Source organism: Burkholderia sp. MSMB1072, assembly GCF_001524725.1.
In the GTDB taxonomy this organism is placed as follows: Bacteria; Pseudomonadota; Gammaproteobacteria; order Burkholderiales; family Burkholderiaceae; genus Burkholderia.
In genome coordinates, this window is record NZ_LOYC01000044.1 from 57,672 (window position 1) to 99,758 (window position 42,087).

Annotated in this window: 36 protein-coding genes and 2 pseudogenes (2 of these 38 running past the window's edge); 25 read left to right on the top strand and 13 right to left on the bottom strand. The window is 63.8% G+C overall.

Translation table 11 applies throughout. The features are described from left to right. Positions 1-43, bottom strand: the beginning of a protein-coding gene (locus WS89_RS34705; protein WP_257128208.1) for a hypothetical protein. Its footprint begins 482 nt before the window's first position; only the first 43 of its 525 coding nucleotides appear in the window; the start codon lies at positions 41-43; the stop codon falls past the left edge of the window. Next, positions 1-854, bottom strand: the 5' portion of a protein-coding gene (locus tag WS89_RS33005) for a helix-turn-helix transcriptional regulator (RefSeq protein ID WP_082741945.1). The gene continues 25 nt to the left of window position 1, outside the view; the window shows 854 of its 879 coding nt (coding positions 1-854); the start codon lies at positions 852-854; its stop codon lies beyond the left edge, outside the window. The genes WS89_RS34705 and WS89_RS33005 overlap by 68 nt, the downstream gene beginning before the upstream one ends. 98 nt (positions 855-952) lie before the next feature. On the opposite strand from WS89_RS33005, the gene WS89_RS22820 reads away from it, so the two are divergent. From WS89_RS22820 to WS89_RS33955, 8 genes and pseudogenes are all read left to right on the top strand, one after another. Beyond that, positions 953-1,843, top strand: a complete 891-nt coding sequence (locus tag WS89_RS22820; protein WP_059793675.1) for an SDR family oxidoreductase — start codon at positions 953-955, stop codon at positions 1,841-1,843. Positions 1,844-2,238: 395 nt separating this feature from the next. Further along, positions 2,239-4,389, top strand: coding sequence for a type VI secretion system Vgr family protein (locus WS89_RS22825; protein ID WP_059793678.1), 2,151 nt, complete (start codon positions 2,239-2,241; stop codon positions 4,387-4,389). 27 nt (positions 4,390-4,416) lie between these two features. Continuing rightward, positions 4,417-4,890 (top strand): DcrB-related protein, encoded by a 474-nt coding sequence (locus tag WS89_RS22830; protein ID WP_059793680.1) that lies wholly within the window; start codon positions 4,417-4,419, stop codon positions 4,888-4,890. Continuing rightward, a complete protein-coding gene (locus WS89_RS22835; protein WP_257128205.1) occupies positions 4,887-9,179 on the top strand; it encodes an RHS repeat-associated core domain-containing protein in 4,293 nt (1,430 codons plus the stop codon). Before WS89_RS22830 ends, WS89_RS22835 begins: the two co-directional genes overlap by 4 nt. Next, positions 9,173-9,715, top strand: coding sequence for an SMI1/KNR4 family protein (locus WS89_RS22840; protein WP_082741946.1), 543 nt, complete (start codon positions 9,173-9,175; stop codon positions 9,713-9,715). Before WS89_RS22835 ends, WS89_RS22840 begins: the two co-directional genes overlap by 7 nt. 70 nt (positions 9,716-9,785) lie before the next feature. Beyond that, on the top strand, positions 9,786-10,838 hold the full coding sequence (locus tag WS89_RS22845; RefSeq protein WP_179949880.1) for a hypothetical protein: 1,053 nt from the start codon (positions 9,786-9,788) through the stop codon (positions 10,836-10,838). Between the two features lie 6 nt (positions 10,839-10,844). Further along, positions 10,845-11,159, top strand: a pseudogene (locus WS89_RS22850) (ATP-binding protein); the annotation flags it as partial. Between the two features lie 292 nt (positions 11,160-11,451). Beyond that, positions 11,452-11,907 (top strand): hypothetical protein, encoded by a 456-nt coding sequence (locus WS89_RS33955; RefSeq protein WP_156440599.1) that lies wholly within the window; start codon positions 11,452-11,454, stop codon positions 11,905-11,907. A 757-nt stretch (positions 11,908-12,664) separates the two neighbouring features. Here WS89_RS33955 and WS89_RS22855 read toward each other — a convergent pair. Beyond that, entirely contained in the window at positions 12,665-13,786 is a 1,122-nt protein-coding gene (locus WS89_RS22855; RefSeq protein ID WP_059793686.1) for a sensor histidine kinase, read from the bottom strand. Positions 13,787-14,207: 421 nt separating this feature from the next. Between WS89_RS22855 and WS89_RS22860 the strand changes: the two genes are divergently transcribed. Further along, on the top strand, positions 14,208-15,323 hold the full coding sequence (locus WS89_RS22860) for an extracellular catalytic domain type 1 short-chain-length polyhydroxyalkanoate depolymerase (protein WP_059793699.1): 1,116 nt from the start codon (positions 14,208-14,210) through the stop codon (positions 15,321-15,323). A gap of 42 nt (positions 15,324-15,365) precedes the next feature. Here WS89_RS22860 and WS89_RS22865 read toward each other — a convergent pair whose 3' ends face one another. From WS89_RS22865 to WS89_RS22890, 6 genes are all read right to left on the bottom strand, one after another. Beyond that, positions 15,366-17,135 carry a histidine kinase gene (locus WS89_RS22865; protein ID WP_059793701.1) on the bottom strand — a complete coding sequence of 590 codons (1,770 nt, stop codon included), beginning with the start codon at positions 17,133-17,135 and terminating at the stop codon, positions 15,366-15,368. An 84-nt stretch (positions 17,136-17,219) separates the two neighbouring features. Further along, the gene (locus WS89_RS22870) at positions 17,220-18,632 is read right to left on the bottom strand and encodes an HD domain-containing phosphohydrolase (RefSeq protein ID WP_059793688.1); all 1,413 of its coding nucleotides are present in this window, start codon (positions 18,630-18,632) and stop codon (positions 17,220-17,222) included. Positions 18,633-18,753: 121 nt separating this feature from the next. Then, positions 18,754-19,203, bottom strand: a complete 450-nt coding sequence (locus tag WS89_RS22875; protein ID WP_059793703.1) for a GNAT family N-acetyltransferase — start codon at positions 19,201-19,203, stop codon at positions 18,754-18,756. A 396-nt stretch (positions 19,204-19,599) separates the two neighbouring features. Further along, positions 19,600-20,004 carry a hypothetical protein gene (locus tag WS89_RS22880; RefSeq protein ID WP_059500061.1) on the bottom strand — a complete coding sequence of 135 codons (405 nt, stop codon included), beginning with the start codon at positions 20,002-20,004 and terminating at the stop codon, positions 19,600-19,602. A gap of 169 nt (positions 20,005-20,173) precedes the next feature. Then, positions 20,174-21,412: a dicarboxylate/amino acid:cation symporter gene (locus WS89_RS22885; RefSeq protein WP_082741947.1), complete on the bottom strand. Its 1,239-nt coding sequence runs from the start codon at positions 21,410-21,412 to the stop codon at positions 20,174-20,176. After that, entirely contained in the window at positions 21,396-22,058 is a 663-nt protein-coding gene (locus tag WS89_RS22890; RefSeq protein ID WP_059500063.1) for a GntR family transcriptional regulator, read from the bottom strand. Before WS89_RS22890 ends, WS89_RS22885 begins: the two co-directional genes overlap by 17 nt. Before the next feature lie 147 nt (positions 22,059-22,205). Between WS89_RS22890 and WS89_RS22895 the strand changes: the two genes are divergently transcribed. From WS89_RS22895 to WS89_RS22900, 3 genes are all read left to right on the top strand, one after another. Next, positions 22,206-22,670 carry a GNAT family N-acetyltransferase gene (locus WS89_RS22895; protein ID WP_059793690.1) on the top strand — a complete coding sequence of 155 codons (465 nt, stop codon included), beginning with the start codon at positions 22,206-22,208 and terminating at the stop codon, positions 22,668-22,670. A 620-nt stretch (positions 22,671-23,290) separates the two neighbouring features. Then, positions 23,291-23,581, top strand: coding sequence for a hypothetical protein (locus WS89_RS33960; protein ID WP_156440600.1), 291 nt, complete (start codon positions 23,291-23,293; stop codon positions 23,579-23,581). Between the two features lie 94 nt (positions 23,582-23,675). Beyond that, positions 23,676-24,842, top strand: coding sequence for a porin (locus WS89_RS22900; protein WP_059500077.1), 1,167 nt, complete (start codon positions 23,676-23,678; stop codon positions 24,840-24,842). A gap of 140 nt (positions 24,843-24,982) precedes the next feature. Here the strand turns inward: WS89_RS22900 and gcvA are convergent, their stop codons facing one another. Then, positions 24,983-25,939 carry a transcriptional regulator GcvA gene (gcvA, locus tag WS89_RS22905; protein WP_059793691.1) on the bottom strand — a complete coding sequence of 319 codons (957 nt, stop codon included), beginning with the start codon at positions 25,937-25,939 and terminating at the stop codon, positions 24,983-24,985. 139 nt (positions 25,940-26,078) lie between these two features. On the opposite strand from gcvA, the gene WS89_RS22910 reads away from it, so the two are divergent. Then, the gene (locus WS89_RS22910; protein ID WP_059793707.1) at positions 26,079-27,290 is read left to right on the top strand and encodes an MFS transporter; all 1,212 of its coding nucleotides are present in this window, start codon (positions 26,079-26,081) and stop codon (positions 27,288-27,290) included. 5 nt (positions 27,291-27,295) lie between these two features. Beyond that, positions 27,296-28,192, top strand: a complete 897-nt coding sequence (locus WS89_RS22915; protein WP_059793705.1) for an oxidoreductase — start codon at positions 27,296-27,298, stop codon at positions 28,190-28,192. Between the two features lie 40 nt (positions 28,193-28,232). Here WS89_RS22915 and WS89_RS33010 read toward each other — a convergent pair. The 3 genes and pseudogenes from WS89_RS33010 to WS89_RS22925 form a co-directional block, all read right to left on the bottom strand. After that, positions 28,233-28,307: pseudogene (locus WS89_RS33010) on the bottom strand (chromate resistance protein ChrB domain-containing protein); the annotation flags it as partial. Between the two features lie 14 nt (positions 28,308-28,321). After that, positions 28,322-29,494, bottom strand: coding sequence for a chromate transporter (locus WS89_RS22920; RefSeq protein WP_059500080.1), 1,173 nt, complete (start codon positions 29,492-29,494; stop codon positions 28,322-28,324). Between the two features lie 20 nt (positions 29,495-29,514). Further along, on the bottom strand, positions 29,515-30,477 hold the full coding sequence (locus WS89_RS22925; RefSeq protein WP_059793709.1) for a chromate resistance protein ChrB domain-containing protein: 963 nt from the start codon (positions 30,475-30,477) through the stop codon (positions 29,515-29,517). A gap of 466 nt (positions 30,478-30,943) precedes the next feature. Here WS89_RS22925 and WS89_RS22930 point away from each other — a divergent pair, with 466 nt between their 5' ends. From WS89_RS22930 to WS89_RS33965, 11 genes are all read left to right on the top strand, one after another. After that, positions 30,944-31,228 (top strand): hypothetical protein, encoded by a 285-nt coding sequence (locus WS89_RS22930; RefSeq protein WP_059500065.1) that lies wholly within the window; start codon positions 30,944-30,946, stop codon positions 31,226-31,228. Positions 31,229-31,503: 275 nt separating this feature from the next. Beyond that, the gene (locus tag WS89_RS22935; protein ID WP_027786486.1) at positions 31,504-31,707 is read left to right on the top strand and encodes a cold-shock protein; all 204 of its coding nucleotides are present in this window, start codon (positions 31,504-31,506) and stop codon (positions 31,705-31,707) included. Positions 31,708-31,924: 217 nt separating this feature from the next. Next, on the top strand, positions 31,925-32,080 hold the full coding sequence (locus tag WS89_RS34290) for a hypothetical protein (RefSeq protein ID WP_179949881.1): 156 nt from the start codon (positions 31,925-31,927) through the stop codon (positions 32,078-32,080). A 399-nt stretch (positions 32,081-32,479) separates the two neighbouring features. Then, positions 32,480-32,764 (top strand): hypothetical protein, encoded by a 285-nt coding sequence (locus WS89_RS22940; protein ID WP_059500082.1) that lies wholly within the window; start codon positions 32,480-32,482, stop codon positions 32,762-32,764. 47 nt (positions 32,765-32,811) lie between these two features. After that, positions 32,812-33,021 (top strand): hypothetical protein, encoded by a 210-nt coding sequence (locus tag WS89_RS22945; RefSeq protein WP_059500066.1) that lies wholly within the window; start codon positions 32,812-32,814, stop codon positions 33,019-33,021. Positions 33,022-33,054: 33 nt separating this feature from the next. After that, entirely contained in the window at positions 33,055-33,267 is a 213-nt protein-coding gene (gene rpsU, locus WS89_RS22950) for a 30S ribosomal protein S21 (RefSeq protein WP_059500067.1), read from the top strand. 11 nt (positions 33,268-33,278) lie between these two features. After that, positions 33,279-33,485 (top strand): hypothetical protein, encoded by a 207-nt coding sequence (locus WS89_RS22955; protein WP_059500068.1) that lies wholly within the window; start codon positions 33,279-33,281, stop codon positions 33,483-33,485. A gap of 364 nt (positions 33,486-33,849) precedes the next feature. Beyond that, entirely contained in the window at positions 33,850-34,584 is a 735-nt protein-coding gene (locus tag WS89_RS22960) for an ABC transporter substrate-binding protein (protein WP_059793692.1), read from the top strand. A gap of 896 nt (positions 34,585-35,480) precedes the next feature. Then, positions 35,481-36,263: a response regulator transcription factor gene (locus tag WS89_RS22965; protein WP_059793693.1), complete on the top strand. Its 783-nt coding sequence runs from the start codon at positions 35,481-35,483 to the stop codon at positions 36,261-36,263. Between the two features lie 41 nt (positions 36,264-36,304). Further along, complete coding sequence (locus WS89_RS22970; RefSeq protein WP_156440603.1) at positions 36,305-38,665, top strand: CHASE2 domain-containing protein; 2,361 nt, start codon at positions 36,305-36,307, stop codon at positions 38,663-38,665. Positions 38,666-39,238: 573 nt separating this feature from the next. Further along, the coding region (locus WS89_RS33965) for an ESPR-type extended signal peptide-containing protein (protein ID WP_156440601.1) at positions 39,239-42,087 on the top strand (2,849 nt) is incomplete at its 3' end.

The following is a 42,087-nucleotide window of genomic DNA, read 5'->3' on the forward strand; positions in this document are numbered from 1 at the left end:
GACGCATCTTCGGCCACAGCGTCGCGCTGATGTCGTGCGGCAAGCGTCCTGATTCGTTCGGCGACTTCACTGTCGAGCGGCGTATAGACGATCAAGCCCAGGTCTGGCCGACCGTCAACGGAAAGCGCCGAGTACTCCAGCTCGACCCGACCCAGCGTGGGATGATGAAGTCGCTTGACGTTGTCTCCTGCGCTCGGGTCGAGTACCTCGTTGTCCCGCCACAGCGCGTCAAACTCCGCGCTACGATCGCGCAATTCGGCAACCAGCTCGCCGACCTCGGACGCGAGACCCGCGCGAGCCACATCTGCTCTGAACGCGCCTACCACGACACGGGCGACGCTTTCCCAATCGTGCTGCTTCTCACGGACGGCGGGAGTGCGGAACAGGAATCGGAGAATATTGCGCTGATCGGGCGGTAAGGTCCCGTAATCAGTCAGCACCACCGCGGCCGCAGGGTTCCAGGCAACGACGTCCCAGGTAGCGGTCTTGATGATCGCCGGGCTAGCGTCCAACGAATCGAGCAGCCGCTGCAACCGAGGATTGACAGTATTGATAGGGTTATAGCGGACCTCGGGCGGCCGCCCAAGCCCGAGCATGAAAAGATGCTCGCGCTCGGCAGGCGTCAGCATCAGGGCACTGGAGATCCGGTCCAGCACCTCCGCAGAAGGCGCACCGCCACGCCCCTGTTCAAGCCATGTGTACCACGTCGGGCTGATATTAGCGCGCTGGGCAACCTCTTCACGGCGTAGTCCAGGCGTTCGCCTGCGCCCGGTAAATCCAAAGCTCGCGGGATCAAGGCGCGTCCGCCGGCTTCTCAGAAAATCTCCAAGCGACCTGGGCGTATTGACTGACATAGTGAACCTGTTAGTCACTTTACTATGATGAGGTCACTACTTTAACGGGATAACAAATGATCGGATAGTGGACACCTGACGACCAAGGAGGCTTCACCATGCGTATTTTCCTGACAGGTGCGACTGGCTTTATCGGTTCGGCGCTCGTCCCCGAACTCATTCAGGCCGGTCATCAGGTGATTGGTTTGACGCGCTCGGACGCGGGAGCGCGAGCACTCATCGACGCGGGCGCCGAGCCGCATCGCGGCACGCTCGATGAGCCGGAAAGCTTGCGCAACGGCGCGGCAAAGGCAGACGGTGTTATTCACCTGGCGTTCGACCACGATTTCACCCGGTTCGCCGAGAATTGCGAAAAGGACAGGCGCGCGATTACCGCACTCGGCGCCGCACTCGCGGGTTCCGATCGACCGCTGATTATCACGTCGGGGACCGGAATGGGCGGCGGCCAGCACGGCGAACCCGCGACCGAAGACGTCTTCAATGCCAGTCATCCCAATCCGCGCATTGTCTCCGAACTGACGGGGCAGACTCTGCTACAACAGGGCATCAACGTGTCAGTGGTACGACTGCCGCAAGTTCACAATCCGTTTAAGCAGGGCCTCATTGGGCCGCTTATCGACGTGGCTCGTGAAAAAGGTGTAGTTGCCTATGTCGGTGACGGAAGCAATCGCTGGGCGGCCGGCCACCTATCCGACGTCGCGCGTCTCTACCGGCTCGCACTGGAAGCGCGCGAACGGGGCGCGCGTTATCACGCTGTCGGCGAGGAGGGCATCAGCAGTCGCGAAATTGCCGAGGCGCTGGGTCGAGGCCTTGAATTGCCAGTTATTTCGATCGCCCCGGCGGAAGCCGCAGCGCATTTCGGATGGATGGGGATGTTCGTCGGACTGGATATGCCCGCCTCGAGCGCGTGGACACAGGCGCGGTTGGATTGGCATCCGACAGGACCAACACTGATCGAGGATCTCGACGAAGCGCGGTACAGGACATAAGCGTCGTTTTTGAGTTGCACTGCACGACGTTTTCCAACTCCAATTTCGTGCCATGAGCGGGGTGAATGCCTTGCTCAGGTCGAGTCCGACCATTTCATGCACTCGGACCGCTCCCGCGTGCACCGAACGACGAGGCGGCCCAAGCCATCTGGTCGCGCCGTGCCTTCGCTTCCACCCGTTTGCGCGGCAGATTCCCCTGCCCCTGTCCCCCTCGGACCGCTCCCACCGACCGAAGCCGAATCACATCCGGCACCGATTCTGAGCCATCTGACGCCAAATCGTCAGAATCCGTAAAACGTTTGCGCGAGACTTCCGTAACCTCTCGTTTTCCCCTAAATTAGCGATGCCTTTGGCCGTCCGGCCTGGCCGGCAGAACCTGAGACGAAGGAAGAACAATGAGTTTCGCTCCGAATGGCGGTCTTCCGACCGGCCTCGGCGGCAGCCCAATGGGGGCTTTGACGCCGATCAGCAGCGCCCTGGGCGGCCTCGGCGGCTCGCTCGCCTCCGGCGTCGGCGGCCAACTGGGCCCGCTGGCGGGCTTGGCCGGGCACGTCGACACCCTTCAGCGCGCGACGCAGCTCGCGCAGACCGGCTTTTCGCTGATGGAAAAAACGCCGGGCGCGATCGCTGAGGCACTGAACAACGCGACCGGCACCGCGCGCCTGACACAACTGAATCGCTACGCGACGATCGATACGCCGCTCGGCCCCGACGTGCTGCTGCTCAGCGCCGCGATCATCGACGAACACGTCAATCGCCTGCCGGAAATTCACGTCGACCTGCTGTCGCACCAGCACGATCTCACGCCGGATCAACTGATCGGCCAGCCGGTCAAGCTCAAGCTCGACCACAACGCGCGACAGTCCACGCTCGAGCGCATTGTCGCGGCCGGCGCGACCGACAACGATCGCTATTTCGACGGCTACGTGTCCGCGTTCGACCGTGTCAGCCACCCCGGCCGCGTGACCCAGTACCAGATGACGGTGGTGCCGTGGTTCTGGTTCCTGACGCGCTCGACCGACTGCCGGATCTTCCAGCACAAGACTGCGCAGGACATTCTGAACGAGATCTACCTGGAACACGGCTTTTCCGACTTCGTGTTCGACATTCGCACCGAGCAAAAGCCGCTCGAGTATGTCGTGATGTACCAGGAGTCCTATTTCAATTTCTGCACGCGCTTGATGGAGCAGGAAGGCTTGATCTGGACGCACCGCTACGAGAAGGACAAGCACTTCCTGGTCATCGGTGACACGAACCTGCTGTTTCGGCCGATCGACGGGCTCGCGACCGTACCGTATGCCGCCAGCCAATCAAGTGAGTTCAACGGCATTGACCAGTTGTACGAGGGCCGTCGCTTCGGGGTCGGCAAGGTCACATACCAGGACTTCAATCACCAGAATCCGTCGTCGCCGCTGATGCGAGTCGAAGCCGGCCCGGAGAACCTGAAGCACGCGCGGCTCGACTCGACTGAGCGGTTCGAGCATCAGTCGCTGTACGACCACGGCGACGACGGCAACCGATATGCTCGACTGGCCATGCAAGCCGAGGAAGCGCAGGCGCACCGCTACGCGGGCGGTGGCTATGCGTGGCGGATGACAACCGCCGGGTGCGTGACGGTCACCGACCACCCGGTGCCGGCGAACAACCAGGAATACGTGATCCTGCACGTGCGCCACGAAGTCGTGAACGACTATACGCAGCACGACACGAAACTGCCCTATCGCAACAGCTTCGCGCTGCTGCCGAAGAAGATTTCGTACCGGGCGCCGCGTATCACGCCCAAGCCGGTGATCCACGGCACGCATTCGGCCAAGGTGGTTGGCCCGAAAGGCGAGGAGATTCACACCAACGGCAGCTGCGTGAAGCTGCACTTCCCCTGGGATCGGCGCGGCAAACAGGACGGCTCGGACTCGATGTGGGTGCGTGTGTCTCAACCATGGGCGGGCGACGGCTGGGGCGCGGCAGCGATTCCGCGGATTCACCAGGAAGTGTTGGTCGCCTTCAATCAGGGGGACCCGGATAATCCGGTAGTCGTGGGCCGCGTATACAACGGCGAGCAAGGCAATCCGTACCACGGCGCCGGCGGTCAAACGATGGGGATCAAGAGTCAGACGCACAAGGGCGCGGGCTCGAACGAGTTGCGTTTCTCCGACGTGAACGGCCAGCAGGAGTTCTTCATGCACGCGCAGAGGGACATGAATACCGTGGTTGAGAACAGCGAGACGCACAAGGTGCTCGGGCCGCTGCGCACCGTCCTGGTCGCAACCGGCAGCGAAGAAAAGCAGATTCCGCAGGGCAACCTGACCGAGACGATCGCCGAGAAGCGCAGCACCACAGCCACTACCGTCGAGGTGACGACGCCGGCGAAGGACGGTGGCGGCGGCACGCAGGTCTACATGGCCGAGCGCGGCATCTTGCTGCAGGTCCAGGACAGCTCGATCTCCCTTGCACCGGAAGGCATCCGCCTCGAGCACAAGGGCTCCGTGATCCTGATGACCGACGACGGCGTGATGGTCAACGGCAAGCGCATCGACCTCAACAAGTAACGCGAACACTCACCACTACGGCCTGCCATGCACTACGCTATCCACGAAGGCACCTTCGAATTGCCGGACGCGGCGCTCGACCGCACCGTCAACATGCTTATTCTTCCGATCGGGACGGGTGGCTTGAGCCTGGTCGTGTCGCGCGGCCGACTGCGCGACGCGGAGTCAATCGACGCCTTCGTCGACCGGGAGTGGGAACTGGCGTCGCGCACCGCCAAGGACCTCACTCTGCAGACTCGACGGTCGGTGACGGTAGGACGGCCGGAATGCCCGGGCGTCCAGACTGAATCCACGCACGAACAGGACGGCCGCTCGTTTCATCAACACCAGACCGCGTTTCAGCTCGACGCAGGCGGCCAGGTGATCGTCATGACGCTGACCAGCGCGGCGCCGCTGACCGACGAGCAGCGTGCGCTCGCGAACCGGATGCTCGAGAGTTTCGAGCCGCGCCCTCACGGTCCCGCGGCGCCCTCGCTCGTTTCCGGTAGCCACCGCCCATGAGTCAGCCCGCCGCGCGTAAGGACGATCCGTTCACCCACACTACCCTGATGGGTGACCTGATCGGCATGGGGGGCTCGCTGCTGGGCGGCATGGGCATCGGCTGGCTGCTGACCGAGGGCGCCCTGCTTGCTGCGGCCGCCGTGCTGGAAGTCGGCACGGCCGGCCTGGCTACGCCACTGGTGCTCGCGATTGGCGTGGGCGTTGCCGCCACCATGCAGGCCTCGGGGCTGAACGACAAGATCGACGAGGCCGCGAAGGGGCTCGGCAATGCGATTTCACCGCCGCAAGAAAAAGGCCACATCAAGAGCGGCTCCCCGGACGTGTTCATCAACGGCGAACACGCTGCGCGTGCGGCGGACGGCGCCGACATGGATACCGTCGAATGTCAGGACCATCCTGGCCCGCAAATGATCGCGCAGGGTTCGGAGAGCGTCTACATCAACGATTTACCCGCGGCACGCGTCGACGACAAGACCACCTGCGACGGCACGATCTCCAAAGGATCTCCCAACGTGTTCGTGGGTGGCGGCACGAAAACGGTACGCGATATCAGCGCGGCGCGGCCGTGGGTTGCCTGGCTCGGTATGGCGATCGGCATTGCGCTCGCGCTGTGCGGGCGCGGCAATATGAAGTGGAGCAACCTGAAGGGCAAACTGCCGTGCCTCGGGATGGGCCTATTGGCCGGTCTTGGCGGCACCCTCCTCGGCAGTCTGATGAGAGGCCACCCGGTCAACGTCATCACCGGCGGCAAGATCCTGGACGGCGCTGACGACACGGACTTCGAACTGCCGGGCCCGCTGCCGATCGTCTGGCGGCGCTTCTACAGCAGTCACGACGATCGTGCGGACAGCCTGTTCGGACCCGGCTGGAGCGTGCCGATCAGCGTCGAGCTGCAGCTTGTGCGCGACCGCGGCGAGGTCGTGTCGATCACCTACTGGGACGAACAAGGCCGCGACATCGTGTGCCCGGCCGTGTCGCCCGGTGAAAGCCACTACAGCGTGCCGGAGGGCATGTATCTGATCTGCACCGCCGGCGGCCACTACGTGGTCGAAACCGTCGACGGCCTCTATCGCGACTTCGGGCGTGCGCGGGCCATTGCGGACACCGAGACGCTGAAGCTGCGGCGCCTCGAGGATCGCAACGGCAACTGGATCGAAGTGACGCAAGAAACGGCCGGTGACGTCATCCGACCGGCCCGGTTGCACGACAGTGCTGGGCGCGTGTTGACGCTAGCCTACGACGATGCCCACCCGCAGCGGATCGCCGCGGTCGAGCTGACGCTCGGCGTCGACGGCGAACAATCTGAGACGCTGGTGCAATACGCGTACACCGACGCCGGCGAGTTGGCCGCTGTAACAGACCGCAGCGGGCATACCGGCCGGAAGTTCGCGTACGAGCACGGCCTGATGGTCCAGCATACGCTGCGCGGCGGCTTGCAGTGCTTCTATGCCTGGCAGGGTACAGGCCGCGACGCCCGCGTCGTGCGTCACTGGACCGACGACGGCGAAGCCTACACGTTCGATGCGGATCTCACTCAGCGCGAAGTGACGATCACTGACCAACTCGGCCGCATCACGCGCTGGGCGTGGAACGAGGATCGGCAACCGACTCATCACGTGGATGCGGAAGGCCACGTGTGGCTGCTCGAGTGGAACGCGATGCGCCAATTGATCAGCGCGACCGATCCAGCCGGCCATGTGACGCGCTTCGAATACGACGAACGTGGCCGTCAGACCGCTCGCATCGACGCGCTCGGCCAGACTGCGCGTACCGAGTGGAACGGTTTTTATGACCTGCCGGTCGCGGAAATCGACCCGACCAATGCACGCTGGATCTACCGTTACGACACGCGCGGCAACCTGACGATGACGCGCGATCCAGCGGGCTTCGCCACTGAATATCACCGCGACGAGCGCGGCCTCGTGCACACGATTCGCGACGCACGCGGCGGCTACAAGTTCCTCGCATGGAATGCGCGCGCGCAGCTGACCTCCTATACTGACTGTTCGGGCAAGGCCACTCGTTTCGAGTACGACACGCGCGGTGCACTCGCGCGCGTGACCGATGCAGCCGGCCATGCCACCGTGTACGAAGCCGATGCGATGGGCCGCGTGACGGCAATTGCGACCGCCGACGGCGCACGCCAGACGTTTCATTACGACGACGCCGGCAGGCTCGTCGAAGTCGTCGATCCGAACCAGCGTCGTACACGCTACGAACTGAATCCGCGCGGCCTGCTGTTGTCGCGCATTGATGCGGCCGATCGTGTCGTGCGCTTCGGCTACGACAGTGCGTTCCGGCTCGCGAGCCTGACCAACGAGAACCGAGAAACATATCGCTTCCGCTACGATCGCCGCGACCTACTGATCGAGGAAGTCGGGCTCGACGGCAACGCGCGCACGTACGAATACGATATGCGCGGGCTGGGCATCGCGCTGCGCGAGGGAAAGCTCCAGACCATATTTGAACGAGATGCGATCGGGCAGCTCGTCGCCAAGCAAGCCACACGCGAGCGCTGTGAATACCGTTACGACAAGGCGGGTCGGGTCGCAGCGGGCGAACTGTACGCGCTCACGGGTCGCAAACCGTCGCTGAAGAATCGCGTTACGCTGAAATACGGCGCGCGCGGCGAGGTGCTCGAGGAGTACACGCCGACAGGATGGCTGGCGCACACTTACGACGAGCTCGGCAATCGCATCAGCACCACTGTCTCGGGCGAACAGACGATCGATTGGTTGCATTACGGCTCTGGCCACGTGCACCAGATCCGCGTCGACGGCGCCGCGATCGCCGATATCGAGCGCGACGATCTGCATCGCGAGGTGCTGCGCACGCAGGGGAAACTGACCAGCCAGTTCGGCTACGACGCCGTTGGTCGCCGTGCGCGAGCGGCGGCGCAGCGCGGTGCATCGGCGGACGTATTGCTCGCCAAGCAGTGGCAATATGACGCGGCGGGCGACGTCGTCCAGAAGCGTGATCAGCGCTACGGTACGACGAGCTACAGGTACGACCCGACCGGCCGCATTGAGCAGGCGACCGGGCCAGGCCTGCCGTCCGAGGTGTTCCGCTGGGATGCCGCCGCAAACCTGGTATCGAGTGACCACCCGGGCGGATACGTCGAACACAACCGGCTCAGAATGTTCGAGGACAAGCGCTTCGAGTATGACGCGTACGGGCGGCTCGTGCGCAAGCTGAGCGGCCACGGCCCCGCCAGAGAACAGACGCTCGAATACGACGACTGGAATCAACTGAAGACCGTCGTGACGAAGGACCGGCTCGGCGTGTCGACCACGCACTTCGAATACGACGCGTTCGGCCGTCGTATCCGCAAGCTCAACGGCAGCTATACGAGCACGGATTTCCTGTGGGACGGCATGCGGCTCGTGCAGGAGACGTATCACGACCGGCGCGGCGAAGAGGCATTGACGTATCTCTACGAAGCGAATAGCTACGCGCCGCTCGCACGGATCGATCACGCGGCGCCGGCGGCCAACGATGCGGAGGCTCGGGATGCGGTCTATTATTTCCACAACGACGTGTCAGGACTGCCGGAGGAGCTGACCGACGCCGACGGAGAACTGGTCTGGCAGGCCCGCTACAAGGTGTGGGGCAACGCCGTTCGCGAGGAGTGGATCGCCCGTGCGCCGCAGCGACCTGCGGCTGCATGGGGCGAAGTGCAAGCGGCGGGGACACCGGGCCATGTGCCGCGGCCGCAGAACCTCCGATTCCAAGGCCAGTATCTAGACCGCGAGACCGGGCTGCACTACAACACGTTCCGGTTCTACGATCCGGATATCGGTCGCTTCATCAACCCCGACCCGATCGGGGTGCTGGGCGGGATAAACTTGTACCAGTACGCGTCGAACCCGTTCCTCTGGATTGACCCGTGGGGCTGGGCTGCCGATAGATTGCCGCGCTCCAACGGTCGTTGGGATGGAGAGCCGGGGAATAGCAACTGGTATTCCGACAACGCAAAGGTAAATGCGGTTACAGGTGGTGACCCAATTCCGTTCCAAGGCGGCCGCCCCGATTTCTCCGCGTGGTCAAAGGGCAAGCTAACCTTCGAGGAAGGGGTGCTTAACGGAACGAGAGGAGACTTCCCGGCGGTCTACGCAGAGCTTGGCCGCATCAAAGGCATTAGTGCCAACGCTGCCAAGAACCTCTTGAAGGAGAAAGGGCTTACCCCACATCATTTGAGTACCACCGAGATTCAGTTTATTCCATCCGATCTCCACGGGAATGTTCCGCACACGGGATCGGCAGCGGATATGAGGAAGGCGCGATGCTAGACAAACTTTCGCAACTTGGTGCCACACCGATTGACGCGCCGGAAAACAGGAAGGCGCAACTTCTGGCGACCGTTGAATCCGAGGTTGGCCCACTTCCGGATGATTACCGAAAGATGTTGCTGTATTTCGGAGGCGATATCGAGTTTAAATCGTTCATCAAGTTTCGCTCTGACGAGCCGTCTCCGTGGGCTGCAAAAGACGGCACGGATTCCGTGGAGATGCTCTACGGGCTTTCGAGCAAATACGGATCGTCGATACTCGAAATGTTCGACACCTACAAGGGACGTATTCCCGCCGATTGGATCCCGATAGGAGAAGCGCCGGGGGGGAACCAAGTGTGCTTGAAGGTCCGTCCGTCGGGCGGCGATCAATCCATTGGATTTTGGGACCACGAAAGTGAGGTAGGCCCTGGCTTACCACCAAGCAGTGATGGCCTCACAATAATCACGAATTCCTTGCAGGATTTTATCAACCGTCTCACTCCGGAAGATCCGCCCGATGCGCCACGTGCTGTAAAGGTCGATCTCCAGTTCTGATGTTCATAAGAAGGACAATCTCTTCGATTCATCGTAGCGACTGGCCCCCCGTAACATGAGGAGTCGACCGTTGAGTCCTGATGCAGCCGAATCGGATGCCAACACTCGCTTTCGATTGGCTGATGCATTGAGTAAGAGCGCGCTCGCTGACGATGCACGTTATGAGCGCTTGCCTGCTTTCGTCCGCTTCCGCGCGACAGGCGCGGCCAAAGCGTGGGAAGCGTGGCACCGGGTCGTCGAACAAGGGCCGAACAACGTATCGGAGATGCTGCGCACGCGCTCGATCGTCGCACTGGTCAACCAGTTTGACGAACTTGCAAAACGGCTGCTTCCATACGGTACCCCCGAAATGATGCCGGACGAGGCGGGAACAGTTGCCGCGCATAGTGCGATCTGGCAGGCGTTCGAACTGCGGAACGGGGTGATTTTCGAACCCACTCCGCCCCTGCATCGCCTGCTCGACGACGCCTACATTTCTGACGATGTGCCGATCGGTGTCGTCGAGTTTCCCGCCGACACACTGTGCATCATTCCGGAGCCCTCGTCGTGGGGCAAAGGCGAGCGTAGTGACGCCACAATCTTTTTCAGGAACGGGCAGACCTTGGGCTGTGCCACTTGGATCATGCGCCTTCACGACGGCCAGCGAGGCGCGACGATTGACGTTGTCGAACTTCCGCTGGACAAGCCGGATCGGACCATCGGCGCGTTGCTCGACGAGGTCTGCGGATCGTCGGAAACCTATCAAACGCTCCGCGCGTATCTGCGTGAATCGATCGACTACGCGGTCAAGATGCTCCTGTATCTCAAAACCCGCGACGCATACGTGGTCCACGAGCGCCCCTACTCGGATGCATCGCGATCGTTCCCTGGACTGGGTCAGCGAAAGCGGAACGAGCGCCTGGCCGAAATCGACATGCTCTACGATCGCCACCTTATCGGGCCCGCGATTCTTGATGTCGAGTCGGCAGGCAGTGTGCCGACGGAAGGTTCGGTCCACGAGGTTCGCGGTCACTGGCGCCGCCCGCATTTCCGAATGCAGCCGCACGGTCCGCAGGCATCGCTGCGCAAGCTGGTCTTCATTGGGCCGACGATCGTGCGGCCCGACCGCCTCGGTCTGTTGTGATGGCGACTGTACGTTGACGCCGTGATCCTCGACGAGCTCGGCTATCTGCCCTTCACGCAAACCGGTGGGGCCTTGCTCTTCCATCTGTTCTCGAAGCTTTACGAGAGGACGAGCATCATCGTGACGACGAATCTGAGCTTTACCGAGTGGTCGAACGTCTTTGGCGATGCGAAGATGACGACGGCCCTACTCGACCGCCTAACGCACCACTGCCACATAGTCGAAACGGGGAATGATTCGTGGCGCTTCAAGAACAGCACGGCGAAGCCGGTGATCGTGATCGCAACGCCGGCGGACTTCGCGGCCGTCGCGGACGCGTGACGACTCGAACGGCGGTTTCACGTCGTCACCTGAAATGGATATGACGGACGACCTGACTACGAATCGGCGCAGAACACATTTCCGCAAAGGATGAGAAAGGCGAGTTTTGTCGCCAATGCCGCACGATTTAGCGCTGGACGAATGCGCGGACTTTCTCAGACAATGCATATCGTCTGATCAAATTCAGGGATTGCGGTTTCGCAGCCCGAATTGTCAGATATCGGTAAGGTGATGCGCAGTTTCCGGCCACCCATGGGCCGGTGCCAGAATCGACTTTTATAAGCGAGCCATCATGTTTACTTTGCAAGCCAGAGAAAACCAAACCTTCTTTGCGCGCGTCCATCCGGACGGGAGCGTGTGTGTCGACGTCATGACTCAGGATCAGGCTAACGCAGATCCTAACTGCCACTTCAACTGGGAAGGCGCAACACCGTTTGCTGTGAAGACGGGCGATGGGCGAATCGTAGGGTACGGTGGCCCCCCGGGCAGTGGCATCGGCGGCTTTCTAGAACACCCTGGAATTTATGCCTATAGTGACGACCCCAACAACCGCTTAGGTAGCGCCGAGTCCAACACCCGCTTCGGTATTACCGAGTTCGACCACTGCGATGCGTGGCTGGAGCTAAGTTTCACATTCGAGTCTGCCAAGCTGGCTTTTCCGGTTGAAGGGGGGCAACCGCTCTATCTACGTGCAAACAGCGATGGTGACGATGACACCGTTTTTTACGCGAACTTTGTGCCATCGTGATCCGTTAGTACGCCCCCGGCTACGCGATTCAATCGCTGGAGGCAAAAAGCCCGCATGTGCGGGCTTTTCTATTCACCCCCACATTGAACCAGTTATTGATTCCCACCTCGAATCTGTCAGCCTTGTGAGCCCGACTGCCGTTCAACGCCCGGTCGCGCCAGGCGCTTGCACATCGAGAATTAAAAGGCCCTTTCCTGAGGGGGAACCGACGCTTGAGTGTCTCCGCGACGGTGCACATGAACGGCTCCTCGTGGCCGGCTGCAGTCGGACGTGTTCGGCTGTAGCCGACCCGAAGTGGACTGTCAACTCTCCCAATTTCGGTCGTTCGATGTAACGCTCAGAGATTACGGTATGCCAGGTATGAGTCGGGGCCGACTGTCGCCAAATACGGATGGCAGTCGCCGGCCCGAGGGCAATCTACGCGCTGAGTGGAAGGCGTTTGGTCATTGGTACGCAGGCCAATTCCAATCCACGCGAAGTGGTCAACGTGATGCTGCGTGCCGAATAGCGAAATGCCGCTGATTTCTTCTATGCCCGCATTTATTAGCCGGCCATCCAGATGGCGAACCTCAAGCGATCGCATGCGGGCCACTGCGCACTCGTCGGCCAAAGCAACTTTTCGCAGTCACCTGGGCACGCCCCCCCGGCAGCAAACTGCTGCAACCTCCGCCCCCCGGCGATACAGCAGCACCATCCCACAAGCCCCCGAGTCGAACCCCGCCCGAAGCCAACACATCCCCGGCCCCCGCTCCCCGCCTCACACACCTCTCGGCAGCCGCACCGCGAATACGGTTTCCGTCTGATCGGACCGCGCGTCGATCCGGCCGCGATGCGCCTTGGCAATTTCGTTGGCGATGAACAAGCCGAGTCCCAGGCCGGTATCGTCACCCGTTCTGTCCGAACGATCCGCGCCGCGCTGGAGCGGATCGAAGATGCGGTCCAGCGTGAGCCGATCGATGGCCGGGCCGTTATTGCCGACCTCGACGAGCACTTCCGCGCCGCCCGCCTCGGCCATCACCCGCACCGGTGTCCCGGCCGCGCCGTACTTGACGGCATTGCTCACCAGATTGCTCAACAGTTGCTGCATTCGCTGATCGTCCCAATCACCTCGCAGATCGCCGCTCATATCGAGCGTAATTTCGCGATCGGGATGACCTGCCCGCAATTCGTCCACCACGTTGACGAGCACGTGCGCGAGATCGATCTTGCGGGGAACGACGTTGATGCCCAGTCCGAGCTGGGTTCGATTGAAATCGCAGAGATCGTCGAGAAGGCCGTGCATGCGGGCACCGCTTCTGATCACGCGCGCGGCTGCTTCCGATACCTCCTCACCTGCATTGAGCGCGGCGAGATACGACGCCGTGACCTGGATCGTCTGCAGCGGCGTGCGCATGTCGTGGCCCAGCATGCCGAGGAGCAAGTTGCGAGCCTGCTCGATCTCTTCGGTAAAAAAGGCGACGGATTCCGCCAGCGCCTGATCGATCGCCTCGTTGAAGCGAATCACGTCGTCCAGATGGGGCACGCTCGGTCGACACTCGTCGATCCACAGGCGCAGCACGCTGGCGCGCAGCGCCCGATACTCGGCTGCCAGCTGGTTGATGTTGAAACCCCGCCGGGCGCGCAGGGCGGCATGAGTCTGGGCGGCCGTCTCTCCGGCATTCACTGGCTCGGGTGCGTGCCCCAGCGATTTTTGGCGTTGCGCTTCCCTCGTTTGCGGCGTCGCGATGTCCTTGGCGACGGCGGTCAGAATCTCACGCGCGTGATCGCGTAGCCCGATCGAGTTCATGTTCCGCGCGGCCGGTAGCAGGGTGGCGGCGAACGCTTCCCACTGCACCAGGATCGGTTCCATGTTCCGTACGATGAAATCAGCAAGCCGCATGTCGCCCCTCACAACGGAATGAACGATGGACACTGCAGTCGAACCGCACGATATCACGTGAATATCGGCGTCAGCCGGCGATTCGATCGCCGTCGTCGTTTCCGCCCGCGCGGGCGGAGAGCGTCGAGCGGCGGCTTCGATCGACCGCGCCCGCCGGCCACCGTCGACCGCCGGGAGCGGCATTCGGCACCTTTGAACGATATGCTGCTGAATTGACGGTCGCGACAGGGCCGAAGCGACCTTCGATTCGCACGCACGTCACGTCGGGCGGCTAGCATTGCCGACAATCGGTGCGGCGATGCCGTTCGATTGCGGCGGAGCCGGCAGCACGAACCTTGCGACGCGCTCGTTCGACTTCCATCCCGACGCCGGATTCGGCCACATTTTCCTGCCACGGCCGGCCGCCGGCACGAAACTGCACATGCCCAGGAAAAAATCCAGCCTCTGGTTGCGGCCTCTCGACCTGTTTGCCATCGCGACCGGCGCGCGCCCGAAGAAGCAGGTCGGCAGGTCGCGGCCGGCTGTCAAAAAGGCGACCCAAAAGGCCGCCCCACGGACCGTCAAGCCGGCCGCCACCGCCCGTACCGCCAGACGGACCGGCTCCGCGCACGGTGCGCGCGCCCCGTCGGCCCGGCCGCCCGGCACTTGGCTCCGCTCGTTTCACTCCGCCGGCCCGAGCGCCGGCCTGCTCGTGAACCATCTGGCGTACGCGCTGTATCTCCCCGTCGCCCCGGCGGCAACCGCGGGCATGCCGGCCGTCGTGATGCTGCACGGCTGCAAGCAGACCGCCGAATCGTTCGCCGCGGGCACGCGCATGTGCCGTCTTGCGGAGCGGTCCGGGTTCGCCGTGCTGTTTCCCGAGCAGGCCAAGACGGCCCATGCGCACCGCTGCTGGCACTGGCATGGCGACGCGACCCAGTCCGAAGCCGCGGCCGTCGCGTCGCTGGTCGACGCCATCGTGCGGCGACACGGCTTCGATCGCGACCGGATCTACGTAGCCGGCATGTCCGCGGGCGCCGGGCTCGCCGCGGCGCTGGCGATACGGTATCCCGACCGCTTCGCGGCGGTCGGCCTGCACTCGGGCCCGGCGATCGCGCCGCCGTCGTCGACGATGGCCGCGATGAGCCTGATGCGTCGCGGCATCCGCGACGATCCGATCCATGTGCTCGACGCGTGCACCGACGTCGCGTCCTATCCCGGCATGCCGGCGCTCGTCGTCCACGGCGCGCTCGATACGGTCGTGACCGACCGCAATGCGACGCAGCTCGGCATCGCGTTCGCGCGACTCAACCGGCTCGTCGACGAACACGGCGCGATCCGCGTCGGCGAGCAACGCCGTTACGCGCAGGACGAGGCGGACTACATCGATTATCTGAAGCGTGGACGGCTGGTCGTCAGGGTGTGTGTCGTTCGCGGGCTGCGGCATGCATGGAGCGGCGGAGATCCGGACGAGCCGTTCCATTCCGCCACGGGGCCGGACGCGACCGCGATGTTCTGGCATTTCTTTCGTCGTCAGCGCCGCAAGCGATCGGCATGACACACGACGCCCGCGACCGCTCGCCGTCATGGCGTCGTGTCGTCACGCCCGTTGCTCCTGCGCTGCCGCGTGCGCGCGGTCGCCGGCGCGTCGAACCGGCAACCGTATCCGGAAGGTCGTGCCGCGCCCCGGCTCGCTGGTCACGTCGATGGTGCCGCGATGACGCTCGACGATGCCGTGCGATACCGACAGTCCGAGCCCCGTGCCCTGCCCGACCGGCTTCGTGGTGAAGAACGGATCGAAGATCCGCCGCGCGACGTCGGGCGTCATGCCGATGCCGGTATCGCTGATCGCGATCGACACCTGATCGCCGTCGCTCGACGTGCGGATCGTGATCACGCCGCGCTCCGGAATCGCTTGCGCCGCGTTGACCAGCAGGTTCATGAAAACCTGGTTCAACTGCGACGGCAGGCATTCGACGTGCGGGACATCGCCGTAATCGCGCACGATGTCGGCCTTGTACTTGAGTTCGTTGTGGACGACGTTGAGCGTGCTCTCGAGGCCCGCATGGAGATCGACCACGCTCCATTCGTCGCTGGCCGGACGCGAGAAATCGCGCAGGTCCTGCACGATGCGCCGCACGCGTAGCGCGCCGTCGATCGACTCGTCGATCAACAGCGCGATCTCGTCCCGGACATAGTCGAGATCCGCCGCGCGGCGCACGGCCGCCAACGCGTCGCGGGTGGCGGGGTCGAGCTGCGGCAGCACGGCTTCATGTGCCGCGACCACGTCGAGCAGGCTGCGCACCCATGTCTTCAACGTATTGAGGTTCGCGCTGACGAAGCCGATCGGATTGTTGATCTCGTGCGCGACGCCGGCCGCGAGCTGGCCGATCGACGCGAGCTTTTCCGACTGCAGCAACTGGTCGTGCGTTTCCTCGAGCGCATGCAGCAAACGCCGCTGTTCGTCCTTTTCCTGTTCGAGCAGCGCGTGCGCGGCCTTGCGTTCGTCGATCTCGGCCGCCATGTTCTCGCGCGTGCGTTGCAGCATCCGTGTCGTTTGCTCGTAGCTATGCAGCGCGCGTTCGAGTTCGCTGGTTCTCACCCGCACGAGCCGTTCGAGCGTGTCGGTCATCCCGCGCAGAAAAGTTGTGCGCGCATCGAAACGGCACACCAGCAGCGTGACGACCAGCGTCGCCATCGTAAACAACGCGACCGTCGTCGCGAGCCACGGCGCATCGACCCCGTTCGCGGCGCCGCACCGTGCATCCGGCGCGAAATGCGCAGCCGCCATCGCCGTGTAGTGCATGCCGGTGATCGCGATGCCCATGACGACGGCCGCGCCGATGCGCTGCGCGGTCGCATGGCGCGCCTGCTGCATGCGCAACGCCTGCGCGATCCACAGTGCGGCCGTCGACGCGATCGCCGCGATGCCGATCGACGCGGCGAACAGCGCGGCATCGTAGCGAATGCCGGGCTGCATGTGCATCGCGGCCATCCCCGTGTAATGCATGCCGGCGATCCCGCCGCCCATCAGCACGCCGCCCGCGCACAGCCGCCACCAGGCCAGCCGTGCGCGCGTGACGACGTTCAGCGCGAAATACGATACGAGCACCGCGATCGCCAGCGACGCGCCGGTTTCCTGCCATGCATAGCCGAGCGGCACCGGCAGCGAAAACGCGAGCATGCCGACGAAATGCATCGACCAGATTCCGGTGCCCATCGCCGCCGCGCCGCCACCGAGCCATGCGCGCTTGAGCTTCGGATTGTCGAGCAGCGAGATGAACGCGGCGAGGTCGAGCGTCGTATAGGACGCAAGCGTCGCGATCGCGAGCGACAGCAGGACGAGCGAAACGTTGTAGATGCCATGCATGATCGGACGCCCGGAACGGGTTGAATGCATCGCCGCGGCGCGGGCGGTCGCGCGCACCGCGGCCATCGGGCCGGCGTTTCGGCGTCAGGCCGGCGGCGCGCCGGCGCCGGGGGCGTGCGCCTGCCCGGCCGGACGGGCCAGCACGAGAATGTCGAACGGCGTGCCCTCGCGCATCTCGAAGCGGCGCACGAGCTCGATCTGGTGCGCGGACATCACGCTGCCTTTCGTCATCAACAGCACGCCGCGATGCGTGCGCAGATCGTCGGCGAGCTGCATCCCCTCGCGCAGTTGAGCCGACCGGATTTCCGCGACGGACGCCGCGATGCCGAGACTCGCCGGATCCCGCATCAACTCGATGAAGCGCGCAACCAGTTGCGGGTCGTAACGCACGTTCGCCTGCGAGCGCAACACGTCGATCGCCTGTTCGATCGAATGCGGCACACCGATTTCGCCGTTGCGCAGCCCTTCGAAATCGCGCGCGATCGCGACGATCCGCGACCCGATCGGGATCGCGTCGCCGACCAGGCCGTCCGGTGTGCCACGGCCGTTGAAGCGCTCGTACTGGTGCAACACGATCGACGCGACCTTGTGCAACTGCGCGACCGGCGTGAGCACCATCTGCGCACGCAACGGATGCTCCTGAAACATGCGGTGCTCGTCCGTCGTCATCCGCGTGAGCGGCTTGTGCAGCAATTCGTCCGGCAGCGACAGCTTGCCGATGCCGTGCAACAGCCCCGCGAAATAGACGTCCTGCGCGTGCAGTTCGCTCATCCCGGCCGCCAGCGCGAGCCGTCGCGCGATCTCGCCGACCCGCATCGCATGCCCGCTCGCGGCCCCGCAGCGCAGCTCGATCATGCTCGCGCACACCTGGACCATCGCCGTGAAACTGCTTTTCAGGTCGCTTTGCGCCGCCTCGAGAAACATCACCGTCTGGCCAAGCTCTTCGGTGCGCGCGCGCACCTGTGTTTCGAGGTCCGTATTGAAACGACGCAGCGCTTCGTTCTGCGCCTCCGTCAGCGCCGCCAGCCGGGCCGCTTCGCGACGCAGACGGCGCTGCTCCAGCGCCTGCTCGATGGTCAACAGCAGGTCGTGATCGTCCCACGGCTTGTTCAGATAGCGATACACGCCGCCTTCGTTGACGGCCTGCATGACCGACGCGATCTCCGCATAGCCGGTCAGCAAAATGCGCATCGTGTCCGGGTACAGCCCCCGCGCGCGCGCCAGGAATTCCGCGCCACTCATGTGCGGCATCCGCATGTCTGACACGATCAGGTCGATTTCGGTCGACGCCAGGATCGCGAGTGCGGCCTCGCCGCTGTCGGCGGTCACGATGTCGTAGCCGGTGGGCCGGAACACGCGCCTGAGCGCCGACAGCACGTTCGGTTCGTCGTCGACCAGCAGGATCGACGGTACGCGGGCCGCCTCGCCCGATGCCGCTGCGCTGTCGGACGTTTCGGACGGCACGGCATTCACGTCGTTTGTTCCAGATGTCGTCATAGTCGGCCTCGGATCAATTATTTACGCCCTCTCTGCAACATCGGCCGGCTCCGCATTTTCCACATGGGTGGAAACGCTAATGTGCGTGTGTCGATTTCAACCGGAATGCATCGCGCGAATGCTATGTCGTCGACGCGCCGGGTTCGCGCCGGTAGTAGATGTCCCACTCCGCTTCGTCGGTTCGCACGAAGCCGTGCCGTTCGTAGAAGCGATTCGAGTCGCTGCCGCGCAATGCGCCGACGCGAACGGGCATCCGGTGTTCGTCGGCTTCGGCAAGGATCTCGCGCAGCACGGCGGTGCCGATGCCCCTCCCCTGGTGCGCGGGCACGATGTACAGGTGGTCGAGCAGCCAGTGATCCGTCATCGGGCGAAGCGTATAGAAGCCCGCACGCGAATGGTCGATCTCGATGAAACGGCAGAGCGCCGGATCGAACGACACGAGAAACCGATCGCGCGCACGCTGCGGATCGAAACGGCCGATGCGTTCGAGGCTGTCGCGCATCGCGGCAATGCGGATCGCGACGAGGGATTCGGCGTCGGCGTGCGTGACGGGGGCGAAGGTCGGGGTCATGGCAATCAGGCTGGCGGGATGCATGGGAAGGCGAGCACTCGGCTTGGCGGTGCGGCGCCACCCGGGCATCGAGGATGATGCGATCTCCTCCGGGTGGCTTGATGCGTTGCGCTCGCGTGCCGACTCGCGGCGGCTTCGCTCGAAGGAGACCTCAGCGCCGCGCGCCTCTCCTGATCGGAGGGCGCGAGGCAAGCGAACCGATTCAACCGGCTCAATGAATAAAAAGCGCTGGCCGATGAACTGGCCAGCAAATCGGTCCTGGCGATCCGAGGTTGAGTGTGCCAGGACCACATGCATCAGACGATGTACGCGTGCAGACAGACGGGCATGTCGAACGTTCGGTCACGCCGATCGGGACGTTCCGGCTCGAGCCCGCGCCCAAACTGTGATCGCAGTTCAGGCTGGGCTAACCGAAGCGATCATGTCTGCACCGACGTCCGTCAACCTGAACGCATCGACGGGCTTCGGCACTTCCCATGTTGCGATCATCGCGTCGGTCGGCAGATAGTCGGGATCGGCCGACGCGACTCCGGCCCACACACCCTGAGACATCCGTCTGCCATGGAGATAAAAGTGCAGCTCCCGGCCGGCGCGCTCGCACGTACACTTGATTCTCTCCACCGATCGACCCAATCCTCGAATCCGTGCGACCTGGCTGCGATCCAGCTCGAACGTGGCGCTCATCACCCCGTCGCAATCGACAATGCCGATCATGTTGCTGTCATCGGTGAATATCCACGACGGATGCGGCGTGCCTAAACGCAGCATGAAAAAATCTGCGGATTCCGAACCAACCATCATGTTTCTCCTGCAATGATACGTTGCTCTACCAACTACCACTTGATCGATACGCTCGTTCATCCAACCCGGTCTCCGCGCCGCGCCCGGATGCCCGAGTGGCCGCACGCCGGCTCCTCGCACTGGGCACGCGCAACGCCGAAACGCGCGGCGGCCGGCGGTTTCGAAGCGCCTACACACTTGCCTGACCAGTCACGGTCTCTGCGGCCATGCTGTCCGAACCGGAAAGCCTCACCGCAACAGCCGCTGCCGCCGTGCTTCCGTAGACGTTCAGGGCGGTTCTTCCCATATCGAAAAAGGCGTCGACGCCCAACAGCAGCAGCACCGCATCGGCCGGCAAGCCGATCGACGTGAGGACGATGGTGATGGCCACGATCGCCCCGGAGGGCACATTGGCCGCTCCATCGATGGTGACGATCGTCAGGATCAAAATCGTGATCACCAGCGGCCAGGACCAGGCAAGGTGATAGGCGTCGGCCAGGTAGCCGACCGCGAGGGCCGTATAGAGCACCGCGCCGTCGCGATTGAAAATATAGGCCAGAGGCAGAATCGTGGACGCCACGCCGTAAGGCACGCCCAGTTCAACCAGCTTCTTCAGGTGCAGCGGATAGGTAATTTCGGACGAACGCGTCGTGAAACCAAGGATCAGCGGTTCCCTCACCTTCCTGAGCACGGCAAGCGGCGACTGACCGGCGACGCGAATGACGATGGTGAGTACCACCGCCAGAACCGCCATGCCGAGATAGGCCACGCCCAGAAGCTCGATGAGCGAATGCGCGCCCGCAAAGCCCTTGGCCGACAACAACTGCGCGATCGCGGCGAAGATCGCGAGCGGCGACCATGCGATCACCCACTGGATCATCTTGAACAGGCCCGACAGCAGCGCCTCGAAAACGGCGATCGCAGGCTCGGCCCGCTCCGGGGCGGCCGACAATGCCGCGCCGAAAATGACGCCGAACACGAGCACCGGGAGAGAATTCCCTGCGGAAAGCGCGGCGACGATGTTGGCGGGGATCAAATCGACGAGAAATTTCGTCCAGTCGATGCTGGACGCGAGCGCCGCGGGCATCGATCCGGAGTGCGTCATGCTCGCCCCGAGACCCGGTCGAAACACGAAGTTGAGCAGCAGCCCGAACGATGCAGCCAAGCCCGTCATGCAGACGAAGAAGCCGATGCTGAACAGTGCGACCTTGCCAAGCCGCTCGCGAAGCCTGCCCGCACGAAAGACCCCGACCGTGACCGACAGGAAGATCAACGGCATGACGACCATCTTGATCGCGTGGCCGAACATCGTGCTCAGAAAACCCAGCTTCGCGGCAAAGCCCGGCGCAAACACGCCGCAGGCGACGCCCAGGACGAGGCCGCCAAGCATTTGCATCGGAAGAGAAAGCCCTTTATTTTTCGTGTTCATGCCGCGCCTTTAGCAGTTTTATCCGTGCCGGCGTACCGTCAACGATGTGATTCCACATATGCTGACGCGCAAGCTCGCCGTCGTTCGCTTCGATTGCGTGAAAGATGTGCAGGTGCTCGATCGTGCCGCGCCGAACGGTTTCAGCGTCGCCGCGCGGGAGTTCGTTCAGGGCCAAGGTCTGGGCCCGCAATAGACCATACGCCGATGAGATTCGCACGTTCCGTGCGGCAGCAAACAACTCTTGATGAAACACCCAACCGATACGCTGCTCGAGCATGATGTCCGAAACATCCCGGTCGACCAGTTTCCGCATTTTTTCCGCCGCGTCGCGAAGGCCCGCCGTGACTCCCGATCTCGCTGCGAGAAACGCTGCGGTACTCTCCAGGGCCAGCCGCATTTCAAAAATTTCGCGCAGATCGCTGGTAGTCGGCGACGCGACATAAGTGCCGCTCTTTTCGATCACGACGACCAGCCCTTCGGACTCGAGCAAATGCAATGCGCTGCGCACCGGCATTTGGCCGAAACCCAGTTCGTCCGACAGGCCTCGGTGGGATACTTTCTGCCCGGGCGCAAGACGGCCGTCGAAGATCCTCGATCGAATCTCGTCGTAGGCCAGTTCTGCATCTGTCGAGACTTTCGACGTCATCTGTGATCGCAGTTAGCGTATGATTCAAAAAGAAACTGATAGGAAATTACCCTTACTGAGCGTGCCCGGCAACTGCTAATTTTGCGAGTGGGTGTGCCGAAAGAGAATTGGAAGAAAATCTGCGTCACGAAGAGAGCCGATAATTATATGACTTCACAAGAAGTGCGCTTTACCATCTGTGCCGTCCGTGCGGAAGAAACTTATCCTCTCAGAGCCGCAGTCTTGATGGCCGGGGATGAAGAGGGAAGCGCTCTAGACGGGGACCATGCTCCGACGACCATGCATTTTGCCGTTCGTGACAACAACAATATCGTTGCCGTGGCATCGGTGTGTAAGGAAGGACAATCCGGCGTTTCGAACGCTGACGCGTGGCGCCTTCGCGGCATGGCCGTCCATCCGTCGGTGCGCGGCCTGGGGTTCGGACGCCTGCTGGTCAATCTGTCCATTCGCCATGTTCGCGAACAGCGCGGCACCCTGCTCTGGTGTACGGCGCGCGAATCGGCATACCCATTCTACGAAATGCTCGGCTTTGAACGCGATCCGATACCGATTTCAATGCATGGCCGCGACGACATGAAATTCTATCTAATGCAACGCCAAATCACGGGCTGATTTCATCTGCGATCGAAGTTCGATCGCCGCCACCGGGGGGCGATACCGGGCGTTGGGCTACCGGCCCGGAAATACCGATTCGCCCAGCATTCTCATTAGCCCGTTCGCCCGCGCGAAAATCGAGATCGCGTGCGACGACGGCTGTCGCAGCGCCCGCCTCCTTCAGCGCACCGGCGAACGGTAGCGCCATCCGCTCGTCTCGCGCGTTTCCGGCCAATGCGGACGGGTACTCGACAATCGCTTTTTCCGTTTCGATTATTGCAATCCGGGAGAAAATGGAACGATGACCAAGGACGAACTTTGGCGACCCATTTTCGGCGGCGGCTCTCCGCTGGTCTAACGATCGAATTTGACTGGTGTTGCGCAGTCGTCACCACGAACTGCCGACCGGTACTTTCCTTTCCGAGATCGTTGCTCTCAGTGGCGAGCTCTTGCAGCCCGCTATCGCCCCCTCGCTCGCATTCGCTTGCGGTCGCCGACATCATCAGCGTGACGGCGCGCAACTCGATAACACTTCGCTCTCGTGCCGACCCTTATAAGGGAAACTCCGTAAGGCGCCAGGTCATCAAACGAGATTAACTTATATCAAACAAATTTTGACGGGAATTTATGTTCCTGATATGGTTTTTCCACTTGCAAAGTGTGACCACGTCTTATTGACGCTCGGCGAAACGATTGGCGCACGTCGCCAGTGGCTGAACCGGACGCTTGGTCAGTCCGCAAGGATCGCCGATATTCCCAGTTCGTCTTTTGTCGCAGTTGGAGCAGCCTCTGGTTTCGCCGCCGCCGACCTCGCTCGCAAGTATGACGCGAGCATGGAGTTCGACGGTCGAGCAGCGCGGCGCTTCCCCACGCAAATTTGTAAGGATCACGAAATGATCGAACTCGATATGCCGCTTTGGCGAACATGACGCCGGCTTTCACGACCGAGACGACGTGCAAGCCGTGAATACGACAAAAGCCGTTTCAATCCATCCCGAAACCACACCTGACCGTGAAATGCAGATGAAAAACAAGAAAATCAACATCAGCGTCATCGCCGTTGCCGCCTTCGCAGCATCTTCGGCAGCCATGGCCCAATCGTCGATCACGTTGTATGGCATGCTCGATGCCGGTATCGGCTATACGTCGAACATCAACGGCCACAGCCGGTTCGGCCTCGACGGCGGCGCCGCGGGTTCGAACAAGTGGGGCCTCAGGGGGCAAGAGGATCTTGGGGGCGGCCTCCAGGCGGTATTCAAGATCGAGAATGGTTTCAACATCGCGACAGGCGGCATAGGTGGCCAAGGGCCCATCGGTTCCACGCGTTCGCTGTTCAACCGCCAGGCCTACGTGGGTCTCGCATCCGATCAGTATGGCGCGCTGCGCATGGGGCGCCAGCTCGATGCCGTGACGGAAATGGTCCAGGTCCTGACGGGCGACGCCATTTCGGCGTCGACGTTCTCGACGCCGGGCGACGTCGACAACAACGACAACACGACGAACCAGAACAATGCGGTGAAGTACATCTCGCCGATCATCCACGGCTTCCAGGCTGAAGGCGCGTACTCGTTCGGCGGCGTTGCCGGTGCGATGGGCTCGGGTCAATCGTGGTCGGCGGCCGCGACCTACGCTCAAGGCGGCCTGACGGTTGCCGGCGGCTACTTTCACGCGGCCAACCAGGGCGAGAACGGATGGTTGAACGCAACCGCTCAACCGAGTTTCGGTGGCGCGCTCGGCTATCCGAGTTCGGGCTACAACGGCGGCAATGCGTTCAAGAGTGCGGGCATCGCGCAAATCGCCGCCCAATACCAGGTGGGGCCGTACACGGCGGGCTTGCGCTACTCGAACGCTCAGTACCAGGGTAACGACGGCCAGCCGTCGATCCACTTCAACGTGCTGGGTGCGCTCCTGCAGTACCGGGTCACGCCGGCGCTGTCCCTGGCGACGGGTTACACGTATGTATACGGTTCCGCGGCCACACCCACGCAAGCGGCCGAAGGCCGCACGATGGCCTCGATCAACCAGGTGTCGCTGGGTGCGACGTACTCGCTGTCGAAGAGTACCGCGCTGTACGCGATGGGCGCCTACGTCCATGCCAAGGGCGCACAGGCTTCGGCTGCGGACTTTGGCAACACCTCGTCGGGCGGCAACCAGGTTCAGGTCAACATCGGCATGTTCCACGGCTTCTGATCGCCGATGCGCCAGTCCGGAGTAGTGGCCGCACTACTCCGGCGAAGCACGCTTCCGTTGGTAAAACCGATGCCCGGTTTTCAATCTCATCATCGGGAATCCAAACAAACCATTGGACTGCGTTTGCTCGCGGCGCAGCATCACCGCCCGCTCTGATCCGCGAGCCTGGCCCCCTCCTGATTCGCCATGCCTTCCATCCATGCATCGAACGCGGACACGGCCGCATCGTCGGCGCGATCGGCGTTCGTCACCAGCATGTAGTCGTCGGCGCGCCATACAGGCGATGGGATGGGACACACGAGGCGCCCCTCCGCAAGATCGCGCGCGATCAGCGGCAGCGACGCCAGCGCCACGCCGAGCCCCTCGACGGCCGCGCCAAGCTGAAGATTCACGTGATCGAATTCGACATGGCGCGCGGCTCGCAGATCGGAAACACCCGCTTCCTTCAACCAGTGCGACCAGGCGGAGCGCGTCGTGGCCGAATGCAGCAGCGTGTGATGGCGCAGGTCGGTCGCGCTCTGTATCGGATGCTGGCGCAGCAATGCGGGATTGCAGGCCGGTACGCGCAAGTCGGGCATCAATGGGCGCGACACGACGCCCGCGCCTTGCTCCGGCCCGGAGCGGACACCGATATCGAAAGCGTCCGCGACATAGCGCAGCTTGCGCGATGTCGTCGACACCCTGACGTCGATGTCGGGATACCGCGAATGGAAATCGGCGAGCCGCGGCAACAGCCAGCAAAGCGCAAAGCTCATCGGCACGTTCACCCGCACGACACCCGATATCCGGTGCGCGAACGGGTTGTGGCGCAGCCGCACGACCGCGGTACCGAGGCGCTCGAACGCGTGGCTGACGTCGTTCAGCAACGCGGCCCCTTCGTCGGTCGGCACGACGCCACGCGGGCGCCGATCGAACAACGGCAGGCCGAACCAGTCCTCCAGCAACCTGATCTGTTTTCCGACGGCCCAATGGGTAACGTGCAGCTCCGCCGCGGCACCCGCGAAGCTGCCGTGCCGCGCAACCGCGTCGAAAGCGCGCAGCGCATTGAGCGGGGGCAACTCGTCCCGGTGCTTCGCGGCGCCTCGGTTTTCGTTCATGACGTGACTTTTTCTCTCTGTCGACGGGATTTTAGCTCAATTGAAACGGCTGGCATCCCGATCATAAAATTTGCACGTCGAACCTGAAAACCAGACCACGAGCAGGCTTTCATCCACCGCTCGTCCGGAGAGAATGACGATGCGCTTGCCGGTTTTTTCCCCTCCCGTCGTGCGGGAGACGTCACCATCGCGGCAGCGTGTGCTGTGGCTGTCCTGCATTGCCCATGCAATGCACGACGGCTATACGGACATGATCTACGCGTTGCTACCCGTGTGGCAGTCGGAATTCGGGCTCGACTTTGCAGCCCTGGCTATCTTGCGCGGCGTCTATGCCGGCACGATGGCGACGCTGCAGTTGTCCGCCGGACGTCTCGCACAACGCCTGGGCAGCCGCGCGACGCTCGCAGTCGGTACGCTGCTCGCCGCGCTCGGCTATGCGATCGCGGGCCTGTCGGGTGGCCTGCTCGGCCTGGGCGTCGCGCTGGCGATTTCGGGCGGCGGCTCCAGCACCCAGCATCCGATCGCATCGGGCGCCGTCTCCCGCATCTACGGGCGCGACGCGAGAGGCCCACTGAGCATCTACAACTTTTCCGGCGATCTGGGGAAATCGGCACTGCCGGCCGTCATTTCGCTGCTCGTCACGATGATGTCGTGGCGTCACGCGCTATGGATCGTCGCCGGACTCGGCTGCGTCGTGGCCGCCGTCATCGCGCTCTGGTTTCCCGCCGTGCCGCGCGGCGCCGCAACGGCGCCGGCAAAAGAGCCTGCATCCGCTCGACGCGGCGGCACGGGGAGAAGCGGATTCGCCGCGCTGTTTTCCATCGGCGTGCTCGATACGGCCGTACGCATGGGACTGCTTACCTTTCTGCCTTTCCTGCTCCAGGCAAAAGGCGTCTCGCCTCACCTGCTGGGAACGGCCCTTGCGCTCGTTTTCATCGGGGGTGCGGCCGGCAAATTCATGTGCGGCGGGCTCGGTGCGCGCATGGGAATGGTGAGGACGGTGCTGCTCACGGAGGGCGGTACGGCCGTGTGCATCGTCGCGACGATGTATCTTCCGTTGACGCTCACCATGGTGCTGCTGCCGATCCTGGGCATGATGCTCAACGGCACTTCGTCGGTGCTGTACGGAACCGTCCCGGAAATGTCTGCGCCCGAGCGCACCGAGCGCGCATTCGCGATTTTCTATACTGGGACGATCGCGTCGGGCGCGATATCTCCGGTTCTCTACGGTTTCCTGGGCGACAGGATCGGTGTGCACGGCGCCACGTATGCAACCGCGTTGACCGCGCTGGCGATTTTTCCGCTCGCCCTCGCACTGCGCCCGCATCTGACAAATCACTCGACAGGATGAACACCATGACGCAGTCTGACTACCCGAGCGTCGCCCTCGTCGGTCCGGGCGCAATCGGAACGACCGTCGCCGCGGCCCTTCATGAAGCCGGCCGCACGCCGGTGATCTGCGGCCGCTCGGCGCACGCGCAACTGAAGTTGCGCTTCGATGGCGGCGAGATCGTCGTGCCCGGGCCCGTGCTGACCGATCCGCAAGCGGTCGAGAAAAGGGTCGACGTCGTGTTCGTCGCGGTCAAGTCGACGCAGGTAGCAAGCGCGGCACCCTGGCTCGCCGCGCTATGCGATGCGAATACCGTCGTCTGCGTACTTCAGAACGGCGTCGAGCAAAAAGCCGCGTTCGCACCGCATGCGGCCGGCGCCGAGGTCGTGCCATCGGTCGTCTGGTTTCCGGCGCAGCGCGAACCGGATGCATCGGTGTGGCTGCGAGGCAAGCCTCGGCTCACCCTGCCCGATACGCCGGCGAGCAACGTGGTGGTGTCGGCTTTGCGCGGCACGCGATGCTCGCCCGAGGTCGCGGCGGATTTCATCTCGCTCGCGTGGCGAAAGCTTTTGCAGAACGCAGTGGCGGGGCTCATGGTGCTGACCGGCCGCCGCGCCGGCATGTTCTCGCGAAGCGACATCACCGACCTGTCGCTCGCCTACTTGCGGGAATGTCTCGAGGTCGCGCGTGCGGAGGGCGCGAAGCTGGGCGACGACGTGCCGCAGGAGATCGTCGACGGATTCCATGGCTTTCCGCCCGATTTGGGTACGTCGATTCTTGCCGACCGGCAGGGCAACCGTCCGCTCGAATGGGACTGCCGAAATGGCGTCGTGCAGCGATGCGGCCGAGCTCATGGAATTCCGACGCCGATCAGCGATCTGGTCGTGCCGCTTCTCGCGGCCGCCAGCGACGGGCCGGGCTGAGCGAATAGCGAGGAATGCTCTATCCGGCCGACCAGCGTGAGTCGATAAAGCGGGCAATGAGCCAGGGACAAGCAACCCTGTCGATTTTCGGACGTTGTCGCGTGATCCATTGCATGGCGGCCTCCGCGATCAGTGATGCAACAGCGGGTACACGATCAGGCCCATCACGGCGGCCGCGCCGACGATCACCGGCTCCGACAGCTTCTTGAACCTGACCAGCAGCACGATCGTCGCGAGCGCCATCAAGGCGGTGGGCACATCGACGATCGAACGTCGGGCCAGCACGATCACCGACCCCGTGATCGCGCCGACGGCCGCGGCGGTTACGCCGTCGACGAAGGCCAGAATCGCCGGCAGCCGGCCGTACTTCTTGAAGTACGGGGCAGGCAACACCGTGAACAGATAGCACGGCAGGAACGTGCCGGCTGCCGCCACGCACGCGCCGGGCAACCCCGCCACCAGATAACCGATGAAGCCGACCGTGATGACGACCGGGCCCGGCGTGATCATCGCGACCGCCACGGCATCGACGAACTGCTTCTCGTCGAGCCAATGGTGCTCGGTGACCACGCCGCCATAGAGGAACGGCACGATCGCGAGCCCCGAGCCGAATACGAAGGCGCCGGCCTTCGCGAAGAAGGCGGCGAGTTGCGCGAGCTGCGGCCAAGCGCCGATACCGAGCCACGCACCGGTGGCGGAAACGGGCAACGCCATGGCCGCATTGACGCGCCGCTGGCGTAGCCACCTCGGCGGCGAGCGCGCGAACCAGACGAGCAGGCCCGCCGCGAGAAACAGCCACGCCGCTTCCGATTCGGTGATCACCGTCACGGCAACCAGTACGAGATAGATCGCCCACAGCAGCTTGTCGCGACCGATGCTCTTCGCGGTCAGTTTGCGCGCGCTGATCGCGATGATGCCGATCACCGCCGCGCCTACGCCGTAGAACACCGACTGCATCCACGTCAGCCCGCCAAATCGCGTATATGCGTAGCCCAGCAGCACCACCATCAGAAACGACGGCAGCACGAACGCGATCCCGACCATCGTGGCGCCCACGATACGGTAGTGCACGTAGCCGAGATAGATCGCCAGTTGCGCGGCAAGCGGGCCCGGGGCGAGCTGCGCGAGCGCCAGGCCTTCCTTGTAGTCCGCGTCCGCGATCCATTGTCGCGTGTCGACGAGATCCCGATGCATGTAGCCGGCGAGCGCAACCGGCCCGCCGAAGCCCGTCGCGCCGAGCCACGCGAAGTACAGGATCAGTTGCCACAGCGTATAGGCCGGGCGGTCTCGATGTGTATTCATGTTGCGGGCGAGCAGCAAGGTCAAGGGTTTCGATTGCCACGGAAATGTACGTACAACGAATCGAGTACGGCACCGATCTCGATCAGCAACGCATCGTCGTCGGCAAGGCGCTTGCGGGCACCCGCGAGGATGGCCTCGAATCCGCCGGCCTCCGGCACGGCGGCGCCCCCTACATCCAGCGCATGCACCATGGCCCCCAATCGGACGAGTCCGTCGTCGTCGCCGAGCCCGAAGCTCGCGACCAGCACCTCGAACGACACGCGATCGCCCACATGCGTGAACGGGGCGCCGTCGAAATCGAATCCGAGCGCATCGGCCGGACAATCGGCGAGGTTTTCCAGCCACACGAAGCGCGCATGCGGATCGATGAAACGCCGAATCAGCCACGCGCTGGCGACGCGATCCACCCACAGGTGACGACGCGTCGCCCACAACCGGCCCTGATACTGCGCAGGGTCGCGACGCGGGATGCCGCGTTGAGCGGCATGCGGCTCGCCGGGAGAGCGCAACGCTTCGACCGCGGCAGTGAAATCCCGCCATTGCGCATGCGCGCGCAGCGAGGTTTCGCCGGGAAAGAAATCGATGCTTCGAATGGCCTCGTACGTGCGAGCGTGGCGGCGTTGAAGACGATTGAGATCGGCTACCGCCAGATCGGGCAGCGTCCTGCGGGCCTCCGAAAGCTCGGCGAGCCAGTCTGCGTAATCTTCCGCGCGATCGAACAGCGACTTGTACGCGCTTTCGTCCGCCGGATCGTCCGCGCGGACATCCAGCAACCACGCGTGCCCGCCGCTGTGACGCGCGTCGTCGGCCAGGTCACGCAACTGCACCGCCTGCTCGGCCTGCGCCGGCAACAGGTATGCCCCATCCCGGAGCGCGCCGCAGCCGAGCGCCTTGACGGTCCGCCAGATACGCATGCGGGCAGTCGCGCCGGTGGTCGGCAGACTGACGATCAACAGGAGCCAGGAAGTCGGGACGGGATTCATGAGGGCAGCATAATTGCCCGTCACGAACACTGCAATTCAGTAGATGTCGCTACAAAGTTCCGGCAGCACGCAGTTCCACTCGACGCGTGAAGCGGGAAAGCAAAAATAACGACCGTCAACGACGCCCGCGCCATCCGGATCGACATATCGACGAAATGGACGGAACATCCGGTATCACGTGAACGCCGAAGCCGCGCGCGACGACATCGGACAGTGCGCATCGCGCCTTCATCGAGTGCGCGCCAACTGACGGCCGATCGCCGCGTCGCCGGCCCGCAACCCCTACCGAAACCGAATGGGTGATCGACGTCGCGGGACGACGTTACGATATCCTGCGAATCGCGCGGTTCAACGCATACACTGTAAGCACGCCACGGCGAACTCCCGCCGATTCATCGCACGCTTTCCCCGACACCGTTCCGAACGCAGCCGGACGGCAAACGCAGCTCGCACACGATACCGTCCAATGACAATCGATCCAGGCTCCATTCCTTACTATCTCGTCCTTCGGGCCGGCTGGCCGCCCTATGTGTTGAATTCGGATCGCCAGGTGCTCCGCCGTCAGGCGAGCCCGCTATTGCTGGCATTCGCGCGCACGCGCGGAGCGATCGCACATGTCGACGGCAGCGCATGGAACGTCTTCTCCGACAACGAGGGGCTCACGATAGTCGAACGTCGCGAGACCGGGTTCTTTTCGTTGGTCGCGGGAAACGAAACCGAACGTCAGCTGCATTTGCTGACGACGCTCTGACGCCGTCGCCGTGACCGCGCATCGCATGGCGCGACGTGCACGCCGGCAAGCGCTCGGCGCCGACGAAGAAGCGTCACGCATTCCGCCCCCCGGGCCGAAAGCGCTTGACACATCTCCTGACGACGCGTACTGTCGGCCGCGTAAGTATTCAAGAAGCGCGATTGCTGCTCATCATCGACCGCAGCCTGCGGTATTCGTTGTCCTCTCCCTCCTTGATTCTTTTTTCCTCGTCCATTCGGGGCATATTCGCTCGTTCATTTTTCAGGATGTCTAACATGGATACCGGTACCGTCAAGTGGTTCAACGACAGCAAAGGCTTCGGCTTCATCACCCCCGACAAGGGCGGCGACGATCTGTTCGCCCACTTCTCCGAGATTCGCAGCGACGGCTTCAAGACCCTCGCGGAAGGTCAGAAAGTCAGCTTCGAAACGAAGAACGGCCCCAAAGGCCTGCAGGCATCGAACATCACCCCGCTGTAATCGCCGAACCGTCTCGGCACCGTTCACCGAGCGGCACATCGCTGCCGCTTCGCATGCCACGCCTTCCGTCGCAGGCAATGCGACTCGACGCCGGCCCGGCGCGGCCGTCCGCTTCGCATCCGGGCATCGACCGCCGCGCGCACGTTCAATCGCGCGAGCGCGATCGGCGCGCGTCGCGCTCACCGAACCGCGCAAGCGGCGCAGCAGGAGAACCCGCATGACCCGAAACCAGCCTCGCGGCAACAAGGTGCCTCCGCGTGCCAAGCAAGCCATGGCCCTGCCGAAGCTGGGCACCGCCTTGAACTGGGTGCCGCCCCAACCGCCCGCCGTCGCGAAATCGCGCACGAAGAAACGCCCGCTTGCTGCGCAATAGTGCACGCGAAACCGCGCGACGCACTCGATGAAGTACTTCCCGACAGCCGACTCCGCGCGACACCGGAAAACGGCGTGACGGCCGCTGCGTACGGATCGGAATGCACGCGCCGGCAGCGTGTCCGCAGTCCGGCCGCCCACCCGTCGCACCATGTGCCGATGCGTGCTTGCACCAACCGGAATAAATTGGACGTTCGACAAACGATGCGCGTATGATGGGTGCATCCGAGCGATCAATCGTCCTTTGACCGTTCGCCCCTCCACCCGCCCGCTTGCTGCATCGCCCCTCCTTCGCGCTGCAACGTTGTTCCCTTCACCCACTGGCCCGCCCCGCAACGGGAATACTGGCCGGATGTGTTCGCCCATGCGACTCGTCATGGCCGAACGCCAGGAGTTTCTCATGAGCATGCACGTCTACCGTGGATTCGAGATTTATCCGCTGATCTACCCTCACGTGCCGGCGCTGAATGGCTGCCCGCATAACTACGATGCCGGGTTCGACGCGGCAGTCAAGATTTGCCTTCGCGGCACCACCGATACGCTGACGCAGAGCCAGACTTTCAGACTGGGCGACGCATCCCCATTCGACAACGCCGGCGACGCCCGTCGCGCGTCGGTGCGCTTCGCCGAGAACATCATCGACGACAATCGCGACAAGCAGGGGTTCTTTGCCAGCCCGCGCTGAAGCGGCTCGTCGGTACAGCACCATTTTTCCGCATTTTGGAGAGCGAAATGATCATCGACGAACTGCTCGGCATGATCGGACGACATGAAGTTACCCGGCTCGACACCGTCATCCCCGCCGGAATCGCCGATTCAGCGATGTGCCACCAACCGGAGCTGCACATGTTCATGGCGGTACGTGCGTTATCGATCGGCGCAGGATATTCGGAATTCGAATCCGACGAGATAGCAAGCGCCGTCATGACACGGCTCGGCTAGCTTTCCGTTCAAACCTTTTCCGACAGGATCTACATGACGACAATTACGCTGAAGCTCGACGAACCGATCGATGTCGCGCTGCGACGATTCCGGCGCGGTGTCGAGAAAACCGGGCTGATCCGCGAGTTGCGCAGCCGCACCGGCTACGAGAAACCCACGACGGAGCGCAAGCGGAAAAAGGCCAGCGCCGTTTCCCGGCAGCGCTCGAGGGCGAAGCGCATGTTGCCGCCCCGAAAAATGTACTAGGGGAGAACGTCGTGCACAACATGCCGGCCGAGGCGCCTCCGTTCTTCCCCCTGACGAAATGCGAAGTCGATTTCGATCATCGGAGCGACATGGTGACGCTGCTGCCGAGCTTCTATGCATTCGGGTGCGAGTACACCAGCCGCGGATTGCTGATCGGGCGCAGCGATGCGCTCAAACTGATTGCCGCGATCGAGAAGGCGCTCAGCGTTCAGGGGTGAACCGACACCGGCGCAACCGCACGTATCGACGATCACAAGACGGACCATGCGCGGCCGGACCTGGTACGTAGATTTGCGCTACTTCCTCGTTGTCATGCAACTCGTCACCCGCAGGCAGCCACGCGAGTGGCTTTCACCGTTCCAGCTCGTCGAATCGCTGCAAGCGTGGCTGGTCATCCATCGCGCGAAATGCGAGTGGCGCGACCGCGTCTGGATAGGCCACGCTTCGCTTCAGATCGCGAAATCGGCCCGCTCGGCCGATTGCGCCGCATTCGCGGAACCGCTCCGGGTGATAAGCTCGGCATCGACGCGCTGTCGCGCAGCCCGTCCCCCTATCGACCCTACGCCTCCCGCGAGTCCGCTCATGTCCATCGCTCCCGCTGTCGTCTCCGCCTTCACTCCCACCGGCAAGCTCCGCGCATCGATCAACCTCGGCAACCCGATCCTCGCGAACCGCGACCCGGCAACGGGCGAACCGTTCGGCGTCTCGATCGACCTCGCCCGTGCATTCGCCGAGCGCCTGTCGGCCGACCTGGAACTCGTGGTATTCGACGCCGCCGGCAAATCGGTGCAGGCGCTGACCGAAGAGCGCGCCGATTTCGGCTTCTTCGCGGTCGATCCGCTGCGCGGCGAAACCGTCGCGTTCACCGCGCCGTATGTGCTGATCGAAGGCTTCTATCTCGTGCCGGACGCGTCGCCGATCCGCACCAACGCGGACGTCGACCAGCCGCACAACCGCGTGGCCGTCGGCAAGGGCAGCGCGTACGACCTGTTCCTCACCCGCGAACTGAAAGCCGCGCAGATCATGCGCGCCCCGACGTCGCAGGCCGTCGTGTCGACGTTCGTCGAGCAGCAACTGGAAGTGGCGGCCGGCGTGAAGCAGCAGCTCGAGGCCGACGCCGCGAAAACGCCCGGCCTGCGCCTGCTCGACGAGCGCTTCATGGTGATCCGGCAGGCGATGGGCGTGCCGAAGAGTCGCGGCGACGCGGCCGCCGCCGAGCTGAACGCATTCGTCGAGGAAATGAAGGCGTCGGGCTTCGTCGCCGATTCGCTGCGCCGGCACGGCATCACGGGCGCATCGGTCGCGCCGGCCGCCTGATCGGAAACTGCGGACTCCGCGGCATGCGCCCCCGACCCGACGACAACGCGGGCGTACACCATAGCCCGATACCCGAACAGCGTCGAGTCACGCACCCGGCGAATCGTCGTCTCGTTGACCGGCCGGCAGCGTTCGTCGACCAGGCCGTCGTACCGACTAATTGATCGACGCGGCGCGCCGTCGCGCGTCGACGATTGGCCCGAACAAACGGATCGGTCCGCTTCCATCGATCACAAGCCTGCGATCGTCGAGCGCCTTGCCGCAGCGACGATCAAACGTCTGTCGTCGCATGACAAACCCTTACCCTTGTGCGAAAATCCGCCGACATTTAGAGGTCGCTCATTGTCACAACGGCAGCGGACCCTATCGCCGAATCGGAAAAATTTGCTCGCCACATTGCCGGTGAGCGCATCCGGATTCGCTACGTGAAACGCGCCGCGCCCCGCGGCCGACCCAAGCACAATCGAAACACTTGCAGCCTGACGAGGGCATGGCAACCATGAGCACCCCGATGCCGAGAGCCCGGCAGAACGCCCTTAAACATGCGCGACGATTGCCTCAATTCGTTCCTCCGCGCGCGCCCTGCTCCGGCATGGTTCGACATCGGATCCCGAACGCGAGGGCTCGCCGCAAATGGCCGTGACTGCATAACGCGGTCGCCGCACGCGCTTGCTGCAGCAGTGCGTGTATCGGGTGCCGCGGTTCGATGTTTTCTCCCGCGAGGGCGCAGCACGCATGACGCCCCCGCTCCTCCGCAGTGCCAGAGCGTTGTGCCTGTCGGCCTGGCGGCGACACGCGCCGTCCGCGCATCGCCCGTGCGCCGCGCGGACGCGCTGAAGACGAAGTGAAGACGTGTGCGGTATCGCCCACGTGCTGATGACAAGGATGAAGCCCCGATGCGTGTGCTGATAGTCGAAGATGATCCCGTTCATGCGAAAGCCGCGGCGCGCGTCGTGGCCCCGCTCGGACACGAAGTGGTTGAAGTGCACGACGGCGAGTCGGCGCAACGACTGTTGCGCGCGCAGCCGTTCGACCTCGTGATCCTGGACTGGCTGCTGCCGACAATGAGCGGCTTCGAAGTGCTGTACTGGATTCGCCGCACGCTCGGCACGTCACCGGCCGTGCTATTCGTGACGAGCAAGACGCTCGAAGACGACATCGTGCTGGCGATGGATGCCGGCGCCGACGACTACGTCACGAAGCCGTTTCGCGTCGCCGAACTCGCGAGCCGGGTGAACGCGCTGTTGAAACGCTCGGCGCGCGATATCGACGGCTTCGGCCTCATCGGCGCGGGCGACTACGTGCTGAACCCGCGCGAACGCACGATCCTGCTGCGCGGCGTGCCGATCAAGCTGACGCCGAAGGAATTCGACCTCGCCGAACTCTTTTTCACCAACATCGGCAAGCTGCTGTCGCGCAAGCTCGTCTGCATGAGCACGTGGGGACGCGAGCTCGATCCGGATTCGCGCACGCTCGATACCCATATCTACCGGATACGGCAAAAGCTCGAACTCGGTCCCGAGAACGGGTTGCGCCTGAGTTCCGTCTACACACACGGTTATCGCCTCGAAGCCGTGCCGTCGGCCCGCGATCACGCCGGCGCGTCGCCACACCGCGTTCCGCTCGCGCAGCCGGCGTCGCCGCCTCCGCTGACGCCCGCCGGGTTCGAGTGCGAGTGAGGCCGCCGTCAACGCACACGCTTTACGATGAATCACCCGTGATGCTTGCCGACGATGCGCGTATGCCAGGCGGTTTCATGCGCGAATGTATCGTGACGGGTGCATTCGTGCTGCTGCTGTGCGCGACGCTGACGACGTCCGGCGCGCTGCGTCGCGCCGACCTGTTCTTCTTCGACGTCGTGCAGCCGCTGCTGCAGCGGCCGTCGCCGCAGAAGATCGTGCTGATCGCGATCGACGGTGCGAGCGCGAAGGCGCTCGGCGGATGGCCGGTCAAGCGTGCCGATTACGCGACGTTGATCGACCGGCTGACCGCGGCGGGTGCGGCCGCCATCGGGCTCGACGTCGCGTTCACGCATCCGGGCAGAATCCTGCCTGCCGGCGACGCGTGGCTGGCGAGCGCGATCAAGCGCAATGGCCGCGTGGTGCTGCCGGCCGTGGTGGCCGACGACGATGGGGACGGCTTGCCGAACGTGGTGCCGCCGCTCGAGCCGATCGCGCGCGGCGCATTCGCGATCGCGCAGGTCAACGCCGCGCCGAACGCGGATGGCGTGTCGCGCAGCTTCTATCTGCGCGAAGGGCCCCCGACCATCGACTACGAGCACATGAGCGCGTCCCTGCTCCGCGCGAGCGGCGTGCCGTTCGAGGAGTGCGACGAACCGCCGGCACGTCGCGACATTCACTGGACCAGCGCATGCCGCCGCTACGTGCCGCTCGGTTCCGCCCCGTCGTATTACACGGTCCCCTTCGTCGACGCCCTCGAAGGCCGCGTCGATCCCGGCTTGCTCAAGGACGCGATCGTGCTCGTCGGCCCGACCTCGGGCACCGCGGACACGCACTTCGTCACGCCGGGCCGGGAGCCGCCGCCGCGCGCCGGCGTCGAGTTCGTCGCGCAAGCCACTTACGCACTCGCGAGCGGCTCGCTTGTGCGCACCGCATCGTGGGCCAACCAGGTACTGTTCAGCCTGTCGGTGCTGCCGTGGCTTTGCGCGGCATTATTCGCGCTCGGCCCGCGCGCCGCGCTGCTCGCTTGCGCGGCCATCGCACTGGCCACATGCGCCGCGTCGCTGGTCGTTCTGAAGACCGCGCATCTGTTCTGCTTTCCCGCCACCGCGGTCGCCGCGTGCTTGCTTGCGTACGCGCTCAGCGCATGGCGGCGGCAGGAAACGTTGCTGCGCTATCTGACCCGCGAAGCGGAACGCACGATCGCCGACCCGTGTCTGCCGGGCGACGCGCCCGCTCCCACGGACGCGATCGATCCGTTCCGCCGGCGGGTGATCGTGATGACCGCGATGATCGCGCGCCTGCGGCGCTCCGCACACCTCATTTCCGAATGGATGAACAGCCTGCCCGAAGCCACGCTCGTCGCGTCCGGTTCGGGCGCGGTGCTGCTCGCGAACCGCCGGGCGCTCAGGTTGTACGAGACGGAAGCAGCGCGGCACGGTTCGCCGCCGCCCGCCACCGGCCGCCACGCGGCGCGCGTGCTGCGCGAGATGACCGCCTCGGACGACGCGGCGCACTACGTCGAACGCGCGCTGCAAACGCTGGCCGAACGCAACGGCATCACGCCGTCGAACGAACCTGCCGCACCGATGGACGGCATCGAGATCGTCGACGCGAAGCAGCGCTCGCTGCTGGTGAAATGCGCGGTCGTGCCCGCGCGCGAAGCAGGCGACGCGATGCTGATCTTTCACGTGGCGGACGTCACGCCGATGCGCGCCGCCGAACGTCAGCGCGATACCGCGTTGCGCTTTCTGTCGCACGACATGCGTTCGCCGCAGGCCGCGATCCTCGCGCTGATCGAGCAACGTCTCGAAGCGCCGGCTTCGTTGCCCGAAGCACGGTTCATCGATCTCGTCGGCCACTACGCGCGCACGACGCTCACGCTCGCCGACCAGTTCCTGTTGCTCGCTCGCGCGCAAGCGCGCTCGGCGAAAGCGACGGAAGTCGATCTCGCGCCGCTGCTCGCCGACGCGACCGACGATATGTGGGCACATGCGAGCGCGAAGCGGATCAAGATCCGGTTGATCGCGGAACCGGGGATGCTCGTGATCGCCGATGCGCTACTGCTGCGCCGCGCATTCGCGAATCTGATCGACAACGCGATCCGGTTCAGCCCGGAGGGCTCGACCGTGACCGTCGCGGCCGGCGAAAGCGACGAACGCTGGCGCGTGACGGTCGCCGATACGGGCGTCGGCATCCCGGAACATCAATTGCCGAACCTGTTCACCGAGTTTTTTCGCGTCGACGCGAGCGGCGCGACGGCCGGGCATGGCCTCGGGCTCGCGTTCGTCAAGCAGGTGGTCGACGCGCTGGGCGGAGAAATTCGTGTCGATAGCGCGGTCGGACGCGGGTCCGTCTTCACGCTGCTGCTCCGTCGAAACACCGCCCGCCGCGACGGTTGAAAATCAGGCCCGCGGCACCGCGCACGACGCATTCCGTAATTTTTTTCACTTCCCATTGGCCGGGAAGCGCCCCGCGCATGGTTACCGCGCCGTGCGGCGACATCGCCATTTCGTCAATTTAAAAATTTTACGGTCTTTCGTGCATATCACCGTTTATCCGCACCGGCCCGAATTGCATTGTTTTTGTTGTTAAAAACCATCGCAAACGATCGGAATCAGCCCATCCCCCCAGTCGACCGACACGCCGGAAATCCACGCAATACGGTCGCTCGCAGCCGCTCGTTTTCTTTGTTCACATTTAATTCACAATTATTCAGATTTTCTCGCTCTCTTGCCAGAATACCTTTCCCTTATTCTACGGATCAGCGGATTCTTGCCCGTTTCGATTAATCGAATTGCCCTTGAAAAGGCATATAAAATTCGATTTGTTTAATCGCGCTCTTTCACCTTTCCGGGGTAATCGATTGATCGAAATCTCCTTTTCACAAGACCGCGCTTCCCGATAAATACAGTTTTCACACGGCTCGACAGACATTCCACGCATCCGGCATTCCTGGCTGGCCCGGTACGTGGATGGCGCGCGCCGCTTACCGGCAGAAATCCATGAATAGAACTTACCGCACTGTGTGGAATGCGGCACGCGGCGCAATCGTCGCGGTATCCGAACTCGATCGGGCCCACGGCAAGGGCAAAGCCGGTGCCGGAGCCCGAGCCGTCGCGCGCGGCACCGGCGCGGCGGCCGCGCTCAAGTCCGTGACGCTTGCCGTGCTCGGCAGCATGGCGATGTGGTCGGGCGGTGCGGCCGCGCAGGTCGCGATTTCCGGCACGAATTGCCCGGGCTCGGCGACCGCGACGACGAACAACGGCATTGCGATCGGCTGCGGCACGAACGCCGCGCTCGCGAGCGGTGAGATCGCGATCGGCGGGAACGTCACGGCGAGCGGCGTCAACAGCACGGCAGTCGGCATCTTTTCACAGGCGTCCGCCCAGGCTGCATCGGCGTTCGGTACGTCGGCGAACGCGAGCGGGATCAATTCCGCGGCGCTCGGACCCGGTGCGAAGGCTCAAGGTTCATCCAGCAGCGCGCTCGGCAGTTTCGCGAACTCGATCAGCGCAGGCTCGGTCGCCGTCGGCGCGGCGACCGCCGGCTCGACCGCGACCAACGACACAAACAACATCGCGATCGGCCCTGGCGCGTTTGCGACGGGTGGCGCCGGGGCCGCCACGCACGGCTCCGGTCAGGCGATCGCGATCGGCGATTCGTCGTCAGCCACCGCGCTGCAGGCCATCGCATTGGGCGGGAACTCGGTCGCTTCGGCACAGGACACGTTCGCAGCCGGCGCGGGTGCGGTGGCTACCCAGCAAGGCGCGATCGCGCTGGGCACGGCGGCAAGTGCGGGCAACCAGTATGCGATTGCGCTTGGTTGGCAGTCCATCGCAACCGGGTTTTACGGTGTCGCGATGGGCATCGGTTCGCAGGCGACGGCAGCCAATACCATTGCCCTCGGCCCGAACGCGCAGGCCACCGTCGCAGCCGCGACCGCTGTCGGCAACGCCGCGAAGGCAACCGGCAACACGTCGCTCGCGATCGGCGGCCAGGCGCTCGCGAGCGGCGATGGCACCGTGGCGGCCGGCGCGGGCGCAGGCGCGGGCTCCACGACCGCCAATACCGGTTCGGTCGCGGTCGGTCTCGCCACGGGCACGCTCGTGAGCGGCGCGCAGAACACCGCGATCGGCGGCGGCATCGCGAGCGCGATGCGCGGTGCGGGTTCGGGCGTCACCGGCACGCGCAACGTCGCGCTGGGCAGCGGCGACGGAACCGTCACGTATGACGGCACGCTCGCGGCTTCCGCCGGCAACCTCGTGTCGGGCAACGACAACGTCGCGATCGGCACCAATGCGGGCATCGGCGTCACCGCGAGCGGAACCACGTCGGTCGGTCTGAATGCGAACGCATCGGGTACGAACGCGATCGCGATGGGCGTAGGCGCCCAGGCGAGCGGCGTGAACAGCCTGAGCATCGGCACGGGCAACGTCGTCAGCGGCGCGAACTCCGCCGCGATCGGCGATCCGAGCACCGTCACCGGCTCGGGTTCGTATTCGCTCGGCAACAACAACACGATCAACGCGAACAACGCGTTCGTCGTCGGCAGCGGCGTGTCCGTGCCGGCCGGCCTCAACGGCGCGGTCGTGCTCGGCAACGCGTCGACGGTGTCGGCCGCCGTGCAGACGCCCAGCGCCGTCATCGGCGGAACCACGTACAACTTTGCCGGCGGCACGCCGGCGGGCGGCGACGTGGTGAGCGTCGGCTCGGCCGCCGCGCCGCGGCAGATCCAGAACGTCGCCGCCGGCCAAATCAGCGCGACCTCCACCGATGCGATCAACGGTAGCCAGCTCAATGCGTCGAATCTGGCGATCGACTCGCTGTCGACGTCGACGGCGTCCAGCATCACGTCGTTGTCCACGTCGACTTCGACCGGCATCGGCTCGTTGTCCACGGGCCTGAGTTCGGCCAACAGCTCGATCGGGTCGTTGTCGACGTCGACGTCAACCGGCATCGGGTCGTTGTCCACCGGCATCGGTTCGTTGTCGACCGGCTTGAGTTCGACGACCAGTTCGATCACGTCGCTGTCCACGTCGACGTCTACGGGCATCGGTTCGCTGTCCACCGGTCTCAGTTCGACGACCAGTTCGATCACGTCGCTGTCCACGTCGACGTCCACGGGCATCGGTTCGCTGTCCACCGGCCTGAGCTCGACCAACAGCACGGTCACCTCGCTGTCCACATCGACCTCGACTATCGTCGGCTCGCTGTCCACCGGTCTCAGTTCGACCAACAGCACGGTCACCTCGCTGTCCACATCGACCTCGACTATCGTCGGCTCGTTGTCCACCGGTCTCAGTTCGACCAACAGCACGGTCACCTCGCTGTCCACATCGACCTCGACTATCGTCGGCTCGTTGTCCACCGGCCTGAGTTCGACCAACAGCAACCTCACGTCGCTGTCCACGTCGACGTCAACGGTCGTCGGCTCGCTGTCCACCGGCTTGAGCTCGACCAACAGCTCGATTACGTCGCTGTCGACAGCGACGTCGACCAGCATCGGTTCGTTGTCGACCGGCTTGAGTACGACCAACAGCTCGATCACGTCGCTGTCTACCGGACTGTCGAGCACGGACAGCAACCTCACGTCGCTGTCGACTGCCACGTCGACCGGCATGAGCTCGCTGTCGACGGGCCTGAGCTCGATCGCGAACAACAACACGAACCTGGGCAACAGCACGGCCGGCGCGATCGGCGGCGGCGCCACCTACGATCCGACCACCGGCGCGATCTCGGCGCCATCGTACGTGACGTACAACAGCGACGGTTCGACCACGATCAACAACAACGTCGGCTCGGCGATCGACAACATCAACGC

Bases quoted from the DNA above. Each gene is read 5' to 3' on its own strand.
- WS89_RS33960 (WP_156440600.1), top strand. From the start codon at position 23,291: ATGGTTTTTCCACTTGCAAAGTGTGACCACGTCTTATTGACGCTCGGC.
- WS89_RS22885 (WP_082741947.1), bottom strand. From the start codon at position 21,412: ATGAACACGAAAAATAAAGGGCTTTCTCTTCCGATGCAAATGCTTGGC.
- WS89_RS22970 (WP_156440603.1), top strand. From the start codon at position 36,305: ATGCTTGCCGACGATGCGCGTATGCCAGGCGGTTTCATGCGCGAATGT.
- WS89_RS22825 (WP_059793678.1), top strand. From the start codon at position 2,239: ATGAGTTTCGCTCCGAATGGCGGTCTTCCGACCGGCCTCGGCGGCAGC.
- WS89_RS22860 (WP_059793699.1), top strand. From the start codon at position 14,208: ATGCCCAGGAAAAAATCCAGCCTCTGGTTGCGGCCTCTCGACCTGTTT.
- WS89_RS22880 (WP_059500061.1), bottom strand. From the start codon at position 20,004: ATGATGGTTGGTTCGGAATCCGCAGATTTTTTCATGCTGCGTTTAGGC.
- WS89_RS22920 (WP_059500080.1), bottom strand. From the start codon at position 29,494: ATGAATACACATCGAGACCGCCCGGCCTATACGCTGTGGCAACTGATC.
- WS89_RS22900 (WP_059500077.1), top strand. From the start codon at position 23,676: ATGAAAAACAAGAAAATCAACATCAGCGTCATCGCCGTTGCCGCCTTC.
- WS89_RS22965 (WP_059793693.1), top strand. From the start codon at position 35,481: ATGCGTGTGCTGATAGTCGAAGATGATCCCGTTCATGCGAAAGCCGCG.
- WS89_RS22910 (WP_059793707.1), top strand. From the start codon at position 26,079: ATGCGCTTGCCGGTTTTTTCCCCTCCCGTCGTGCGGGAGACGTCACCA.
- WS89_RS22830 (WP_059793680.1), top strand. From the start codon at position 4,417: ATGCACTACGCTATCCACGAAGGCACCTTCGAATTGCCGGACGCGGCG.
- WS89_RS22840 (WP_082741946.1), top strand. From the start codon at position 9,173: ATGCTAGACAAACTTTCGCAACTTGGTGCCACACCGATTGACGCGCCG.
- WS89_RS22835 (WP_257128205.1), top strand. From the start codon at position 4,887: ATGAGTCAGCCCGCCGCGCGTAAGGACGATCCGTTCACCCACACTACC.
- WS89_RS22865 (WP_059793701.1), bottom strand. From the start codon at position 17,135: ATGCATGGCATCTACAACGTTTCGCTCGTCCTGCTGTCGCTCGCGATC.
- WS89_RS22945 (WP_059500066.1), top strand. From the start codon at position 32,812: ATGATCATCGACGAACTGCTCGGCATGATCGGACGACATGAAGTTACC.
- WS89_RS22890 (WP_059500063.1), bottom strand. From the start codon at position 22,058: ATGACGTCGAAAGTCTCGACAGATGCAGAACTGGCCTACGACGAGATT.
- WS89_RS22960 (WP_059793692.1), top strand. From the start codon at position 33,850: ATGTCCATCGCTCCCGCTGTCGTCTCCGCCTTCACTCCCACCGGCAAG.
- WS89_RS22875 (WP_059793703.1), bottom strand. From the start codon at position 19,203: ATGACCCCGACCTTCGCCCCCGTCACGCACGCCGACGCCGAATCCCTC.
- WS89_RS33955 (WP_156440599.1), top strand. From the start codon at position 11,452: ATGTTTACTTTGCAAGCCAGAGAAAACCAAACCTTCTTTGCGCGCGTC.
- WS89_RS22870 (WP_059793688.1), bottom strand. From the start codon at position 18,632: ATGACGACATCTGGAACAAACGACGTGAATGCCGTGCCGTCCGAAACG.
- WS89_RS34290 (WP_179949881.1), top strand. From the start codon at position 31,925: ATGACCCGAAACCAGCCTCGCGGCAACAAGGTGCCTCCGCGTGCCAAG.
- WS89_RS22855 (WP_059793686.1), bottom strand. From the start codon at position 13,786: ATGCGGCTTGCTGATTTCATCGTACGGAACATGGAACCGATCCTGGTG.
- rpsU (WP_059500067.1), top strand. From the start codon at position 33,055: ATGACGACAATTACGCTGAAGCTCGACGAACCGATCGATGTCGCGCTG.
- WS89_RS22895 (WP_059793690.1), top strand. From the start codon at position 22,206: ATGACTTCACAAGAAGTGCGCTTTACCATCTGTGCCGTCCGTGCGGAA.
- WS89_RS22930 (WP_059500065.1), top strand. From the start codon at position 30,944: ATGACAATCGATCCAGGCTCCATTCCTTACTATCTCGTCCTTCGGGCC.
- WS89_RS22940 (WP_059500082.1), top strand. From the start codon at position 32,480: ATGAGCATGCACGTCTACCGTGGATTCGAGATTTATCCGCTGATCTAC.
- gcvA (WP_059793691.1), bottom strand. From the start codon at position 25,939: ATGAACGAAAACCGAGGCGCCGCGAAGCACCGGGACGAGTTGCCCCCG.
- WS89_RS22915 (WP_059793705.1), top strand. From the start codon at position 27,296: ATGACGCAGTCTGACTACCCGAGCGTCGCCCTCGTCGGTCCGGGCGCA.
- WS89_RS22925 (WP_059793709.1), bottom strand. From the start codon at position 30,477: ATGAATCCCGTCCCGACTTCCTGGCTCCTGTTGATCGTCAGTCTGCCG.
- WS89_RS22935 (WP_027786486.1), top strand. From the start codon at position 31,504: ATGGATACCGGTACCGTCAAGTGGTTCAACGACAGCAAAGGCTTCGGC.
- WS89_RS22820 (WP_059793675.1), top strand. From the start codon at position 953: ATGCGTATTTTCCTGACAGGTGCGACTGGCTTTATCGGTTCGGCGCTC.